The 52,093-nt window shown below is 67.5% G+C and carries 62 protein-coding genes and 1 pseudogene (1 of these 63 cut by a window edge); 28 read left to right on the top strand and 35 right to left on the bottom strand.

All coding sequences use genetic code 11. The annotated features are described in order from the left end of the window. The 3 genes from BLV60_RS31055 to BLV60_RS31045 form a co-directional block, all read right to left on the bottom strand. Positions 1-225, bottom strand: partial view of a M14 family metallopeptidase gene (locus tag BLV60_RS31055; protein WP_093059181.1) — the start only. Its footprint begins 711 nt before the window's first position; only the first 225 of its 936 coding nucleotides appear in the window; the start codon lies at positions 223-225; its stop codon lies beyond the left edge, outside the window. Positions 226-335: 110 nt separating this feature from the next. Continuing rightward, positions 336-1,538 (bottom strand): ammonium transporter, encoded by a 1,203-nt coding sequence (locus BLV60_RS31050; RefSeq protein WP_093059179.1) that lies wholly within the window; start codon positions 1,536-1,538, stop codon positions 336-338. Positions 1,539-1,689: 151 nt separating this feature from the next. Beyond that, entirely contained in the window at positions 1,690-2,583 is an 894-nt protein-coding gene (locus BLV60_RS31045) for a LytTR family DNA-binding domain-containing protein (RefSeq protein ID WP_093059177.1), read from the bottom strand. Positions 2,584-2,746: 163 nt separating this feature from the next. Between BLV60_RS31045 and BLV60_RS31040 the strand changes: the two genes are divergently transcribed. Next, positions 2,747-3,967 carry an acyltransferase family protein gene (locus BLV60_RS31040; protein WP_093059175.1) on the top strand — a complete coding sequence of 407 codons (1,221 nt, stop codon included), beginning with the start codon at positions 2,747-2,749 and terminating at the stop codon, positions 3,965-3,967. Here BLV60_RS31040 and BLV60_RS31035 read toward each other — a convergent pair. Both BLV60_RS31035 and BLV60_RS31030 read right to left on the bottom strand, forming a co-directional pair. Then, positions 3,897-4,331 (bottom strand): PaaI family thioesterase, encoded by a 435-nt coding sequence (locus BLV60_RS31035; protein WP_093059173.1) that lies wholly within the window; start codon positions 4,329-4,331, stop codon positions 3,897-3,899. The two genes, BLV60_RS31040 and BLV60_RS31035, sit on opposite strands and share 71 nt — an antisense overlap. Before the next feature lie 138 nt (positions 4,332-4,469). Continuing rightward, positions 4,470-5,564 (bottom strand): suppressor of fused domain protein, encoded by a 1,095-nt coding sequence (locus BLV60_RS31030; RefSeq protein WP_093059171.1) that lies wholly within the window; start codon positions 5,562-5,564, stop codon positions 4,470-4,472. A gap of 114 nt (positions 5,565-5,678) precedes the next feature. Between BLV60_RS31030 and BLV60_RS31025 the strand changes: the two genes are divergently transcribed. Further along, on the top strand, positions 5,679-6,497 hold the full coding sequence (locus BLV60_RS31025; RefSeq protein WP_143042659.1) for a hypothetical protein: 819 nt from the start codon (positions 5,679-5,681) through the stop codon (positions 6,495-6,497). Here BLV60_RS31025 and BLV60_RS31020 read toward each other — a convergent pair. From BLV60_RS31020 to ylqF, 3 genes are read right to left on the bottom strand one after another with little or no spacing between them, the layout of a single operon-like run. Continuing rightward, a complete protein-coding gene (locus BLV60_RS31020) occupies positions 6,404-7,003 on the bottom strand; it encodes an anthrone oxygenase family protein (RefSeq protein WP_093059167.1) in 600 nt (199 codons plus the stop codon). The two genes, BLV60_RS31025 and BLV60_RS31020, sit on opposite strands and share 94 nt — an antisense overlap. Before the next feature lie 59 nt (positions 7,004-7,062). After that, positions 7,063-7,656, bottom strand: a complete 594-nt coding sequence (locus BLV60_RS31015) for a Crp/Fnr family transcriptional regulator (protein WP_093059165.1) — start codon at positions 7,654-7,656, stop codon at positions 7,063-7,065. 10 nt (positions 7,657-7,666) lie between these two features. Further along, positions 7,667-8,629, bottom strand: coding sequence for a ribosome biogenesis GTPase YlqF (gene ylqF, locus BLV60_RS31010; protein WP_093059163.1), 963 nt, complete (start codon positions 8,627-8,629; stop codon positions 7,667-7,669). A gap of 212 nt (positions 8,630-8,841) precedes the next feature. Between ylqF and BLV60_RS31005 the strand changes: the two genes are divergently transcribed. The 3 genes from BLV60_RS31005 (at position 8,842) to BLV60_RS30995 (ending at position 10,507) form a co-directional block, all read left to right on the top strand. Continuing rightward, positions 8,842-9,453 carry a cell envelope protein SmpA gene (locus BLV60_RS31005; protein WP_093059161.1) on the top strand — a complete coding sequence of 204 codons (612 nt, stop codon included), beginning with the start codon at positions 8,842-8,844 and terminating at the stop codon, positions 9,451-9,453. A gap of 147 nt (positions 9,454-9,600) precedes the next feature. Further along, positions 9,601-10,029, top strand: coding sequence for a CBS domain-containing protein (locus tag BLV60_RS31000; RefSeq protein WP_093059159.1), 429 nt, complete (start codon positions 9,601-9,603; stop codon positions 10,027-10,029). A 118-nt stretch (positions 10,030-10,147) separates the two neighbouring features. Next, complete coding sequence (locus BLV60_RS30995) at positions 10,148-10,507, top strand: HPF/RaiA family ribosome-associated protein (RefSeq protein WP_093059157.1); 360 nt, start codon at positions 10,148-10,150, stop codon at positions 10,505-10,507. On the opposite strand, the gene BLV60_RS30990 is transcribed toward BLV60_RS30995, so the two are convergent. The 5 genes from BLV60_RS30990 to BLV60_RS30970 all read right to left on the bottom strand — a co-directional run bounded on the left by BLV60_RS30990 (position 10,494) and on the right by BLV60_RS30970 (position 13,740). Continuing rightward, positions 10,494-10,967 (bottom strand): MerR family transcriptional regulator, encoded by a 474-nt coding sequence (locus BLV60_RS30990; protein ID WP_093059155.1) that lies wholly within the window; start codon positions 10,965-10,967, stop codon positions 10,494-10,496. The two genes, BLV60_RS30995 and BLV60_RS30990, sit on opposite strands and share 14 nt — an antisense overlap. Further along, positions 10,957-11,385 carry a nuclear transport factor 2 family protein gene (locus BLV60_RS30985; RefSeq protein WP_093059153.1) on the bottom strand — a complete coding sequence of 143 codons (429 nt, stop codon included), beginning with the start codon at positions 11,383-11,385 and terminating at the stop codon, positions 10,957-10,959. The genes BLV60_RS30990 and BLV60_RS30985 overlap by 11 nt, the downstream gene beginning before the upstream one ends. A 104-nt stretch (positions 11,386-11,489) precedes the next feature. Next, a complete protein-coding gene (locus tag BLV60_RS30980; protein WP_093059151.1) occupies positions 11,490-12,422 on the bottom strand; it encodes an SDR family NAD(P)-dependent oxidoreductase in 933 nt (310 codons plus the stop codon). Between the two features lie 123 nt (positions 12,423-12,545). Then, positions 12,546-12,929 (bottom strand): response regulator, encoded by a 384-nt coding sequence (locus tag BLV60_RS30975; RefSeq protein WP_093059150.1) that lies wholly within the window; start codon positions 12,927-12,929, stop codon positions 12,546-12,548. Between the two features lie 130 nt (positions 12,930-13,059). Further along, positions 13,060-13,740: a glutathione S-transferase family protein gene (locus BLV60_RS30970; protein ID WP_093059148.1), complete on the bottom strand. Its 681-nt coding sequence runs from the start codon at positions 13,738-13,740 to the stop codon at positions 13,060-13,062. Positions 13,741-13,911: 171 nt separating this feature from the next. Between BLV60_RS30970 and BLV60_RS30965 the strand changes: the two genes are divergently transcribed. The 6 genes from BLV60_RS30965 (at position 13,912) to BLV60_RS30940 (ending at position 20,249) form a co-directional block, all read left to right on the top strand. Further along, positions 13,912-14,733, top strand: coding sequence for an SDR family oxidoreductase (locus BLV60_RS30965; protein ID WP_093059146.1), 822 nt, complete (start codon positions 13,912-13,914; stop codon positions 14,731-14,733). Positions 14,734-14,767: 34 nt separating this feature from the next. Next, positions 14,768-16,351 (top strand): class I adenylate-forming enzyme family protein, encoded by a 1,584-nt coding sequence (locus tag BLV60_RS30960; RefSeq protein ID WP_093059144.1) that lies wholly within the window; start codon positions 14,768-14,770, stop codon positions 16,349-16,351. A gap of 173 nt (positions 16,352-16,524) precedes the next feature. Next, positions 16,525-17,712, top strand: coding sequence for an alpha/beta hydrolase family protein (locus BLV60_RS30955; RefSeq protein ID WP_093059142.1), 1,188 nt, complete (start codon positions 16,525-16,527; stop codon positions 17,710-17,712). Further along, on the top strand, positions 17,699-18,424 hold the full coding sequence (locus tag BLV60_RS30950) for an enoyl-CoA hydratase/isomerase family protein (RefSeq protein WP_093059140.1): 726 nt from the start codon (positions 17,699-17,701) through the stop codon (positions 18,422-18,424). The genes BLV60_RS30955 and BLV60_RS30950 overlap by 14 nt, the downstream gene beginning before the upstream one ends. Before the next feature lie 51 nt (positions 18,425-18,475). Beyond that, positions 18,476-19,447, top strand: a complete 972-nt coding sequence (locus BLV60_RS30945) for a tripartite tricarboxylate transporter substrate binding protein (RefSeq protein ID WP_093059138.1) — start codon at positions 18,476-18,478, stop codon at positions 19,445-19,447. Between the two features lie 34 nt (positions 19,448-19,481). Next, entirely contained in the window at positions 19,482-20,249 is a 768-nt protein-coding gene (locus tag BLV60_RS30940; protein WP_093059137.1) for an alpha/beta fold hydrolase, read from the top strand. Between the two features lie 17 nt (positions 20,250-20,266). On the opposite strand, the gene BLV60_RS30935 is transcribed toward BLV60_RS30940, so the two are convergent. Then, the gene (locus tag BLV60_RS30935; RefSeq protein ID WP_093059136.1) at positions 20,267-21,040 is read right to left on the bottom strand and encodes an IclR family transcriptional regulator; all 774 of its coding nucleotides are present in this window, start codon (positions 21,038-21,040) and stop codon (positions 20,267-20,269) included. Positions 21,041-21,218: 178 nt separating this feature from the next. Between BLV60_RS30935 and BLV60_RS30930 the strand changes: the two genes are divergently transcribed. The 4 genes and pseudogenes from BLV60_RS30930 to BLV60_RS30915 all read left to right on the top strand — a co-directional run bounded on the left by BLV60_RS30930 (position 21,219) and on the right by BLV60_RS30915 (position 24,657). Beyond that, on the top strand, positions 21,219-21,980 hold the full coding sequence (locus tag BLV60_RS30930) for an SDR family NAD(P)-dependent oxidoreductase (RefSeq protein WP_256329655.1): 762 nt from the start codon (positions 21,219-21,221) through the stop codon (positions 21,978-21,980). Then, complete coding sequence (locus BLV60_RS30925) at positions 21,977-22,330, top strand: NIPSNAP family protein (protein ID WP_256329654.1); 354 nt, start codon at positions 21,977-21,979, stop codon at positions 22,328-22,330. Before BLV60_RS30930 ends, BLV60_RS30925 begins: the two co-directional genes overlap by 4 nt. A gap of 36 nt (positions 22,331-22,366) precedes the next feature. Further along, positions 22,367-23,664: pseudogene (gene hmgA / locus BLV60_RS30920) on the top strand (homogentisate 1,2-dioxygenase). A gap of 18 nt (positions 23,665-23,682) precedes the next feature. After that, positions 23,683-24,657, top strand: coding sequence for a Bug family tripartite tricarboxylate transporter substrate binding protein (locus BLV60_RS30915; protein ID WP_093059135.1), 975 nt, complete (start codon positions 23,683-23,685; stop codon positions 24,655-24,657). Positions 24,658-24,660: 3 nt separating this feature from the next. On the opposite strand, the gene gshA is transcribed toward BLV60_RS30915, so the two are convergent. The 7 genes from gshA to BLV60_RS30880 form a co-directional block, all read right to left on the bottom strand. After that, positions 24,661-26,217, bottom strand: a complete 1,557-nt coding sequence (gene gshA / locus BLV60_RS30910; RefSeq protein ID WP_093059134.1) for a glutamate--cysteine ligase — start codon at positions 26,215-26,217, stop codon at positions 24,661-24,663. 165 nt (positions 26,218-26,382) lie between these two features. Continuing rightward, positions 26,383-26,700: a putative quinol monooxygenase gene (locus BLV60_RS30905; RefSeq protein WP_093059133.1), complete on the bottom strand. Its 318-nt coding sequence runs from the start codon at positions 26,698-26,700 to the stop codon at positions 26,383-26,385. A 23-nt stretch (positions 26,701-26,723) separates the two neighbouring features. Further along, a complete protein-coding gene (locus BLV60_RS30900) occupies positions 26,724-27,386 on the bottom strand; it encodes an alpha/beta hydrolase (protein ID WP_093059132.1) in 663 nt (220 codons plus the stop codon). Between the two features lie 151 nt (positions 27,387-27,537). Continuing rightward, positions 27,538-28,530 (bottom strand): Bug family tripartite tricarboxylate transporter substrate binding protein, encoded by a 993-nt coding sequence (locus BLV60_RS30895; protein WP_093059131.1) that lies wholly within the window; start codon positions 28,528-28,530, stop codon positions 27,538-27,540. A gap of 82 nt (positions 28,531-28,612) precedes the next feature. Then, complete coding sequence (locus tag BLV60_RS30890) at positions 28,613-29,797, bottom strand: FAD-dependent oxidoreductase (RefSeq protein ID WP_093059130.1); 1,185 nt, start codon at positions 29,795-29,797, stop codon at positions 28,613-28,615. A gap of 7 nt (positions 29,798-29,804) precedes the next feature. Further along, a complete protein-coding gene (locus BLV60_RS30885) occupies positions 29,805-30,740 on the bottom strand; it encodes a tryptophan 2,3-dioxygenase (protein WP_093059129.1) in 936 nt (311 codons plus the stop codon). An 81-nt stretch (positions 30,741-30,821) separates the two neighbouring features. After that, positions 30,822-31,802, bottom strand: a complete 981-nt coding sequence (locus tag BLV60_RS30880; protein WP_093059128.1) for an AraC family transcriptional regulator — start codon at positions 31,800-31,802, stop codon at positions 30,822-30,824. A gap of 128 nt (positions 31,803-31,930) precedes the next feature. Between BLV60_RS30880 and BLV60_RS30875 the strand changes: the two genes are divergently transcribed. Further along, entirely contained in the window at positions 31,931-32,404 is a 474-nt protein-coding gene (locus BLV60_RS30875) for a Fur family transcriptional regulator (protein WP_093059204.1), read from the top strand. A gap of 7 nt (positions 32,405-32,411) precedes the next feature. On the opposite strand, the gene zigA is transcribed toward BLV60_RS30875, so the two are convergent. Next, entirely contained in the window at positions 32,412-33,605 is a 1,194-nt protein-coding gene (gene zigA, locus BLV60_RS30870; RefSeq protein WP_093059127.1) for a zinc metallochaperone GTPase ZigA, read from the bottom strand. Between the two features lie 111 nt (positions 33,606-33,716). Between zigA and BLV60_RS30865 the strand changes: the two genes are divergently transcribed. Beyond that, a complete protein-coding gene (locus BLV60_RS30865; protein WP_093059126.1) occupies positions 33,717-34,304 on the top strand; it encodes a GNAT family N-acetyltransferase in 588 nt (195 codons plus the stop codon). Positions 34,305-34,306: 2 nt separating this feature from the next. Here the strand turns inward: BLV60_RS30865 and BLV60_RS30860 are convergent, their stop codons facing one another. Next, the gene (locus BLV60_RS30860; RefSeq protein WP_093059125.1) at positions 34,307-35,203 is read right to left on the bottom strand and encodes an SDR family NAD(P)-dependent oxidoreductase; all 897 of its coding nucleotides are present in this window, start codon (positions 35,201-35,203) and stop codon (positions 34,307-34,309) included. Positions 35,204-35,258: 55 nt separating this feature from the next. Beyond that, complete coding sequence (locus BLV60_RS30855; protein WP_093059124.1) at positions 35,259-36,134, bottom strand: helix-turn-helix transcriptional regulator; 876 nt, start codon at positions 36,132-36,134, stop codon at positions 35,259-35,261. An 83-nt stretch (positions 36,135-36,217) separates the two neighbouring features. Between BLV60_RS30855 and BLV60_RS30850 the strand changes: the two genes are divergently transcribed. Continuing rightward, entirely contained in the window at positions 36,218-36,874 is a 657-nt protein-coding gene (locus tag BLV60_RS30850; protein WP_093059123.1) for a glutathione S-transferase, read from the top strand. Here BLV60_RS30850 and BLV60_RS30845 read toward each other — a convergent pair whose 3' ends face one another. After that, entirely contained in the window at positions 36,875-37,777 is a 903-nt protein-coding gene (locus BLV60_RS30845) for a LysR family transcriptional regulator (protein WP_093059122.1), read from the bottom strand. Positions 37,778-37,911: 134 nt separating this feature from the next. Between BLV60_RS30845 and BLV60_RS30840 the strand changes: the two genes are divergently transcribed. Then, a complete protein-coding gene (locus tag BLV60_RS30840; RefSeq protein WP_093059121.1) occupies positions 37,912-39,255 on the top strand; it encodes an MFS transporter in 1,344 nt (447 codons plus the stop codon). A gap of 40 nt (positions 39,256-39,295) precedes the next feature. Continuing rightward, positions 39,296-40,402: a M14 family metallopeptidase gene (locus tag BLV60_RS30835; protein ID WP_093059120.1), complete on the top strand. Its 1,107-nt coding sequence runs from the start codon at positions 39,296-39,298 to the stop codon at positions 40,400-40,402. 5 nt (positions 40,403-40,407) lie between these two features. On the opposite strand, the gene BLV60_RS30830 is transcribed toward BLV60_RS30835, so the two are convergent. The 3 genes from BLV60_RS30830 to BLV60_RS30820 all read right to left on the bottom strand — a co-directional run bounded on the left by BLV60_RS30830 (position 40,408) and on the right by BLV60_RS30820 (position 41,997). Next, positions 40,408-41,205: an enoyl-CoA hydratase/isomerase family protein gene (locus BLV60_RS30830; protein WP_093059119.1), complete on the bottom strand. Its 798-nt coding sequence runs from the start codon at positions 41,203-41,205 to the stop codon at positions 40,408-40,410. A gap of 33 nt (positions 41,206-41,238) precedes the next feature. Continuing rightward, the gene (locus BLV60_RS30825; RefSeq protein ID WP_256329652.1) at positions 41,239-41,598 is read right to left on the bottom strand and encodes a hypothetical protein; all 360 of its coding nucleotides are present in this window, start codon (positions 41,596-41,598) and stop codon (positions 41,239-41,241) included. Positions 41,599-41,724: 126 nt separating this feature from the next. Beyond that, positions 41,725-41,997 (bottom strand): DUF2164 domain-containing protein, encoded by a 273-nt coding sequence (locus BLV60_RS30820; protein WP_093059117.1) that lies wholly within the window; start codon positions 41,995-41,997, stop codon positions 41,725-41,727. Between the two features lie 104 nt (positions 41,998-42,101). Here BLV60_RS30820 and BLV60_RS30815 point away from each other — a divergent pair, with 104 nt between their 5' ends. The 3 genes from BLV60_RS30815 to BLV60_RS30805 all read left to right on the top strand — a co-directional run bounded on the left by BLV60_RS30815 (position 42,102) and on the right by BLV60_RS30805 (position 45,103). Beyond that, positions 42,102-43,298 carry a YncE family protein gene (locus tag BLV60_RS30815; RefSeq protein ID WP_093059116.1) on the top strand — a complete coding sequence of 399 codons (1,197 nt, stop codon included), beginning with the start codon at positions 42,102-42,104 and terminating at the stop codon, positions 43,296-43,298. Positions 43,299-43,387: 89 nt separating this feature from the next. Next, positions 43,388-44,863, top strand: a complete 1,476-nt coding sequence (locus BLV60_RS30810; protein ID WP_093059115.1) for a PPC domain-containing protein — start codon at positions 43,388-43,390, stop codon at positions 44,861-44,863. A 27-nt stretch (positions 44,864-44,890) separates the two neighbouring features. Then, the gene (locus BLV60_RS30805) at positions 44,891-45,103 is read left to right on the top strand and encodes a hypothetical protein (RefSeq protein ID WP_093059114.1); all 213 of its coding nucleotides are present in this window, start codon (positions 44,891-44,893) and stop codon (positions 45,101-45,103) included. A 35-nt stretch (positions 45,104-45,138) separates the two neighbouring features. On the opposite strand, the gene BLV60_RS30800 is transcribed toward BLV60_RS30805, so the two are convergent. The 3 genes from BLV60_RS30800 to BLV60_RS30790 all read right to left on the bottom strand — a co-directional run bounded on the left by BLV60_RS30800 (position 45,139) and on the right by BLV60_RS30790 (position 47,326). Beyond that, positions 45,139-46,047, bottom strand: coding sequence for a DUF808 domain-containing protein (locus BLV60_RS30800; protein WP_093059113.1), 909 nt, complete (start codon positions 46,045-46,047; stop codon positions 45,139-45,141). Between the two features lie 75 nt (positions 46,048-46,122). Continuing rightward, entirely contained in the window at positions 46,123-46,806 is a 684-nt protein-coding gene (locus tag BLV60_RS30795) for a PepSY-associated TM helix domain-containing protein (protein ID WP_093059112.1), read from the bottom strand. A gap of 1 nt (position 46,807) precedes the next feature. Further along, positions 46,808-47,326: a GNAT family N-acetyltransferase gene (locus BLV60_RS30790; RefSeq protein ID WP_093059111.1), complete on the bottom strand. Its 519-nt coding sequence runs from the start codon at positions 47,324-47,326 to the stop codon at positions 46,808-46,810. A gap of 87 nt (positions 47,327-47,413) precedes the next feature. On the opposite strand from BLV60_RS30790, the gene BLV60_RS34510 reads away from it, so the two are divergent. The 3 genes from BLV60_RS34510 to BLV60_RS30780 are packed head-to-tail and all read left to right on the top strand — an operon-like array spanning position 47,414 to position 48,155. Continuing rightward, positions 47,414-47,563: a hypothetical protein gene (locus BLV60_RS34510; RefSeq protein ID WP_013542593.1), complete on the top strand. Its 150-nt coding sequence runs from the start codon at positions 47,414-47,416 to the stop codon at positions 47,561-47,563. Beyond that, on the top strand, positions 47,560-47,871 hold the full coding sequence (locus BLV60_RS30785; protein WP_093059110.1) for a VF530 family protein: 312 nt from the start codon (positions 47,560-47,562) through the stop codon (positions 47,869-47,871). The genes BLV60_RS34510 and BLV60_RS30785 overlap by 4 nt, the downstream gene beginning before the upstream one ends. After that, positions 47,868-48,155, top strand: coding sequence for a 2Fe-2S iron-sulfur cluster-binding protein (locus BLV60_RS30780; protein ID WP_093059109.1), 288 nt, complete (start codon positions 47,868-47,870; stop codon positions 48,153-48,155). Before BLV60_RS30785 ends, BLV60_RS30780 begins: the two co-directional genes overlap by 4 nt. Here the strand turns inward: BLV60_RS30780 and BLV60_RS30775 are convergent. Continuing rightward, positions 48,152-49,432 carry an MFS transporter gene (locus BLV60_RS30775; protein ID WP_256216870.1) on the bottom strand — a complete coding sequence of 427 codons (1,281 nt, stop codon included), beginning with the start codon at positions 49,430-49,432 and terminating at the stop codon, positions 48,152-48,154. The genes BLV60_RS30780 and BLV60_RS30775 overlap by 4 nt on opposite strands. A 95-nt stretch (positions 49,433-49,527) precedes the next feature. Here BLV60_RS30775 and BLV60_RS30770 point away from each other — a divergent pair, with 95 nt between their 5' ends. Then, positions 49,528-50,190 carry an RluA family pseudouridine synthase gene (locus BLV60_RS30770; RefSeq protein ID WP_093059107.1) on the top strand — a complete coding sequence of 221 codons (663 nt, stop codon included), beginning with the start codon at positions 49,528-49,530 and terminating at the stop codon, positions 50,188-50,190. 8 nt (positions 50,191-50,198) lie between these two features. Here BLV60_RS30770 and BLV60_RS30765 read toward each other — a convergent pair whose 3' ends face one another. From BLV60_RS30765 to BLV60_RS30755, 3 genes are all read right to left on the bottom strand, one after another. Continuing rightward, the gene (locus BLV60_RS30765; protein ID WP_007833935.1) at positions 50,199-50,639 is read right to left on the bottom strand and encodes a universal stress protein; all 441 of its coding nucleotides are present in this window, start codon (positions 50,637-50,639) and stop codon (positions 50,199-50,201) included. A gap of 128 nt (positions 50,640-50,767) precedes the next feature. After that, positions 50,768-51,523 (bottom strand): 2OG-Fe dioxygenase family protein, encoded by a 756-nt coding sequence (locus tag BLV60_RS30760; RefSeq protein ID WP_093059106.1) that lies wholly within the window; start codon positions 51,521-51,523, stop codon positions 50,768-50,770. After that, positions 51,520-51,804 (bottom strand): DUF427 domain-containing protein, encoded by a 285-nt coding sequence (locus BLV60_RS30755; protein ID WP_093059105.1) that lies wholly within the window; start codon positions 51,802-51,804, stop codon positions 51,520-51,522. Before BLV60_RS30755 ends, BLV60_RS30760 begins: the two co-directional genes overlap by 4 nt. A 105-nt stretch (positions 51,805-51,909) precedes the next feature. On the opposite strand from BLV60_RS30755, the gene BLV60_RS34570 reads away from it, so the two are divergent. Next, positions 51,910-52,093, top strand: a 184-nt coding sequence (locus BLV60_RS34570; RefSeq protein WP_218132257.1) for a hypothetical protein, incomplete at its 3' end; no start/stop codon positions are given.

Here is a 52,093-nt window from a genome sequence, read left to right as displayed (position 1 = left end):
GCTCACGGTGAGCGTGCCGACCTTCGGGCGCACGTCGTTGTCGAGCAGGTGCGTGGCCGCCGTCATGCCGCAGATCTCGTTGCCGTGCGTCAGCGCGTTGATCAGCACGTGCGGGCCGGGCTTGCCGGACTCGAAGCGGTGCACGTAGTCGACGCCGGTGTTGCCCTTGCGGTAGGCGGAGAGGTCGCGGGGGAGGACTTCGAGGGCGGGGGGAGATTGGGTCATGGGCGTCAGAAAATGGAACGAAGCGGTCCGGCAAGTTTGCTACAGGGCGCGCGTTCGTGCTGAGCGGCCCTGCGCGAAGCAAACACAGACCCGCCCTGCCGCACTGGTGACTACCAGTTGACCTCGCGCTCCGGCGTGGCCGAGATGTGGTGAATCGACAGATCGGCGCCGTCGTATTCCTCCTCCTGCGACAACCGCAGCCCCAGCGAGGCCTTCAGCGCGCCGTACACCGCCGCGCCCGCCAGCCCCGCCCATGCCACGCCGATGACGGTGCCGATGAGCTGCGCCCACACGTTCACACCGCCGATGCCGCCCAGCGCCTGCGTGCCGAAGATGCCCGCTGCGATACCGCCCCAGGTGCCGCACAGGCCGTGCAGCGGCCACACACCGAGCACGTCGTCGATCTTCCATTTGTTCTGCGTGAGCGTGAACATCTTGACGAAGATGGCGCCCGCCACGCCGCCCACCACCAGCGCGCCCAGCGGGTGCATCAGGTCGGAGCCGGCGCACACGGCCACGAGCCCCGCGAGCGGGCCGTTGTAGACGAAGCCCGGGTCGTTCTTGCCCATTGCCAGCGCCACCAGCGTGCCGCCGACCATTGCCATCAGCGAGTTGACGGCCACCAGGCCCGAAATCTTGTCGATGCTCTGCGCGCTCATCACGTTGAAGCCGAACCAGCCTACGCACAGCACCCACGCGCCCAGCGCCAGGAACGGAATGTTCGACGGCGGATGCGCGCTCAGCGAGCCGTCGCCCCGGTAGCGATTGCGCCGCGCGCCCAGCAGCAGCACCGCCGGCAGCGCCAGCCAGCCGCCCACCGCGTGCACTACCACCGAGCCCGCAAAGTCATGAAACTCATGGCCGGTGAGCGAGGCAATCCAGCCCTGGATGCCGAAGTGCTTGTTCCAGGCGATGCCCTCGTACAGCGGGTAGACGAAGCCGACGATCACCGCCGTGGCGATCAGCTGCGGCCAGAACTTGGCACGCTCGGCAATGCCGCCCGAAATGATGGCCGGGATGGCCGCCGCGAAGGTGAGCAAAAAGAAGAACTTCACCAGCTCGTAGCCGCTTCTTGCCGACAGTTCGGTGGCGCTCACGAAGAAATGCGTGCCGTAGGCCACGCCATAGCCCACCAGGAAATACACGATTGTCGAGACCGAGAAGTCGACCAGGATCTTCACCAGCGCATTGACCTGGTTCTTCTTGCGCACTGTCCCCAGTTCGAGAAAAGCAAAACCGGCGTGCATGGCCAGGACCATGATGGCGCCGAGAAGGATGAACAGCGCGTCTGCGCCCTGTTTGAGTGCGTCCATTGGAGCTTCTTGCTGATTTTTGGTTTGAATTGGTGCGCCGCACCCGAATCACCCGGAGCGGTGGGCCAATGAAGCAAAAATGGTGCCTAAAGCTCTTCAATGGTGCGTTGTGAACCAATAGCGGGCTTTACTCAGCCCACGATGCACCGGATCAGCCCGCCCCGGCGCGCAGCGCGTCCCGGTAGCGGCGGCTGCAGGGCACGGCGGTGCCGTCGTGCATGTGCAGCCGGGCGTCGCCACCGTCCAGCGGCTCGATTTCCTTGATGCGACCCAGGTTCACGGCGTGGCTGCGGTGCACGCGCACGAAGCGGGCGGGGTCGAGCTGGGTCAGGAAGTCGGTGAGCGTGGCGCGCAGCAGGTAGTCGTGGCCGTTGACGTGCAGGCCGACGTAGTTGCCCTCGGCCTGGAGCCAGTCGATGTCGGTAGCCGCGATGAGGAATTCGCGACGCAGCTTGCGCACCAGAAAGCGCTCGGGGCGCGCAGGCTGCGGGGTTTCGGGTTCGACGGGCTCCGGCTCCGCCGGTGCTTCGGGCGCATCGAGCACCCGCGCCTCGCCCTGCAGCCGCAACATGAACAGCCGGTACGCCCAGATGCCGAAGACGATGCTCGCGTACACCCGCACATCCTTCAGGTACTCGTAGCCCCACTGGCTGACCCAGCCGCCGAAGTCGTAGCGCTCGCCGGCCATGGCATAGACCAGCGCCCGCAGCCCGAACATGCACACCACGTGGATCACGCTGAAGACCACGCTGGCCACTGCATGCCAGGCCACGAAGCGCAGCACGTGGGTGCGCACCAGCGGCGACAACCGGCGCTCGACGGCAACCAGCGCCGGAACCAGCAGCAACAGCACCAGGTGGCTCGAACCCTCCCAGGTCGCGACCTCCCAGTTGGCACGCGGCACGGCGCGCGTGCGCACGTCGACGATCGCCACCATCGTGCTGAACACGGCCTGAAGCGTCATCAGAACGATCCAGAACACCACCTCCACGTAACGGCGGACTGGTTCGTAGCGCTCGTACAGGTTCTTGCGGGGGTCTCCCATGGCCGGGATTCTCCCGAAAACGGGCCTTGGGGCGGCGAATTTCGTCCAGTTTCGTCCCTCAGGGCCACCGCTCGTCACAAAGCGCGGGCGATCCGTCCCCCGGGCGTGCCACGCGGGGAACACGAGGCCGAGCATCGCGGCTTCCAGCTTCAAGGAACCTCCGATGACCACACGAACCCTCCCGCCCGACCATCGCCGCCACGACATCGACGCCCTGCGCGCGCTGGCCTTCCTGTTCGTCATCCTCTATCACGTAGGCATGTACTACGTGGCCGACTGGCCCTGGCACCTCAAGAGCCCGCACGCGGCCGAATGGCTGCAGTGGCCGATGCGCGTGCTGAACCTCTGGCGCATGGATCTCGTCTTCCTGATCTCCGGCGTATCGCTCGGCTTCCTCAGCCGGGGCCAGGGCACCTGGGGCCTGCTGCGTAGCCGGGGCCTGCGGCTGATGCTGCCGCTGGCCTTCGGCATGGCGGTGATCGTGCCCTACCAGGCCTATGCGCAGGGCGTGGCCAACGGGCTGGTCGCGCCGGGCTTCGGCGCCTTCCTGCTGCGCTACCTGTCGATGGCCGAGCCGTGGCCGAAGCGGGCCTTCGATGGCGCGGAGTTCGGCATCACCTGGAACCATCTCTGGTACCTGCCCTACCTCTTTACCTACACGGCGCTGGTCGCGCTGACGCTGCCGCTGTGGAACTCCGCCGCCGGCCAGTGGCTGCGCCGCGGCTTCAACGGCCTGCGTGGCTGGAAGCTGCTGTTGCTGCCTGTGGTGCCGCTGCTCGTCTTCACGATGCTGCTGGCCTCGCGCTTTCCGGCCACGCACAACCTGGTGCGCGACTTCCACCTGCACAGCCTCTACTTCACGATGTTTCTCTACGGCTACTGGATGGGCGTGGACACCGGCGTGTGGAAAGAGCTGGAGCGGCTGCGCCGCGTGTCTCTTGCGCTGGCAGTCGCGGTGATCGCCATCTTCATCGCGCTGCGCACCGGCGCGAAGGGCCCGGCCACCGGCCCGCTGATGGACACCCTGCGCATGCTCTACCTGTGGCTGGCCGTCGCCACCATCCTCGGCCATGGCCACCGCCACCTGAACCGACCGTGGCCCTGGCTGCGCTGGGCCAACGAATCGGTGTACCCGTGGTACGTGCTGCACCAGACGCTGATCATCGTCGGCGTGACCGCGCTGGCTCCGCTCGCACTCGGCCCGGTGATCGAGCCCGCGCTGCTGGTGGCGTTGACGCTTTTCGGCTGCTGGGCGCTGACGGATGGGCTGATCCGCCGCTTCAACGTGCTGCGGCCGCTGTTCGGGCTGAAGCTCAGGCGCGCGGCTTCAGCTGAAGCTCGTCCACGGGAACGAGGATTGCGTTCCCCGTCGCCACGAGCTTGAGTGCATCGTCGCCCTTGCCTTCGGGCTGCGCATAGAGCTCGGACGCGACAAACACCTGCTTGCGCCCGGCCTTCGCCACGCGCCCGCGCGCCACGAAGGCACTGCCCACCGCGGGCGACATGAAGTTGACCGAGAAGTGCGAAGTCATCACGCGGCCCGCCAGCGTGCCGGCCGCGTAGCCGCTCACGGTGTCGAGCAACGCGGAGATCATCCCCGCATGAAGGAAGCCGGCGAACTGCCCCATGTCTTCCGCGCGCCAGTTCATGCGCAGTTCAGCCTCGCCGTTGCCGGCCTGGGTGGCCTCGATCCCGGCCCAGCGATTGAAGGAAGCGGCCGCGTTGGTTGCCTTGACGATTTCGAGCATGGCGTGTCCTTTGCGAGTGGGTGAGAAGTGGTTCGATCCACTCTACGAACCGCTCATGGCAAACGCCGTCACACGCGTGACGAAAGGGGTCGTGCTCAGTTGCATTGGCGACAGCGGAGCCATCGCGCCGACCGGCAATCAGCCGACCGTGCGCACCACATTTCCCTGCGGATCCCTGATCGTCGTCTTCTGGACCTTCCAGCGCGCGGCGCCGAAACCGGGCACCTCATACGTGCCTGCGATCGGCTTCAGCGTGCGGGCCAGTTCGCGCACGGTGGCGTCGCTCAGGTGCAATGTCAGCTTGCCATCTTCCTCGGCCACGCGGTCGGCATCACCGTGCTCGAAGACCAGGGCGCGCTCACGGCTCGCAAAATGAAACCCGCGGCCGAAGGGCAGCCGCAGCGGCAGCAGCGCGACCAGTTCGTCGACCTGGCGTGCGCCGACCGTGATCTCGGTGACCGGCGCGCGCAGCAGCCGCTTGCTCGTCTCCCAGCCGAGCACGTCGGTGAAGAGAAAACCGCTGGACGAACCGTCGCGCGCCGCGCCCTCCTCCACGCGCCGGCGCACCTCGGGGTCGTCGAGCAGCGAAGGCCGCGCGAGGTCGGTCACCCACAGCGGCATCGCGGGCAGCAGCGCATCAAGCAGCTTGCGCGTGTCCCAGCGCTTGCATGCCCGTTCCTCGTCTTCCGTCAGCCCGACGACCTGGAGAAAGCGCATGCGCCCGTTCGGCGTGTCGATGGCCGGCAGCTCAGGGTCGAACACGAAGCCCATCGAACAGATCAGCGTCTCGCGCTCCAGCGCGATGGGGCCGTTGGCGGTCATCCAGTGGCCGTCGTCGAATACGTTGCCGCTCTTGAACACGTAGCGCGCGAGGTTCTGCAGGAAGTTGATGGCCCATGCGGGCGGTTCGGCCTCGTCGGGCTCGCAGGCCAGGCGAAAAGTCAGCTCGAAACCGTAGCCGCTGGTGTCGGCATCGCCCGATTCCTTGGCGTACAGCTCGCTGAGCCCATAGCTGAGGTAGTGCCAGTGCGGCACCGGCTCCATGCGCTTCCACACGCTCACGCCGTCGAGCGGATCGGGCCCGCCGAACATCCACTTGAGGACGGTGGCGTAGTGCTTCGGCTCCTGGCCCGGATAGAGGCGCTCCAGTGCGGCGGTGATGGCGTCCCAGCCCGGCGAGAGGTTTTCGTCGTCGCCAGCGTTGTCGTCCTGGCCCTGCGCTGCTTGCGTCATGTCGCTCCTTGCGATGTCGATGACCGGCAAGCCTACACCGGGCCATCCTCAGGCCCGTGTCAGGCCGGCGTGGCATCCTCGGGCGTCGAATTGCTTTTTTCGGGAGACAGCAACGTGAGATGGATCCATCGGCGGGACGCATTGGCCCTGTCGGCCGCCTGCGCCGCGTCCGCCCTGCTCGCCGCAACGGGCTGCGGGCAGAAAAACGTGCCCGCCGCATCCGCACCGACCCAGCCTTCGCCCGGCAGCATCGAGATCACGCAGGCAGACATCGACTGGTTTCGCCGCAGCCGGGCCGAGTGGATCGACTGCGAATCGGGTGCGCCGGGCATGGTGCCGCCCGACATGTCGCTGGAACAGTACGAAGACCTGCTCGACGGCGGCAGCTCGCCGGCCTTCGACCGCTTCGTGAACGTGACCACCGCCTTCTTCCTGCATGCGAGCTTCGTCGCCGGGCACTACACATTCGAGCCGCCCTTCGCGCAGCGCGCGGCCTTCGACGTGACGGACGAGCACATCCGCCTGCTGCGGCGTGCGAACTGGCTCAGCTTCCTCATCGACTGCAAGCGCCCCTACGGCGACTTCACGCATTTCGAGATCGACATGGCCGACATCCTCGGCCTGCCGGTGACGAAGGACGCGAAGGGCTACGCGCAGATCGGCAAGGAGGCGGAAAAGCGCATGGACGCGCTGCATGCCGACATGCTCCCGACGCTGCAGGCGTACATCCGCTTCGCGCGGCTCAACCCCGGCCGCTACGTGGTGCCCGGGCGCGGCGTGGCGCAAACGGCGGGGCGGCCGCTGTGCCGGCCTGTGTCGGCCACGCGCCTTGCGATGTATCAGCGCGCGCTGGCGGCCGCCGGCCCGCGCTCCGATTCGCACCGCGTCGCCGCGCTCGACGAGGCCGCCAGGGCGCTGTTCGCGCTGGACTGAGCTGCTGTCACAGCACGTGCGCAAAGGGCTGCGAGCGCCAGCCCGAACGCCAGCGCGGCGGCGACTGTGCGCCAGAGATTCGCCGCGTTCCAGCGCGAGCGCGTCTGCGCCCAGTCGGAGGGCAGCCCTTGCGGATTCCACGACTCGGTGTACGCATTGAGCGGCAGGTTGACCTGCGCCGTGAACACCACGATCCCCAGGCCGTAGAGCACACCGGCCAGCAGCAGGCACCACCACCAGCCCTCGCGGCGCGCGGTCCATGCCGTGCCCACGGCCAGCGCGCACAGCAACGGCGGGCCGAAGAAGAAGCCGAAGAACATCGCGTGCCGCACGTTGCGGTTCAGGCTCGACTGCACCAGCGCGTAAGTGGCGCCGTCCATCTGCAGGGTGGCGAAGTTGACGTTGGCACTGTAGGTCCAGAAGAACCCGGCCATCACGCCCAGCCAGAAGATGGCGAGCGCATGGCACGCGAGCGACAACCGGATCGTCGACGGGTGAAAGAACATGGCGGGGCTCCTCCTGCACAGAAAGGCCCTCACTGTCGGGCCGCTGGCGGCCCGGCGCCTTAACCGTCGATAAGCCCCATCTCGGCACGCAGCCGCGACAGCGACACGTCGGTCATGCCCAGGTACGACGCCAGATGGCGCAGCGGAATGCGGCCGGTCCATTCGGGGCGCTCGCGCAGCAAGGCCTCGTAGCGCTGGCGCGCTGTGCACTGCAGGAAGACCTGCTCGCGCCGCATCTTGTCGTCGAGCAGCCCGGCCAGTGCGTGCAACTGCAGCGCGGTCCACGAAGGCAGCGCACCCACCGAAGCCTGCAGCGCGCCATACGGAAGGCGCCAGACCGTGGCCGGCGTCAGCGCCGCGATGAAGAAGGCTGCTGGTTCGCGCCGCATCATCTCGGTCACGGGCCAGATGAACGCGTCCTCGGCGTGGAAGTTCTTGTTCGACTCGCGCCCCTCGCTGTCGATGTAGAAGAGCCGCAGCAGGCCGCGCTCGACCCAGAATGCATGCTGCCAGGCGCTGCCGGCCGCCAGCAGGGTCTGGTGCGCGTCCAGCGGCTCGCTGCGCGCCTGGGCGGCGAGTGCTGCCAGCGATGCCGGCGCCAGTTCGGGAAAGCGCCGCGCCAGCGCCTGCTGCCAATCGGACACGGCAGGCATCGCGGCAGCCTCAGGCGTCCTGCTCGGGCGCAGTCTCGGGCTTCGGCTTGCCCTTTTGCTTGCGCGCCGCCTTCTTTGCAGCACGCTCGGCGTCGGCACGCTGGCCATCGGCCAGCCACAGCGCGAACTCGTCGGGCGTTTCGAGCGTGACGCGCCCGAGGTTGCCGGCGCGGAACTCGTGCATCACGATCTCCGCCGCCTTCTGCAGGTTGACCTTGCCCTTGCCCAGCAGCGCGCCGCGCTTGCGGCCGATGGTGTCGAGCAGCGACTCGTCCTTCATGCTGGCCATGGTCTCGGCGTCGAGCTCCACGAGCTTGAAGCGCGCGGCCACGCCGGCGGCGTAGTGCATCTTGAGATAGTTGAGCAGTTCCAGCGCCACCTCTTCCTCGTCGAAGGCGTTGCGCCCCACCGCACCGCTGGCCGCGAGGTTGTAGCCGCTCTTGGGCACGATGATGCGCGGCCACAGCATGCCGGGCGTGTCCCAAAGATAGAAGTCGTCGGCCAGCGTGATGCGCTGTTCGAGCTTGGTGATGCCGGCCTCGTCGCCGGTCTTGGCCTTGCGCCCGCCGGTGAGCGTGTTGATGAGGGTGGACTTGCCCACGTTGGGAATGCCGCAGATCAGCACGCGCATCGGCTTGGCCATGCCGCCGCGGTTGGGCGACAGCTCATGGCAGGCCTTCACGAGCTGTTGCGCGGGCGTGGTCTGGCTCGCGTCCAGGCCGATGGCGCGCGTGGCGGGCAGCGCGTTGTAGTGCGCCAGCCAGAGCACGGTGCGCGCGGGGTCGGCCAGGTCCTGCTTGTTGAGCACCTTGAGCGTGGGCCGGCCGGCTGTGAGTTCGGCCAGCATCGGGTTGGCGCTGGAGCCGGGCAGGCGCGCGTCGAGCAGCTCGATGACCACGTCGATGTCCTTCACCCGTTCGGTGATGGCCTTCTGGGTCGAATACATGTGACCGGGGAACCACTGGATCGCCATCGATGGGCTCTTTCTTTCGCGCTGTCTGGCTGTCTGGGAATGGGGGCCGCCGAGGGGGCCGGGTGCGCATTGTGAACCGGGAACCTGAACGGGAGCTTGTTGCTACGCTTTCGATAGCTGCAACCGGGCATTGTGCCTTCGCCTTCGGCTTGTTCGACCCTAGAATCCGCGCGCTGCCCCCGCAGCAATACCAACAACTCCGAGGGAAATCCATGCTCAAGCGCCTTGCCGCTGCCGCCCTGCTGGCAGCCACCGTCGTGCCCGTGTCCGTCGTCCATGCCCAGCGGCCCTCCCCGCCGCCCGGCCCGCTGGTCAGCGGCTTCCTGTGCTGCAACATGCGCACCTACGGCGACTCGATCAGCGACATCAACTACGACGAGCAGGGCACGCGCATCGTCGCGGTGGGCACGCCGGCGCGCATCACGGCCTACGACTTCCGCTGGTTCAACCTGGACCTCGCCGGCAAGCCGCAGCGCATCAAGAACGACTACAGCCGCAACATCCCGCTGCCCGCGTTCGCGCAGCGCTACGTGGTGACCGAAGACCCGAAGCAGAAGATGGCGGCCTTCCCGCCCGCAGTCCGCGACGCCATCCTCGCCGGCAAGGTGATGCCCGGCATGACGCGCGAGCAGGTGCTGATGGCCATCGCCTACCCGGTGGCCAGCGAGAACCCGAGCCTCGATGCACCCGTGTGGCGCTACTGGCGCGACAGCTGGTCGGAGTTCCAGGTGCAGTTCGACGAGAAGGGCCTCGTGAAGGCGGTGGTGGGCGACCCTGTGGCGTTGAGCCGCGTGCTGGCGGCAGCGCCTGCGCAACAACCTTAAGTTCTCTCGCATTGCGCGTGCCTTGCACACACGCGCAATCCCTTAGAGGGTTTTGCATCGCGGGGGCAGTTATCGCCCCTATGATTTGACCGAGTGCGGCGCCCGAGCGTCGGTCGAATCGAAAACCCTTTGATGGAGTTACCCGCGATGAAACCCGTCTCCGAACTGCTCAAGCGCCATGATTCCGCAGCATGGCGCACCTCCCCCGACACCAGCGTGTTCGACGCGCTGGCCACCCTGGCCCGCTTCGAGGTGGGCGCGCTGATGGTGATGGAAGGCGAGAAGCTGGTGGGCTTTCTCTCCGAACGCGACTACACCCGCAAGGTTGCGCTGCAGGGCAAGAACTCGAAGGAAGTGAAGGTCCGCGAGATCATGACGCCCGACGTGATGACCGTCACCCCGCAGACCCGCACGCGCGCCTGCATGACGCTGATGAGCCAGCGCAAGTTTCGCCACCTGCCGGTGGTCGACGGCGACAAGGTGGTCGGCATGATCTCGATTCAAGACCTGATGGACGACATCATCTCGGACCACGAGGCCACCATCGAGCAGCTGACCACGTACATCCAGAGCTGACCCGGCTCGCCGCATTGCGGACCCTGCCCGGCACATGGGTAGGGAACAGACCTACGTGCACCGCGGCGCTTCGGCGCGCAAAGTGGGCTTTCGTTCATCCATCCAGCAGGGACATTGCATGCAGATTCAGGTCAACACGAGCAACGGCATCACCAACAAGGACGCGCTGGAGCGTTGGGCCGACACCGAGATCAAGCAGCACCTGAGCCGTTTCGTCGAGGACGTGACGCGCGTCGAGGTGCATCTGAGCGACGAGAACCACGACAAGACCGGCGGCGGCGACAAGTGCTGCGTGATGGAAGCGCGCCTGGCGCACCACCAGCCGCTGGCGGTAACACAGCACGCGGCCAGCCTCGACGAGGCCTTCCGCGGCGCGGCCGACAAGCTCAAGCGTTTGCTGGACAACACGCTGGGCCGCCTTCACAACCACCGCGACCGCGGCTCGATCCGCACCGACCCGAGCTTTATCGCGGAGTAGCCGCAGCAGCAGCGCTGCGCCTGCCGCGTTTCGGCGGCTTCAGGCTGGGCGTCTCGGCAGGAACGAGCGGCGGGCGGTGGCCGCTGGCCATCCACTCGTCGTAGAAGTCGATCTTGCGGTCGACCAGCGACAGCGCCCGCTTCCACTCGGCGATGGTCTCGGTCACGCGCTCGCGGTGGGCCGCGAGCATGTCGCGCCGCTGGCGCAGCGTGACCTTGCCCTGCACCGCCAGCGCGGTGTATTCGCGCATCTCGGCAATCGACATGCCGGTGCGGCGCAAGCGCTCCATCAGGTCGAGCCAGCCGACGTGCAGCTCGACGTACAGGCGACGGCCGCCCTCGTCGCGCGCCACGCCGGGCACGAGGCCCTGCGTTTCGTACCAGCGGATGGCGTGCACCGTGCGGCCGGTGCGCGTGGCCAGCTCGCCGATGTGAAAAGGCGTGCCCGTGTCAGCCGGCATGGGCGGCCGCCGTGGCCGAAGGCGCCTGCAGCACCTCCTGGACCAGTGCGGTGTCGAAGTACTCGGTCAGCTCTTTCACCTTGCCTCCTTCGAGTCGGTAGACGTAGCAATAGCGGTTGTTGTAGCGCTTGCCGGCCTTGGTGGGTACGTCGCCGCTGAACAGCACCACCACCCGGTCGCCCTCGGCAATGATGCGCTCGGTCTTGCTCACGTAGGGCCCCGCGAACTGCGCGAAGAGCGGGTTCAGCAGCTCTTCGCGGATCGCCTTCTTGCCCCGGTAGGTGCGCGACCACGCGGTGGAGCCTTCGAGCTTCCAGCTGGCGTCGTCGGCAAGGCTGTCGACGAAGACCTGGCCGTTGCCCTTGTCCAGCTCGTCGTGGATGCGCTGGACCAGGGCCTTGTTGTCGATCGTGTTCATGGCTTCATTTCCTTGTCTTCGATGAATGAACCGGACATCCGGTGAATTCATTGGAAATGCTCGAGTGCACTCGAGGTCAAGCGCGCCATGAACACGCGGGCCGGTCAGCCCCTCTTCGCGTTCGCCATGCCCTTGGCGACTTCGTTCGCGCCCTGCGCCGCGCCGCTTTGCGGCACGGCCTCGCCTTCGCGCTCGGTCACTTCCGACAGGCGCGCCGCCAGCTGCTCGGGCGTGTCGGCGGCAATGCCCAGCCAGGCGCCCTGCGTCAGCGTGATGTGCGCGGCCTCGAAGGTGCCTGCGCCGGCGCAGAGGATGGTGCGGTTGGGCGCGTCCTGCGCGGCCAGCACCAGCATCGCGGGCACCACGGCCTCGGGGCGGAAGGCTTCGAGCATTTCCTTGGGGAACAGGTCCTCCGTCATGCGGGTGGCGGCGGTGGGCGCCAGGCAGTTCACGCGGATGTCGTTCTTCGCGCCTTCGATGCTCAGCGTTTGCATGAGGCCCACCAGCGCGAGCTTGGCTGCGCCGTAGTTGCTCTGGCCGAAGTTGCCGTACAGGCCGGTGGACGAGGTGGTCATCACGATGCGGCCGTACTTCTGCTCGTTCATGAGCGCCCAGACGGCCTTGGTGCAGTTCACGGCGCCCATCAGGTGCACGTCGACCACCAGCTTGAAATCGGCCAGTTCCATCTTGGCGAAGCTCTTGTCGCGCAGGATGCCGGCGTTGTTCACGAGGATGTCGACGCGGCCCCAGGCATCCACGGCCTGCTTGACCATGGCCTGCACCGCCTCGAAGTCGGTGACGGATGCGCCGTTGGCAATGGCCTCGCCGCCGGCCGCCTTGATTTCGTCGACCACCGCCTGCGCGGCGCTCACCGAGCCGCCGGAGCCGTCGCGCGCGCCGCCCAGGTCGTTGACCACCACCTTGGCGCCGCGCGCCGCAAGTGCCAGCGCATGCTGGCGGCCCAGGCCGCCGCCCGCGCCGGTCACGATGGCCACGCGGCCCTTGAAGTCGATGTTGCTGCTGTTGCTGTTGCTCATGTCTCTCTGTCGCTTTCCTGGGAAGTTGCCGTTGTCCGGTTGCCGCTAAAGCGGCAGCGTGGCGTTTTACCCCAGAAAGACGCACGACCCAGTCATGCGCGCGTCAGCCGGCGTCACCCTGCATCAGCCGGGAAGGGACGCGCGCACCTGCGCACAAAAGTCCACCAGCTGATCGAGCTCGGCCGACTTGTCGAAGAAGGCATCAGCGCCCAGCTGCCGCGAACGCTCGCGCATGGCGGCGTTGGCGTAGTTGCTCAGCACGATCACCTTCTGGTGCGGCGCCCGATGGCGGCAGGCGCGGATCACGCCCAACCCGTTGCCGCGCCGCAGGAACAGGTCGACGATGGTCAGGTCCCAGTCGCCGGTGTGCTGGTGCAGCCAGGCCACGGCCTCCTCCTCGGTACTGGCGGAGGCCACCACCTTGGCGTCAGTTACGTCTTCCAGGAATCCGACGAGGTTCTCGCGAATCACGGGGCTGTCCTCGACTAGATAGGCCTTGAAAGTCATGGGGAGGTCGCGAGGTCGGTGCTTGCGCGGTGCATGGAGGCATCCTCGCAGCCCAACGGCCGCGCGCGGTGAGCCATGCAGGCCAATGCCTGTAGGCCATCGGCCAGCGCCACTGTCGGTCATCCCGTGCCTATGGGCGTCTGCCGAGCCCTGTTCCGGGCGTCGGCAACTGCTGAATACCCTGCCGGGCGGCCGCCGCGTCCTGCACCGCCATCGCGCGCTCGAAGCCTGCGCGCGAGCTCAGGCGCTTCCAATACTGCTGTACCGCGGGGCCGAAGCGCTCGTGATGGCCCAGCACCCTGGCCAGCAGCAGCGCGTAGCCGATCGAGATGTCAGCCGCCGTGAACCGGCCGGCGCATGCGAAGTCTTGCGCCTCCAGCAACCTCTCGAGCGCCCGCAGGCGCACGAAAAAGAACTGGGCGTAGTCCTCCGCGGCCTGGGGCTGGCGGCGGTCCTCCGGCTCCAGCAGCGTGTAGCGAAGCACCAGGGTCTGCGGAAAGGTCAGCGAGGCCTCGCCGAAGTGAAGCCAGTTCAGGTAGTCCCCATAACCGGCCTCCTCGCGCTCCACGTTCAGCGAGGTGGGAGCGTTGATGCTGGCCAGGTACTGGCAGATGGCCGCCGACTCGGTCATGAGCGTTTCGCCATCGACCAGCAGAGGCACCGTGCCCTGCGGGTTGATCTTGAGGTACTCGCGATGCAGCACCCGCGGCGGAAACGGCAGCATCTCCAGCCGGTAGGGAGCGCCGAGCTCCTCGAGCATCCAGAGAACGCGGAACGAACGTGCATTCGCGCAGTGGTAGAGCGTGATCATCGGATGGAGGGCTCGACGCCGGAAGTTGCCGCGCCGATGGTCGCACGCACATTCCGCGGCGCCTTGCGTCGATTGGCTGCGACGCGCGCAGCCAGTCGGCGCAAGTTTTCTTCCGCGCCGGCGAATAGCCTGCGGACTCTTGCGATAGCCGATCGCGATTGCGGAGTGTCCATGCCGTCCCTGAAATCGAAAACCCTCTTCATCACCGGTGCCAGCCGTGGCATCGGCAAGGCCATTGCCCTGAGGGCCGCGCGCGATGGCGCGAACATCGTGGTTGCGGCCAAGACGGCAACGGCCGACCCCCGCCTGCCCGGCACGATCCACAGCGCAGCCGAAGAAATCGTCGCCGCCGGCGGACAGGCCCTCGCGGTGGTGGTCGACGTGCGTGACGAAGCCCAGGTCCGCAGCGCAGTCGACGCCGCGGTGGAGCGCTTCGGCGGCATCGACATCCTGGTCAACAACGCCAGCGCGATCCACCTCGAGACTGTCGAGCGCACGCCGATGAAGCGCTACGACCTGATGTTCGAGATCAACGCACGGGGCAGCTACCTGTGCGCGCAGGCCTGCCTGCCGTATCTCGAGAAGGCGGCCAACCCGCACATCCTGACCCTGTCGCCACCGCTGGACATGAACCCCAAGTGGTTCGCGCGCCATGCGGCCTACACCACCTCGAAGTACGCGATGAGCATGCTCAGCCGAGGCCTCGCCGAAGAGCTGCGCGGGCGCGGCATTGCGAGCAACTCGCTGTGGCCGCGCACCGTCATCGCCACCAGCGCGCTGCGCATCGCGGCGCCCGACGTGGCGGGACAGGCCCGCCTGCCGACCATCATGGCGGACGCCGCGTGGCACATCCTGACCCGGCCGAGCCGCGAGCTCACCGGCCAGCTGCTGATCGACGAGCAGGTGCTGCGCGATGCCGGCGTCACCGACTTCGAGCCCTACCTGGTAACGCCGGGCGTCGAGCCGCTGATCGACTTTTTCGTGGAACCGTGACCAGGCCGCCGTGCCGCCCCAAGGAGACCAACGCATGCAAGCAGCCGACACCGAACGCGCAAGCATCGCCCGTATTTCGCTCGCAGACGTCGTGCGGCGCAGCGCGAGGCGAGATCCGGACAAGATCGCAGTCATCCAGGGTGATCGACGGGTCACGTTTGCAGCGCTCGATGCCGCGAGCGAGCGCGTGGGCGAGGCACTGCGCGACCATGAACTCGCCGATCGCCGCATCGCGACGATGTGCGTCAACTCGATCGAGCACCTCGCGGCCATCCAGGCCATCCACAAGTCGGGCAACGTCTGGGTGCCGGTCAATGTGCAGCTCGATGCGGCCTCGATCGAGCATGTGCTGAGTCACGCCGAAGCCAGCGCGGTCTTCATCGATGCAGCGCTGTTCGAAGTGGCGGCGCTGCGCACGCTGGTCGAGCGCCTGGGCCTGCTGACGGTGGTGATCGGCACGCAACACCAGGCTACCGCCGGCACGCTGCATTTCGACGCGCTGGCATCGCGCCCGCCGGCGCAGCCGCTGGCCGCTGCCCGTGGCGACGATGACCTCGCGCTCATCATGTACACCAGCGGCACCACGGGAAAGCAGAAGGGCGTGATGCATTCCCACCGCTCGGTCCATGGCGCGCTGCTGAGCTGCGCGCAAAGCTTCGAGGCCACCGAGCGCGATGTGGTCGTCTCGGTGCTGCCGCTTTTCCACTGCGCCCAGCACGCCATCAGCACCGGCGCATTGATGGTCGGCGCAACGCTGTGGCTCGCCAGCGGCTTCGACCCGGCGGCGATGCTGGCGGCCATCGGGCGCGAACGCATCACCTGGCTGTCGTGCCTGCCGATGATGTTCGATGCGCTGATGAAGCACCCCCAGCGCTCGCAAACCGACTTCTCTTCGCTGCGCCTGTGCATGTACGGCCTGGCGCCGATGCCGAAGAACCTGCTCGCGGACATCCAGCGCGACATGTGCCCCGACGTGCGCCTGGGCACCGGCCAGACCGAGATGTACCCGCCGACCATGGTCTACCGCGCGAGCGACCACCCGGGCAAGGACGGCAACTGCTGGGGCGTATCGGTGGCGGGGGTGGAGACCGCCGTCATGGACGACGACGGCCGGCTGCTCGGGCCGGGCCAGGTCGGCGAGATCGTCCATCGCGGGCCCAACGTCTTCCTCGGCTACCTCAAGGACCCGGAGGCCACCGCCGCGGCGCGCCGCTTCGGGTGGCACCACACCGGCGACATCGGCATGCTCGACGCCGACGGGCACATGCTGTTTCTCGACCGCAAGAAGGACATGATCAAGACCGGCGGGGAGAACGTTTCCAGCGTCAAGCTGGAGGCCGTGCTGCTCGCCCACCCCGCCGTCGGCGCCGCGGCCGTGGTGGGCCTGCCGCATCCGCACTGGGGCGAGGCGGTCGCCGCGTTCGTGGTCTTGCGCCGCAATGACGGCTCGTGCGGCGAAGACGAACTGCTGGCGTTCTGCAAGGAGCGCCTCGGCCGGTTCGAGGTACCCAAGTCGATCCGCTTCGTCGACGGGATGCCGATGACGCCGACGGGCAAGATCCAGAAATTTCAGCTGCGCACTGCCCACCTGGCGCTCTTCGAGTCCGGGGAAAGGTAGGCGCCGGGTCCGGCCACCGGGTGACGGAGCAACGCCAGACGCAGGCGTTGGCAATTCTCATGTTCATCTATCGGACAAAGCCATGGTTTCGGGAGATGGGTGCGCGAACAATGGATCGATTCATCGACCTGACGCGGGACCGCCGGGCGCCAGCCCGCCCCCCCTGAAAAACCATGTTCTTCTACTTCCCCGAAAACTACCGCTGGTCTCTCGCCGTGCTCCGCGCCATCGCCGCGGGCGGACTGTTCGGCGAAATCGACTGGGCCTGCTCCCGCCTGAAAGACGCGGCGCGGGTGCAGCCTTCCGGCGACGTGGAGGCCTGGCATCGCGCGTGGGGAGAGCTCGGGCGCCAGCTGGAGCAATCTGCCGCCGACGCCCTGTCGCGCGGCCATCGCGTCAGCGCCAGCGATTTCTCGTTGCGCGCCTCGGTCTATCACCAGTGGGCCGAGGGGCTGCTGGACCCCGACGACCCCCGCGCCGAACTTTCCTACGCCAAGCACCTGTCGTGCTTCGAGAACTTCGCGCGGAACCGCGACCCGGCCATCGAACTGGTCGACATTCCTTTCGAGGGCAGCGTGATCCCGGCCTACCTGGTGCCCGCCGTGGGCCGCAGCGGCCCGGGGCCGGTGGCACTCCTGTCTGATGGACTGGACGCCAACAAGGAAGAGATGTTCTACGTGGCGTTGAATCTCGCGCGGCGCGGAATCGCCACGCTCGCCTTCGACGGTCCGGGCCAGGGCTCGGCGCTGCGCGTGCATGGCCTGACCGCCCGCCACGATTTCGAGAAGCCGGTGACAGCCTGCGTCGACTGGCTCGTGCAGCGCCAGGACGTGGACCCTGCACGCATCGGCATGGTGGCGGCCAGCTGGGGCGGCTACTACGCACCGCGCGCCGTCGCGTTCGAAAAGCGAATCAAGGCTTGCGCCGTGATGGGCGCGGTCTTCGACACGCATGCCTGCATGGTCCGGCGCGTCGGCTACGTGCCGGGCCAGGGTGCCACGCAGCTAGGCAACAGCGCGCCACTGGGCACCACAGGCAAGCAGATCCTGCGAATCCTCGGCGTGCCCGACTGGGAAAGCGCGTTCCACAAGCTGGAGGATTTCCGCCTCGAAGGCGTGGCCAGTCGCATCGACTGCGACCTGTTCATCGTGCACGGCGCCAACGACCGGCATGCGCCGCCTTCGGAAGCCCAGCGCCTGCTGGAGGCGGTGAGTTCGCGCCGCAAGCAGCTGCGCGTGTTCACCGAAGAAGAAGGCGGTGCAGCCCACGTGAACCTCGACCGGCCGGAGCCCGCGCTGAGCCTGGTCTGCGACTGGATGGCCGAACGCCTGCAGGAGACGACGCACCATGACCACGCCTGAATCTTCCTGGATCGGTTGCGATGTGCGCGACGAGGTGGCCACCATCCGGCTGCAGCGCCCGGAAGCCGGCAACCGGCTCACCAACGCCATGGCGCTGGCGCTAGCCGAAGCGCTGGATGCCGCGTGCGACAGCCGGGTGATCGTGCTGCGCGCCGAAGGCCCTGACTTCTGCCTGGGCCGCGAGATGGCGCCGCCGCCCGGTGCCGGGGTCAATGCGGCCGACGTGCTGCGCGACGACGCGGGGCCGATCCAGAGGCTCTACGAGGCGTTCGGCCGCTGCCGCTCGCCGGTGGTCGGGATGGTGGCGGGCCGGGCATGGGGCATCGGAACGGTGCTGGCCGCGCGCTGCGATCTCACGCTGTGCGAGGAAGACAGCAGCTTCGCACTGCGCGAACTCGAACGCGGCATTCCGCCCTGCATCGCCATGGCACCGCTGCTGGACCGCATGCCGGCCAAGGCGCTGGCGCACCTGGTCTTCGGCGCGGAGCCCATCGGCGCGCGCGAGGCGCTGGCTGCGGGAATCGTGGGCCGGGTCGTCGAGAGCGGTCGACTGCAGGCCGAGGGCGATGCCCTGGTGCAGCGCCTTCTTTCCTTCCCCGTGCCGGCCATGCAGGCGGTGAAGCAGTTCCTGGCGACCGCGCCGCGCCACCACGAACCCAATGCAGTGCTCTACGGGGCGGGCCTGCTGGCCAACGTGCTGGGCTCGCGCTGAACGGCGGCGCCGGCACGGCGCGGCAAGGAAAACAAAAAAGGAGACATCACCATGCGACTTTCATTTCTTGCGCCCCTCATGGCCGCCTTCGCGCTGGCGAGCGCATGCGCGCCCGCCGCATCCGCCACCTACCCGGAAAAGCCGATCCGCATCCTTGTCGGATTTCCGGCCGGAAGCACCGGGGACCTGATCGTGCGCATCCTCGGGCCGCGCATGGGGCAGGCCCTGGGCCAGCCCGTGATCGTCGAGAACCGGCCGGGCGCGGGCAGCAGCATCGCCGCCGAAGCCGTGGCCCATGCCGCACCCGATGGCCACACGCTGCTGCTGAGCACCACCGCGAATGTCATCAACCCCAGCCTGTATCCGAATCTCCGCTTCAGTTTCGTCAAGGACCTGACGCCGGTGACGCTGCTCGCCGAAGCGCCCGCGCTGCTGATCGCGCGCGCCGACCTGCCCGCCCGCACCGTCAAGGAACTGGTTGCCGCGGCGTCCGAAGCGCCCGGCAAGTTCAGCTACGGCTCTTCGGGCAATGGCACCTTCACGCACCTCTACGGCGAGCTGTTCAACCAGTCGGCCCAGGTGCGCCTGACGCACGTGCCCTACAAGGGAGGCGCCCAGGCGCTGACCGACGTCATGGCCGGCCGGGTGGACCTGGCCTTCACGCCGGCAGCGCCGGTGATGGCGCAGGTCACCGCCGAAAAGGTCAAGGCGCTGGCGGTCATCGGCCGGCATCGCCTTGCCGCCCTGCCGCAGGTGCCGACCTTTGCGGAAGCCGGCATCGCCGGCTTCGACTCGGCACTCTGGTTCGGCCTGCATGCGCCCGCGGGCACGCCGGGCGCGGTCGTCGAACGGCTGTCCTCCGAACTGCAGAAAGTGCTTGCCGACCCCGAAGTCCGCCGGCAGCTGAGCGACCAGACCGTCGAGGCCGCCGCAAGCACACCGGCCCAGTTCGCGATCACCATCGCGAGCGAATCGTCGAAGTGGGCCAAGGTGATCGGCACCGCGGGCATCAAGATCGACTGACACGGCACGCCCGCATGGGCAAAGGAGAACGCACATGACTCTGGGCCACGAAATCCGGGGCAGCGGCCCCCAGCGGGTGATGGTCCTGCACGGCTGGTTCGGCGACCACGGCGTATGGGCGCCGACCTATCCGCTGCTGGACGGGAAAGCCTTCACGTATGCCTTTCCCGACTACCGCGGCTACGGCGCCTCCCGCGCCATCGGGGGCGAGCACACGATCGCGGAGATTGCCGCCGACAGCCTCGAACTCGCCGACCGGCTGGGGTGGGGGCGCTTCAGCCTGCTCGGCCATTCCATGGGCGGCATGGTGGCGCAGCGAGTGGCAATCGATGCGCCCGACCGCATACAGGCCGCCGTGTGCGTGACGCCGGTGCCGGCTTCCGGCGTGCCGCTGCCGGCGGAGGTCGCGGCGCTGTTCGCATCGGCGGGCAGGAGCGACGAGGCGGCACTCGGCGTGATCGAGAGCTCGCTGGGCTCGCGCCTGACGCCTGCACTGGCCCGCTCGATCCTGGCCCACCAGCGCAGCACCTCCGAGCCCGTCGCCTTCGAGGACTACTTCGGCGCATTCTCGAAAACCGATTTCTCCGACAGGGCTGCGGGGCTGCGCGCGCCGCTGATGGTGCTGGTGGGCGAGCACGACGGGGGCGTGTCTTCCGACTTCGTGCAAGCCACCTTCCCCCGCATGTACCCGCACGCGCAGATCGAGACGCTGCCGAATGCCGGCCACTACCCGATGCTCGAAACGCCGGCGTATCTCGTGACGCGGGTCGAAGCCTTCCTGCGGCAGCACGGCGGCGGCTGAAGAAGCAGCCAGCCGCCTCAGGTCTTGCGCTTGCGCAGCAGCACCTCCACCGACTGCGTGGCACTGCGCAGCATCTCGGCCACCTGCTCGATGCGCCGCTGGCTCAGCCGCTGCGACAGGGCGGCAACGCTCAGCGCGCCCACGGCCTGCCCCATCGAATCCCTGAAGGGCACGCCGACCGCCTTGACGCCCAGGCTCACACGGTTCTGGATCACCGCGGCGCCCATGGCGCGCGTCTGCAAACAGGCCTGCGCCAGATCCTGCGGCGACAACTTTCCGAAGGCCGCCAGGCTCGGCCCCACCCTTTCGATGATGTGGGCCCGCTCTTCGTCGTCGATGGCCGACAGGATCGCGAGCCCGCCGGCGCCCACGCCCAGCGGGCGCCGGCTGCCGACCTCGAGCACCAGCGCGCGGACGGGAAAGGCCCCCTCGCGGCGGTGCATGCAGACCGCATCGAAGCTGCTGCGCACGACCAGGTAGACGGTGTCGCCCGTCTCCTGCGCCAGCGTGCCCATCGCAGGGTCGCACAGGTCGCGGATGTCGTGCATGGTCGAGCCGGCCACGCCGAGTTCGAATGCCAGGGGCCCGAGCTTGTAGCGCCGGAGCTCATCGTTGAAGACTGCCAGTCGTTCCGCGGCCAGCTGCCCCAGGATGCGATGCACCGATGGATGCGGGATCTGCGATTTCTCGGACAGTTCGGTCAGCGCCAACCCGCGAGGGCCAGCGGTGGCCAGCAATTTGAGAATCACCACGCCTCGTTTCAGCGAGCCTGCATCGGAGGGCGTTTTCATGTTCGATTGATGGACAAACGACTGGTTTGAAGCGAGTCATTAGAAAACAATTCCCGCTGGAGCCATAGCGGCGCCCCGTCTATCGGACACCACTCTTGCCGAACGGCGAGACGAGCGACGGAACCCAACGATCAAGGGCAGTCATGAAAAAGCACAGGGCGCTTTGCGGGAGGTTTCGATGAGCACGATGCAGGAATGCGCTCTGGCGCTGAAAGACAGGGTCGCCGTCGTCACCGGCGGCAGCAGCGGCATCGGCGCCGCCTGCGTGCGTGCGCTGGCGGACGCTGGAGCGACGGTCGTCATCGGCTACAACGAAGGCGCGGAGCGTGCACAGGCACTGCGCGCCGAACTGCCAGGCGATGGCCACAGCACGCTGCGGATTCCGCTGACCGACAGCGCGGCGCACGCCGCCATGGCGGACACCCTGCATCGCAGCTTCGGCCGCGTCGACGTGCTCGTGAATTCCGCCGGCTTCACGCATCGCATTGCGCACGGCGACCTGGATGCGCTGGCACCAGCGCTGTTCGACGAAATACTCGCAGCCAACGTCGGCGGCCCGTATGCCATCACGCGTGCGCTCATGCCGCTGCTGAGTGCGTCCACCGATGCGGTCGTCGTCAACGTGTCTTCCGTGTCCGCCTTCACGGGCCTGGGCAGCAACATCGCCTACTGCGCGGCCAAGGCGGCGCTCGACACCATGACCGTGTCGATGGCAAGAGCCTTCGGCCCCGTGCGCTTCGTCAGCGTTTCGCCCGCGGCGGTCGACACCGATTTCGTTCGCGGCCGCAACCGCGACGACCTGCTCAAGAAGGCGGCCGCCACGCCGCTCGGGCGCATCGTCACGCCGCAGGACGTGGCGCTCGCCGTGCTGGCCTGCGTGACGCACCTGCGCACGGCCACGGGCACGCGGATCGTCATCGACGGAGGGCACAGCCTGTGACCGCCGGACCCGACACGACCGCCCGCATGCTCGTGGAGCAACGCACCTACACCACCCATCCCGGCCAGTGGCGGGCCTACCTGTCGCTGTACGAGGCCAAGGGCCTGGCAATACAGCGCCGCATCCTCGGCCGCATGGTTGGCTACTACCGCACCGAAACCGGCCCGCTCAACCAGGTGATCCACATGTGGGCCTACGTGGACATGAACGAGCGCGCCGAGCGGCGGGAGCTCCTGATGGCCGACCCGGCATGGAAGGCCTACGTGGTGGAAATGCTTCCGCTGCTGCAGAGCCAGGAATCGAAGATCCTGCTTCCGGCGCCCTTCTTCACGCCCCGGTGGCAGGACTGACGACCGCATCGATCCGGAACAAAGGATGGAGACACCATGACAACGCTCGACTACCAGAGCGGATTCGGCAACCAGTTCGCCAGCGAGGCGCTCCCGGGCGCCCTGCCCGTCGGGCACAACTCGCCGCAGCAGGCGCCGCTGGGCCTGTATGCCGAGCTGCTGTCGGGCACGGCCTTCACGGCGCCGCGCGACCACAACCGGCGCACCTGGATGTACAGGAGGCGCCCCAGCGCCATGCACGAGGCCTTCGCGCGCATCGACGACGGCAACTGGCGCAGCGGACCATTCACCGAAGCGGAAACACCGGCCAACCGGCTGCGCTGGAACCCCTGGCCGATGCCGGCCGGGGACGCGGACTTCGTCGACGGCATGCTGACCATCGCCGGCAACGGCGACCCGCACGCGCAGACAGGCTCGGCAGTGCATGTCTATCGCGCGAACCGCTCGATGGACGGGCGCTACCTCGCGAACTCCGACGGCGAACTGCTGATCGTGCCGCAGCATGGCGCGCTGCTGCTCCATACCGAACTGGGCCGCCTGCACGTCGCCCCCGGCGAGATCGCGCTGGTGCCGCGGGGCATGCGGTTTCGCGTCGCGCTGCAGGAGGGCGAGGGCGAAGGCGAGGCGCGGGGCTATGTCTGCGAGAACTACGGTGCGCCCTTTCGCCTGCCGGAGCTGGGGCCGATCGGGTCGAACGGGCTGGCCAATGCACGCGACTTCCTGGCGCCCATGGCGGCCTTCGAGGAAGACGCCGGCCCCGTGCGCATCGTCAACAAGTTCATGGGCCACCTCTGGGAAGGCACGCAGGCCGGCACGCCGCTGAACGTGGTCGCGTGGCACGGCAACCTGACTCCCTGCAAGTACGACCTGGCGCGGTTCATGGCCATCGGCACGATCAGCTTCGACCATCCCGATCCGTCGATCTACACGGTGCTGACCTCCGGCACCGACACGCCCGGCGTTGCCAACTGCGATTTCGTGATCTTCCCGCCGCGCTGGCTGGTGGCGGAAGACACCTTCCGCCCGCCCTGGTTCCACCGCAACGTGATGAGCGAACTGATGGGGCTGGTGCGCGGCGTGTACGACGCGAAGGCCGAAGGCTTCGTGCCCGGCGGCGTGAGCCTGCACAACTGCATGCTGCCGCACGGGCCGGACGCCGCCACCTTCGAGCGGGCAAGCACGGCCGAACTCAAGCCGCACCGCCTCGACAACACGCTGGCCTTCATGTTCGAGAGCCGCCACGTGTTCGGCCCACGGCGCAAGCGCTTGGCGCCGCCAATCTGCAGCCGGACTACGACGCGGTATGGCACGGGTTCAGGGCCGCCAAGGCCTGACGGAAAGAGACAACGACCATGACGGCTTTCACCCGGCGCGACTTCGTCGTCGCCACCGCCTCCGCACTCGCGCTGCAGCCCCCGGCTCGCGCGCAGAGCGACTACCCCAGCCACCCGATACAGCTTTGCCACGGATTCGGTGCAGGCGGCAACGCCGATGTCGTCTCGCGCCTGCTCGCGCAGAAGATGCAGGAGACGCTGAAGCAGCCCGTGGTCGTCGATATCAAGAGCGGCGCGGGCGGCCTGATCGCCACGGACTTCGTGGCCAAGGCCCGGCCCGATGGCTACAACATCGTCATGCTCACCGGCGCGCACACAGTGTCGGCCGCGCTGCGCAAGACGCTGCCCTACGAACCGGTGAAGGACTTCGCATTCGTCTCGACCGTGACGAGCTTTCCCTTCGTCATCGCCGTGCGCGCGGAGCATCCGGCCAGGAATCTCGCGGAACTGCTAGCCACTGCGCGGCAGGCGCCGGAGCGGGTCACATTCACTTCGGTGGGCGTGGGCTCGACGCAGCACATGGTCGGGGAACTGCTGGGCGTCAGCGCCGGCGTCAGGCTGCTGCACGTGCCCTATCGCGGCGGCGGCGCACCGGTGCAGGCGGTGATCGCGGGCGACGTCGACATCCTGGCGGACACGCTGACCGTTGCAACGCCGCACATCCAGTCTGGCCGGCTACGTGCGCTGGCGGTCACCAGCGCACAACCCTGGCCGTCGATGCCGGAGGTGCCTGCCGTCGCGAGCGTGCTGAAGGGCTTCGAGATCCGCTCCTGGCTGGGACTCGCGGCGCCCGGTGGCACGCCGCCGCAGGTGATCGAGCGCCTTGATCGCAGCGTGCGAGCGGCGCTCGGCGACCCGGGCGTCAAGGCAACGCTGGCATCACTGGGCAGCGAACCCGCGCCCTCTTCGCCCGTCCAGATGAAGTCGATGATCGAACGCGAGATCAAGCGCTGGAGCGAGGTCGTCGCCCAGGCCGGGATTCCCCGGCAATAAGCCTCAGGCAGCGACCGCCATGCGGCCGCGCGCCATGCCCAGCCGCGCGGGCGAGACGTACTGCTCGCGGTAGATCTCGAAGGGCATGGTGTCGGCCGCCTCGATGCGCTTCTGCTCCTGGATCGACTCGGCAGTCATCTGCTCGAACTCGGCCTGTTGCGCTGCCGAGAACGGCAGGCCCAGCAGTGCGGCGCGGGTCTGCTCCGACTGGGCACGCACGAAGCCGATGAAGGAGTTGCCGTGGTCTTTCTCGATGGCCGCGAGCACGCGGGCCGAGGGCAGGCTGTCGGGGTTCTGCAGCGCGGCCCTGGCGGCGCGCACTGCGTCGGCATGCGCCGTGCCACCCTGCGCCGCGTCGAGCGCGGCGGCAATGGGCAGGCACTGCTCGACCAGCTCCAGGCCCCATTCGGCCAGCGCCACTTCGCGTCCGTCGCGCTGCAGCTTCAGGCCCGGCTCGCGGCCGCGCGCGGCCGTGAGGTGCTGGTTGTGCGCGAGGTCGGCGATTTCCTGCGGCGTGTCGTCGGGGCTGTCGCTCAGCAGGCAGTGCAGCAGGAACACGTCGATGAAGCGCATGGTCTGCGCGTTGATGCCGACGGTCTCGAAGGGGTCGAGGTCCATCAGGCGCACTTCGACGTATTCCACGCCGCGCTCGCGCAGCGCATGCAGCGGGCGCTCGCCGGGGTTGATCACGCGCTTGGGGCGGATGGTGCCGTAGAACTCGTTCTCGATCTGCAGCAGGCTGGTGCCCAGCTGGTTGTAGTCGCCGCCGAGGTTGCGGATGCCAATGGATTCGTAGGCCGCCCACGGGCGCGTGAGCGCGTCCTGCAGCGAAGCGCCGTAGCCGTCGAGGCTGTTGTAGCTCACGGCCAGCGAGGCCTGCGCGTCGCTCTGGTAGCCCAGGCGGCCCATGCGCAGCGAGGTGCCGTGCGGCATGAACATGCTGCCGTCGCCCAGCGGCTGCAGCTCGTGCGGGCGGCCCGCCACGAAGCTCGAACACAGGGCCGGCGAGGCGCCGAACAGGTACAGCAGCAGGAAGGCCTGGCGGCGGAAATTGCGAATCAGCGCGAAATACTGTTCGCTCGACACGTCGGGCAGCGACCAGTTGTAGTGAATGCCCGAGATGGTCTGCATGCGGCGGCCATAGCGGTGACTCAGGCCCATGCGGTAGACGCTCTTGGCGCGGCCCACGTTCGACGAGCCGTAGCGGCCGATCGGAATGGTCTCGTCGGTCGGCAGGCCGCAGGGCATGCTCGACACCCACAGGCGCTCGTCGCCCAGGCCGTCGAGCACCCGGTAGGTGAACTGGTGCACCCGCGTGAGCTCTTCGAGCGCCGATTCGACGTTCGCGTGCACGCCCGTGATGAGTTCGAGCTGCGATTCGCTGAAGTCGGTCGTGATGTGCGGATGCGTGAGCGCGGAGCCCAGGGCCACGGGATGCGGCGTCAGCGCGAGCTTGCCGTCCGGCAGAGCGCGCAGGCTTTCCTTCTCGATGCCACGTCGCATGCCCTGGAGGCGTGCGGCTGAAAGTGCACCCAACCTCTCCAGCAATCTGTTGCTCATATTGTTATGACCCATCAATCTTCTGAGGGGCTGGAAGGTAGCACGGGCACGCGGGCATTGCTCGTGCAGGGAATCCCGAGGCAGGCTACCCTGTGGTTCGCTATGTTTTTGATAGCTATCTGCATAGACGACGCGCCAGTGAACGGCCCCGATGGCTGGTGAATTTCAGGCCTTGGCGCGCCCGGCCGACAGGTCGATCTCGTCCGACTGGTAGACGTGTATCTCCGGCGTGCCGTCGGCCATGGCCGCCAGCGCCTTGCCGAAGGCGCGCGAGGCGTCCACGCGAAAGTGCGTCTGCAGCGCGGCCATGTCGCTCCAGCGCTCCACGAAGGTCAGTCGCAGCGGGTCCTGCACGTCGGTCGTGACTTCATGCGAAATGCAGCCGGCTTCGGTGCGCGAGCGCAGCACGTGCTCGGTGCTGATGGCGAGCATGGCCTGCAGGGTGTCGGGCTTTGCCAGGGCGTGTCCGATGACCAGGATCATTTTCTTGTCTCCTTCGACGAAGTTCAGCCGAGCACCCGCAGCAGGAAGCGGTTCAGATCGGCGATTTCTTCCATGCACACCGAGTGCGCCATCGTGTATTCGTGCCACTCGACGGTATAGCCCAAGGCGGCCAGCGCGTCGCGCGAGCGCATCGCCGCGGCAAGGGGCACCACGGGGTCTTGCCGGCCATGGGCGAGGAACACGGGCGTTTCGTGGTTGGCCGCGTGGCGTTCGGCCGCCGTGGTGGCCGCGATCGGCAGGTAGCCGGAGAGGCCGACGATGCCGGCCAGCCGCTCGGTGTGGCGCAGGCCAGTCATCAGCGCCATCGCGCAGCCCTGCGAGAAGCCGGCCACCACGATGCGCTCGGCGGCGATGCCGCGGGCTTTTTCACTGGCGATGATCGCCTCGATGGTCGCCTGCGAGCGGCGCAGTCCGGCCTCGTCTTCCTGCGCTGCCAGGTCGGGCAAGGCGATGTCGTACCAAGCCGGCATCTGGTAGCCGCCGTTGATGGTCACGGGCATGACCGGCGCATTGGGGAACACGAAGCGCACCGGGCCCACGGCAGAGAGCTCGAGTTCGTTCGCAATGGGCACGAAGTCGTTGCCGTCGGCGCCGAGGCCGTGCATCACGATCACCGTGGCGGTGGGGTTGGGGGCGGTTTCGATCTCGATGGGAGGACGGGACATGGTCGGGCAAAGGTATTCAGGAACGCGGATGACCGCACCTTAGCGCATCCGGGGCCTGCCCAAGGCACGGAAACGGCCGGTTGGCTGACTTGCACATCGTTGCGATGTGCCACCGTGCGGTTGCCCGGGCAGGCGACTGTCTGACTGTCTGTTACTCGGCCTTGATGCCCACGGCCTTCACGATCTGCGCATAGCGCTCGTATTCGGCCGCCACCTGCGTCTGGAACTGCCGTTGCGGATGGCCCGTGGCCTCGATGCCCTGCACCGCGAGTTCTGCACGGGCGGCCGGAGCCTGCACGATGCGCCCCGCCTCCGCCGCGATGGCGTCGAGTACCGGCTGCGGCGTGCGCGCCGGCGCGAACAGCCCGAACCATGTGCCCGAGCGGTAGCCCGCATAGCTTTCGCCCACGGTCGGCACTTCGGGCAGCAGCGCATGGCGCCTCTCGCCGCTGGTGCCCAGCGCCACCAGCCGGCCGCTGCGGATGTGGGGCAGCGCGGGGCCGACCGCGATGAACATCACGTCGACCTGCTCCGCGATCACGTCCTGCATGCCCAGCGGGCCGCCACGGTACGGGATGTGCGTGACGTAGATGCCGGCCTTCTGCTTCAGCAGCTCCATGCTCAGCTGCTGCGGGCTGCCGTTGCCGGCCGAGGCGTAGTTGATGCGCCCAGGATGCGCCTTGGCCGCGCGAACGAAGTCGGCCACCGTGTGGAAGCCGGTCTTCGGGTTGGCGACCAGCACGAAGTCGATCTGCCCGAGCGACACCACCGGCACCAGGTCGCGCCGGGCGTCATAGGGCAATCCGGCCTGGATGTTGGGGAGGATGGTGATGGGGCCGTCCGCGCCCACCAGCAGCGAGTAGCCGTCGGGCTGCGCCTTGGCCAGCCCATCGGCGGCCAGGATGCCGGCCGCGCCCGCGCGGTTGTCGACCACCACCGGCTGCTTCCATTGCTCCGACAGGCGCTGCGCCAGGTAGCGCGCCAGCACGTCGGGCGAACTGCCGGGCGTATTCGCGACCGTGATGTGCACGGGCTTCGACGGGTAGGCCGCCGCCGGTTGCGCCTGCGCGGCCGCGGTCAACGAAGCGCAGGCCCACAGGGCAAAGACCGGCTTGAGCAGCTTCGACAGGAAATGGGCACGCATGGCGAACTTTCGGTTGCAGGAGGCAAAGCGCGCGATTCTGTCGCGCCCTCGCCCGCAAACGAACGACCCATTTGTCAGATGCTTAGGCTGGTTCCGGCATATGCAGCGAGCCGAACTCTCCCAGCTGCCGGTAGAAGGCATCGACCTGCTGCTGTGCCCCCTCGCGCATCGCCGCATTGCGCCGCGCGCAGCTCTCGGCATCTTCCATCGCCCCCGCCTCGCCCACCTTGCGCGAGGCGTCTTGCACGAAGCGGCACATCGGGTAGCGGCGTTCGCCGAAGGCGCGCAGCGTGGCGTCGGCGATGCCGTGCCGCGCGAGCATGTCGGCCAGCACCACCGCGTCTTCCACCGCCATCGCCCCGCCCTGCCCCATGAAGGGCGTCGAGGCATGCGCCGCGTCGCCGATCAGCAGCACGCGGCCCGCGTGCCAGGGCAGCGGCGTGTGCACCTCCTCGACGGCCGTGTAGAGCACTTCGGAATCCGCGCCTAACTGGTCCAGAAACTGCCGCGCCGGGCCGCCGAACTCGGCGAAGCGCTCGCGCATCTGCCCTGGCCAGGTCTCCTTCGGATACCAGCGGCCGGCGAGCTCGCTGACCGTGCCGAAGATGTAGAGCCTGTCGTCGCTGATCGGCATGATGCCCAACCGCTTGCCGACGCCCATCATCATGATCTTGGCGTCCAGCGCACGCGGCCGCTCGTGCACGCTGCGCCAGACGCCGAAGCCGGTGTAGCGCGGTGCGACGGGGCCGGCGACGGCCTCACGCACCTGCGAGCGGATGCCGTCTGCGCCAATGACGAGGTCGAAGCGCTGTGCCGTGCCGTCCGAAAACATGACCTCCGCGCGATCGCTGCCGCCGGGCGAATCGATCTCCGCGACCGTCGTCGCCAGCCGTATCTCCACGCCCAACGCATCGAGCCGCGCGGCCAGGATGCGGTGCATCTCCGCGCGCCTGATGCCCACGATAGGCGCCGAGCCGCCGCTGGAGCGCGGATAGAACACATCGACGATGGGCTCGCCGTGGTGGTCGAGGTAGACATTGCGGCCGTCCTCTATGGCAAAGCCCGCGTCGAGGATGCCGGGCAGAACACCGACCTTGCGCAGCGCCTCGAGCCCGTTGCCGTAGATGAAGATGCCCGAGCTCTGGAAGCGCCACTCGGCCTGCTTCTCGACCAGCGTGACGCGAAAGCCCTTGCCGGCCAACGAGATGGCGGCCGAGCAGCCCGCGATGCCCGCGCCGACGATCAATACCCTTGCTGCCTGTGTCATGCCGTGCTCACAGCTGCGTCCGCACGGACCACAGCTCGGGAAAGAATCGGTGATCGACCACGCTGCGCAGCCAACCCACGCCGGCCGAACCGCCCGTGCCCGGCTTGAAGCCCAGGATGCGTTCGACCGACACGAAATGCCGCCAGCGGTACTGCGAGAACACATCGGCGATGTCCATCAGCGCCTCGCCCAGCCGGTATAGGTCGTTCTCCGGCGTCGGATCGCCGTACACCCACAGCCACGCCGCCTCGACGCCCGGGTTCGGCACATAGGGCGCCGACCAGTCGCGCGCCAGCGCCTCGGGGGGCACGGCGATGTCGCGCCGGTGCAGCAGCGCCAGCACGTCGTCGTACAGGCTCGGTGAATTCAGCGCGCGCTCCATGTAGGGCCACACGTCGGGGTTGTTCGCATGCGCGCGCGCCAGCGGAATCGACTTGTTGCCGAGGATGAATTCAACGTGCCGGTACATGTACGACTGCTGCCCCGAGGCAATGCCCAGCGTGTTGCGGAACTGGTTGAACTCGTGCGGCGTGATGGTCGAGAGCACGTCCCAGGTCTTGCCAAGGAATTCGAGCAGCGCGCGCACGCGCGGCACCAATTGCAGCGCACCGGCCACGTCGTCGCCCCGGATGCGCACCTGCATGTTGGCCAGCTCGTAGTGGATGGCCTTGAAGCTCAGCTCCTTGCAGTGCGTGATGCACATGAAGACCATCTCGTCGTGGCCTTCGCTGCGCATGTGCTGCAGGCTCAGCAGCAGGTCGTTGCGCTGGTGCTCCAGGTAGGGGTTGCTGCTGCCTTCGAAGGCCACCAGTGGCTCACCATCGGTGTTTTGCACGGTGGCCGCGCGCTGCTGGTTGTCGCCGGTGGCGATGGGCTTCACCAGCGACAGCTCGAGCACGGGGTTGCGCACTTCGGGAATGACTCTTTTGCGTGGGGTTGCCATGCGCCGATTGTTCGACCCGCACGCCGCCGCCTCAACCTCCGGCAGGCCGGATTTGGGCACCGACCGTCCGGGACGGCAGATTCAGTCGGATTCGGGTCCGCCCTGCTGGCGGGCGTACGCGCTCGGGGTCATGCCCGTCCAGCGCTGGAAGGCGCGCGAGAACGCCTTCTCCGACGCATAGCCGACCGCCTCGGCCACCTGGTGCAGGCTCAGCTGCCGGTTCTTGAGTTTCTCGGCCGCCAGCGTCATGCGGTACGAGCCCAGGTAATGCATGGGCGTGACGCCCACGAGCGCGCGAAAGCGCTCGCTGAAGATGGTGCGCGACAGGTAGCTGGCCTGCGCCAGCGTGGCAACCGACCACGGATGCTCGGGCCGCTCGTGCATCAGCGACATCGCACGGGCGATGCTTTCGTCGTCCAGCCCGCGCAGCCTGCCGACCTGCCCCGTCTGGCTCTGCGCCTGCGGCTGGGCATAGAGGTGCTCGCACAGGATGTGCACCAGCAGCAGGTCGGCCATGCGCGCCGCCGACAGCTGCCAGCCCGGGCGCTGGGCCACGGTTTCGTTCACCAGCGATTCCATGGCCTGCGCCAGCGAGGCGGTGGTGGGAATCTGCGCCTGCCGAAGCACGATCAGCGACGGCAGGCTGCCGATGATCGAGCCCAGGCCCTGTGCGGGCATCCACAGGTGCAACGAGAACAGCTCGGTGACCGGGCCGCCGCCGCCATGCGAGAACACGATGGGGTGGTCGCCGTGCCGGCCGATCGAATGCGCCTCGATCAGCTCGCGGAAAGGCATCGCATCGAGCCCCGGCGCGGACGACACGGTGTGCGCCCCGCCTTGCGGCAGCATCGCGATGTCGTGCGGCGCCACCTGCACCGGCTCGGCGCCGTCCACTGCAACCCAGTAGGGTGCGCCGGTGCACATGCGGATCAGCGGACCGGCCACGCCGGTCGAATGCAGCGCCCAGGGAGCAGAGAGCGAAAACCGCGCAGTCACCGCCCTTTCTGACTTGTACGTCGCAAGCACATGGCTGAGTACGTCGCCGCCCCGCTCTGTGTCCATGCTGTTCGTGCCGCCCGGTGGTGTGTCTCGATGGCGGCGATTATCTGGCATGCCAGGCGGGCGATTGCGCCCCGCGCTACCCAAGGCGCCCCGGGATGCAACACAATGGCGTTTCGCAAGAAGACCGCATGAAGACAACGACCTCGCACCCGAAGCCCCCTCGCGCCGCCCCGTTCGACAGCGAAACGCTGCTTCGCGACAACGGCCTGCGCGTCACGCGCGCCGCGCAGACCGTGCTCGAGCTGATCGAACACAGCTCGCAACCCCTGACGCACGAAGAAGTGGCCTCGGCCTACACCACCGCCACCGGCGAAACGCCCGACCGCGTGACGGTCTACCGCGTGCTCGACCGGCTGGTCGAGGCCGGCCTGTGCGACCGCCGCGTGGGCCCCGACCGCGTCAACCGCTTCTCGCGCCATGTGGAGGCCGAGTCGGGCAACACCTTCGAGTGCGACCAGTGCCACAAGGTGCTGGCGCTGCCGTCCGATCCGGAACTGCCGAAGGTGATGGGCCGGCTGGGGCGGGCCTTGCGCAAGCAGGGCATCGACACCCGCCACACTGCGCTGACCCTCCACGGCACCTGCGGCGACTGCGCCCGCTAGGCTTTTCTCACACGTTCCACGAGGGGAACGGATCCGGAAAGTTCTGCCACCACGAGGCGCCGAAGCGCATCTCGTTTTCCGTGAGCAGGCACTCGTCGAGCCGGGCGCGCAACGCGTCTTCGTCCATGCCGATGCCGATCAGCACCAGCTCCTGCCGCGCGTCACCCGTGGCCGGGTCCCAGTTCTTGTGGATCAGTTCCAGCGCATCCGGCTCGGTCGGCCAGTGCTCGCGCGGCACTGCGGCCCACCAGAAACCCGCCGCGCCATAGCGGCAGGCGCCGCCGGCCTGCGACCACGAGCCCGCACGCGTGGCGCGACTTGCAAGCCAGAAGAAGCCCTTGGAGCGCACCACTCCTTCCCATTCGCTTTGCACCAGCTTCCAGAATCGCATCGGGTGAAACGGGATGCGCGAGCGGTAGACAAAGCTGCGAATGCCGTATTCCTCCGATTCGGGCACGTGCTCGCCGCGCAGTTCGGCCAGCCAGCCGGGCGCCTGCTCGGCTTGCTCGAAGTCGAACAGGCCAGTGTCGAGCACGCGGTCGAGCGCCACGCGGCCGAACTCCGACACCTCGATGCGGGCGCGCGGGTTCAGGCTGCGCAAGATGGCCATCAGCCGTTCGCGCTCCTCGGGCGTGACGAGGTCGGTCTTGTTGACCACCAGTACGTCGCAGAACTCGATCTGCTCGATCAGCAGGTCGACCACCGTGCGCGTGTCCTCGTCGCCGAGCGACTGGCCGCGCTGGCCGAGGCTGTCGGGCGAGCCGTAGTCGCGCAGGAAGTTGAAGGCGTCGACCACCGTCACCATGGTGTCGAGCCGGGCCACGTCGGCCAGGCTCTTGCCGTCTTCGCTGGCGAAGGTGAAGGTCTCGGCCACGGGCAGCGGCTCTGAAATGCCTGTGGACTCGATCACCAGTTGGTCGAAGCGCCCCTCCTTCGCGAGCCGGTTGACCTCGATCAGCAGGTCTTCGCGCAGCGTGCAGCAGATGCAGCCGTTGCTCATCTCGACCAGCTTCTCGTCGGTGCGAGAAAGCTCGGCGCCGCCGTCGCGCACCAGCGCGGCGTCGATGTTGACCTCGCTCATGTCGTTGACGATGACCGCCACGCGGCGGCCCTCGCGGTTGTGGAGGATGTGGTTCAGCAGCGTGGTCTTGCCGGCGCCAAGAAAGCCGGAGAGCACGGTAACGGGGAGGCGGTCAACCATGGGGCAGGCTCCATATATGCAACAGGATTGCATTATATGGATCAACGCAACCTTGTTGCGTTTTACTGCCGAGCCCCGGTCGCCATCGACCGTTCGCCTACCATCCGGAAAATGACCTCCGAACCCCGCACGCCTTTGCAACTCGTCTGGCCTTCGCACGAACACCTCGCCGGCTACATCGCCGCGCTGGAACGCGGCTGGTCGCCCAACAACCTGCGGCCCGAAGCCGGCCAGGAAGAACTGGCGCAGATCCACGCCGACCCCGAACGCTTTCTGGCCAGCCTCGTCGACCCCGAAGCCAAGGGCCCGCCAGTCGCGCTGCCCGGCGGAGGCACCGTGCCCCGCCTGCCAGGCTACCGGCGCTGGATGTGGGACGGCGAGTTCTGCGGCAGCATTCAGCTACGCTGGCAGCCTGGCACCAACGCCCTGCCCATCTACTGCCTTGGCCACATCGGCTACGGCGTGGTCCCGTGGAAGGGCAACCGAGGCTACGCCAAGGCTGCGCTGCGCGCGCTGCTGCCCGAGGCGCGCACCAGGGGCCTCGATCACGTCGACATCACGACCAGCCCCGAAAACCTCGCCTCGCAGCAGGTGATCCGCGCCAACGGTGGCGTGCTGGTGGAAGAGTTCGTCAAGCTACCCGAGCTCGGCGGCACGCCTGAACTGCGCTTTCGCATCGACGTGCGGGAGCTCCGGTAGCGCTACATCTCGAAGGCCTCGACCTGCCTGCCGTCGATGTCGGTAAAGCCGTATTCGCGCGCCAGGTCGGCCACGCGCAGTACCTCGCCGCTCTTGTCCATCACCCGCGCATCGCCGGCCAGCGCCGCGATCGCCCGTCCCAGGTAGCGCGGCGACTCGGTGCGCGCCAGCGCGGGCCGCTCATGCCAGTGCGCCTCATCGGTCTTGTGGCCGGCCAGCACGAACTCCGTGCGCATCCAGCCGGGCGACACGGCAATGGAGGCGACGTTGTGCGACCGCAGGTCTTGCGCCATGCCGAATGCCAGCCGGGTCATCGAAGCCTTCGCCAGGTCGTAGAAGAGGCTGCCGCGCAGATAGTGGTCGCGGTCCCAGAAGGTGGTGGTGAGGATCAGCCCCTTTTTCTGTCGCACCATCAGCGGCGCGGCACAGCGGCTGGCCACGAGGTGGTTGCGCACGCCGCGGTCGAACATCGAATCCCAGTTCGACAGCGGGTGCTCCCAGAAAGGCGCGTCGAACACGCCATTGAAGGTCTCGTGGCCACCCCAGGCGTTGTTCACCAGCAGGTCGATGCGGCCTGCCTCGCGCTCCACGCGGGCGATGAGCGCCGCCACTTCTTCTTCGCGGGTGTGGTCGCACTGCACGGCGATGCCGTGTCCGCCCATGCGGGTGAGTTCGTCTGCGGTGTCGTCGATGCTGCCGGGCACGGCCTGCATATCAGACAGGGCCAGCAACTGGCCGTAGGTTTGCGCGGGCCGTTCGCGCGTGCTGCGCCCGGTGACGTACACCGTGGCTCCGGCGGCGCCCAGTTCCAGCGCGATGCCGCGCCCTGCTCCTCGACTCGCGCCAGTCACCACTGCCACGCAATCCTTCAACGGGCGACGGGTGTTTTCGTTCTGCATGTTCGGTTGCTCCTTCGATCTGCCTTGTGCAAGAGCGGACGAAGATAGTGCGCGCTCAACACGCCGTCTTGGAAGAACCCGAAACGGCGTGCCCCATGAACTCCGTCGGCGTAACGCCGCAGAGCGCGCGGAACTCGTTGACCAGGTGCGACTGGTCGTAGAAGCCGCTGTCGAGCGCTACGTCAGCCCACGCGGGCGACGACTGCAGCCGCAGCGCGCGCAGACAACCATGCATGCGCGCGAGCCGGCTCCAGGCGCGCGGCGAAAGGCCCACATGGGCATGAAAGAGCTGCTGCAGTCGCCGTTCGCCAACGCCGACGGTCGTTGCCACCTCGCGCAAGGAGCGACGCCCATCGGATGCGGCGATGAGCTGGGCGGCATGCATGGCAGCGGCTGTGTTGCCTGCAGCGGCGCTGCTGTCGCGAAGCCGGCGTTGCAGAACGGCGTGCAGCAGCGTCACTCGTGTCGCATCGTCCGGCGCCTCGGCCATGCGCCCCAGCAGCTCGGTGCCTTCGCCCTGCCACAGCGCATCGAGGTGCACGGCGCTGCCGCCGATCTCGCCCACTGGAAACCCCAGCAGCGCAGCGGCGGCACCAGGGCGCAGGGTGACGGAGAGCCCCTCCACCTTGCGCCGCATGCGCACCACCACAGGCGCGGCCGAAGCGCCAATGGCTTCCACCGCCAGCCCCTCGCCTTCACCGGCGGACGGTGCATCGCCGAGGTTGAACACCAGCCGCACCGCGCCGTCCGGCAGCACGCGTTCGCGCACCTCGTGCCCTTCGGCGAAGGTCTCGCTGTACAGCATGATGTGCGAGACGTGGCCGCGCAGCGCAGCCCCAACCGGGAACGCGCGCAACGTACCCGCAGGCACGCCAGATTCCGGCCCGTGCAAGGGGTCGTCGTCGAGGCGAAGGAAGAGGCGTTCGGCCATGGCAGTCCATTGTGATGAAAACCCCGCCCGGGTGCGAGCCAGCCGCGGTCGCCGAAAATCGACCGCTTCGCCCGCACACACGAATGCCCGCCACCGCCCTCCCCGTTCTCTATTCATTCCGCCGTTGCCCCTATGCGATGCGGGCCCGGCTCGCGCTGATTGCGAGCGGCCAGCGCTGCGAGCTGCGCGAGGTGGTGCTGAAGAACAAGCCGACCGAGATGCTCGCGGCCTCGCCCAAGGCCACGGTGCCCGTGCTGCTGACCGAAGACGGCACGGTGCTGGAGCAGAGCCTCGACGTGATGCTGTGGGCCCTGCGGCGCAACGATCCGCTGCGCTGGCTGCAGCCCGGAACCGGCACGCTGCAGGACATGCTCGCGCTGGTCGCCATCTGCGACGACGACTTCAAGCCTCAGCTCGACCGCTACAAGTACCCCGACCGGCATGCGGATGGCGGCGAACCCGCGCGCGAGCGCGGCGCCCTGTTCCTGCGCGACCTCGAAACCCGGCTGTCGACTTCGCCCCACCTGACTGGCGCACATGCCACGCTGGCCGATGCCGCCGTCATGCCCTTCGTGCGCCAGTTCGCAATGGTCGAGCCCGCGTGGTTCGATGCACAGCCCTGGCCCCGCCTGCAAGCGTGGCTGTCCGGCTGGACCGCCTCGGACCTGTTCGCACGCGCCATGCACAAGTACGCGCCCTGGAAGACCGGCGACGCCGGCGTCAGCTTTCCGCCGATTTAGCTAGCCGCCCATCGCCACCGCCGAGGCCCGCTGGATGCATTCGACGAAATGCTGCGCGGCCGGCGTCAGCAGTTGCCCACGGCGCTTGATGACGCTGACGCTCAGCATGGGCAGCTCTTCCTCGATCTCCACGCGCCGGATGCCGTGGCGCTTGAAGGTCAGCGTTGCCAGCGGCTCCACGAACAGGCCGACCAGGTCCATCTGCCCGACCAGCGCCAGCGCCACCGTGACCGATTGCCCCTGGATCACCCGCGCCGGCGGCGGCAGGCCCAGTGGCAGCAGCGGCGACACGGCCTCGCGGCCGCTGAAATGGTCGTCGCCCGGAAGAATCCACTCGGCCTTGTAGAGCTCGCGGATCGAGCGACTCGCGCGCAGCGGATGACGCTCGCGCAGACCCACCACCAGCCTCACCGGAAAGAGCTCCATCGCCTCGAACTGCGGATCGAGCCGGCCCGGCACCACATGCGCCACCGCAAAGTCGAGCGAGCCCTCTCGCAGGCGCCCCAGCATCCAGGGCAGCACCGTTTCGCTGAACTGCACGTCGACCGCCGGCAGACGCGCGTGAAAGTCCTTGAATGCAGCCGGCAGCACCGTGAGCGCGAACGAAGTGCTGACGGCCAGCGAGACCTTGCCCGTGAGCCCGTCGCGGATCTGCGCGATCTCGTCGCGTGCGCGCTGCATGTCGGCCAGCAGCAGCCGGGCACGTGGCGCAAAGGCCTTGCCGAACTCGGTGAGCCGCACGCCCTTGACGCTGCGCTCCACCAGCGGCGCCCCGACTTCGCGCTCCAGCTCGCGCACGATCTTCGTCACGGCCGGCTGGGAAATGCCCAGCACGCGGGCCGCGGCGCGAATGCTCATCTGCTCGACCACCGCCACGAAGGCGTGCAACTGATTGGGTTTCATGACAACCAAAAGTTATCTTTGACGCCCAATTATTGTCTTTTCATGACAGCAGCGAGTCTCTAGCATCCGGCGCGGTCAGTGCGTAGATACCTTCGACCGACATCCTCGAAAAGCAAAGCCAACACTGGAGAGCCATGAGCAACCCAAGCAAGCAGCCCGCGCCGTCCTCGTCCCCCGCTCGCCCCGCACGCCCCGCACGCAGGCGCCAGACCATCGTGGCCACCACCATCGGCAACGGGCTGGAGTTCTTCGACTTCACCGTCTACGGCTTTCTGGCGCTGGTGATCGGCAAGCTGTTCTTCCCGACCTTCAATTCGTACGGACAGCTGCTGCTGACGGTGGCGAGCTTCGGCGTGGGCTTCATCATGCGGCCGCTGGGCGGCATCGTGATCGGCGCGTATGCCGACCGCGCGGGCCGCAAGAAGGCCATGACGCTCACCATTTTCCTGATGGCGCTGGGCTGCGCGCTGATTGCCTTCACGCCCACGTACGCGGCCATCGGCGTGGCGGCGCCGGTCGTCATCGTGCTGGCGCGGCTCATCCAGGGCTTCTCGGCCGGCGGCGAAGTGGGTGCATCGACCACGCTGCTGGTCGAGCACGCCACGCCGTCCAACCGCGGCTACATGGCGAGCTGGCAGTTCGCGAGCCAGGGCCTGGGCGTGATGCTCGGCGCTGTCGTGGTGGGCCTGCTGACCTTCACACTGTCGACGGAATCGATGCAGAGCTGGGGCTGGCGCGTGCCCTTCATCATCGGCATGCTGATCGCGCCGGTGGGCATGTACATCCGCCGCCATCTCGAAGAGTCGCTGCACATCTCGCCGGAAGAAGCCGCCGCGCCGCGCGAGAGCAGCCTGAAGATCGTCTGCACGCAGCACGGCAAGACGGTGCTGGCCGCGATTCTTTCGCTGGTGGGCGGCACCACGGCTGCATATGTCGTCACGTTCTACATGCCGACGTACGCCGTGCGCGAGCTCGGCTTCACGCCGTCGGTGGCGCTGTTCGGCGCCGCGCTCACCGGGCTGATCTCGTTCGCCTTCGCGCCCTTCGTCGGCAAGCTGTCGGACGTGGTGGGCCGCAAGCCGCTCATCGTCTGGAGCCGCATCGCACTGGCGATCCTGATCTACCCGGGCTTCCTGTGGCTCAACGCCTCGCCCACGCCGACGGTGCTGTTCGTCGTGCTCGGCGTGTTCAGCTTCGGCCTGGTGGTGCAGACGGTGCCCGGCATCACGATGCTGCCGGAGATGTTTCCGAAGGCGGTGCGCGCCAGCGGCATGTCGCTGGTGTACAGCGTGGGCGTGGCTCTGTTCGGCGGCTTCGCGCCCTTCATCAGCACCTGGCTGCTCAACGCCACGGGCAGCAAGCTCGCGCCGGCCTGGTACCTTGTGGCGATGACGGTGGTTTCGCTGATCGGCCTGCTCTGGCTGCGCGACCATACGGGCCGCGACATCGATGCCGCGGGCGCCCACGCAACGGCCTGACGACTTTCCTCACCATTCCACGCACAGGAGTCCCCACCTCATGCCAACAACACAACGCTCCGCCGCCACGCGTTATTTCTCGGGCACGTATGCCGAAGCCCGCGCCAAGTTTCTCGAGGCCGCAGCGCAGCGCGGCGCGGCCGTCGAGTCGTTCGTGCTCGAAGCGCACCGCGGCGCGCTCGGCGAAGAGCTCGCCACCGACGTGGCGCTGATCGGCGCGATCGACGCGAAGAAGCTGCTGCTCGTGACCTCGGGCACGCACGGCCCTGAAGGCTTCTGCGGCTCGGGCACGCAGATCGCCACGCTCAACGATGCCGACCTGCTCTCACGGCTGGAGAAGGCCGGCGTCGCGCTGCTGCTGGTGCATGCGGTCAACCCGCACGGCTTTTCGCACCTGCACCGCACAAACGAAAACAACATCGACCTGAACCGCAACCACATCGACTTCAATGCGCCCCTGCCGGTGAACGCCGAGTACGCGGATGTCGAACCGCTGGTGCTGCCCGCGACCTGGCCACCGACACCCGCCGACGAAGCTGCCGTGGCCGCCTACGTCCAGCAGCACGGCATGACCGCCTTCCGCGCAGCCGTGACCAAGGGCCAGTACACCTCGCCCGACGGCCTGTTCTACGGCGGCATTGCGCCCTCGTGGAGCAACGGAACCATCCGCAAGATCCTGCGCAAGTACGCCGCATCGGCCACCCACATCGGCTGGATCGACGTGCACACCGGTCTCGGCCCCTACGGCCATGGCGAGAAGATCTACCCGGGCCGCAACACGCCCGAAGATCTCGCGCTGGCCCATGCATGGTGGGGCGCGGACGTGTTCGCGCCGTTCGCGGGCGACTCGGCCTCGGCCGACGTGTCGGGCCCGGTGATCTCGACCGCGTACGACGAATGCCCGAACGCGAAGATCGCGCCGATGGGCCTGGAGTTCGGCACGCTGCCCGACCTCGAAGTACTGACCCGCCTGCGCGCCGACACCTGGCTGCGCCGCCACCCCGAGGCACCGGAAGCGCAGAAGCGCGAGATCCGCGCAGAACTGCGCGACGCGTTCTACTGCGACAACGAGGAGTGGAAGGGAATGATCCTCGGGCAGACCCGCGTCGTGCTGCTGCAGACGCTGCAGGGCCTTCGCAAGGCCTGATCCGATCAGCTGAAGTTCGGCGCGCGCCGTTCGCGCAGCGAGGCAATGCCCTCGCGCACGTCGGCGCCTGCAAAGCCCATGAATTCGAGCGCCAGCGAGGCGTCGAAGGTCGGGCCGGCCTGGCGCAGCCAGTTGTTCAGCGCGTACTTGGTGAGGCGAATGGCGCTCTGGCTGCCGGCCGCGAGCCGGTCGGCCACCTCGTAGGCGCGCGGCAGCAGGTCGGCCTCTTCCACCGCGAGCGACACGAGGCCGATGCGCTCGGCCTCCTCGCCGCTCACCGGCTCGCACAGCAGCAGGTGGTACTTGGCCTTGGCCATGCCGCACAACAGCGGCCAGACAATGGCCGCGTGGTCGCCCGCAGCCACGCCCAGTCGCGTATGGCCGTCGACGATCTTCGCGTTCTTCGTGGCGATGGAGATGTCGGCCAGCAGCCCCGCCACCAGCCCCGCGCCCACGGCCGGGCCGTGCATGGCGCTGACGATGGGCTTGTCGCAGTTGATGATGTTGTAGACGAGGTCGCGCGCCTCGCGCCACACGCGCTGGCGCACTGCGTCGTCGGTGGTCATGTCCTGCACCATCGCGAGGTCGCCGCCGCCCGAGAAGCCCTGGCCTTCGCCCCGCAGCACGGCGCAGCGCACCGTGTCGTCGGCGGACACGTCGCGCCAGATTTCGGCGAGTTCGCGGTGGCCGTCATGGCCCGCCGTGGGCAGCTTGCCGTTGGCCGCCCGCATCTGGATGTCGAGCACCGCGCCATTCGCACCACGGCGCGCGATGGCGAGGGTCTGGTAGCGGGTGTAGTCCATGGCGGGTGTCTCTTTCTTTGGCTTGTCTGCCGTCTATTTTTTCGCGGCCACTTCGCGGCAGCGCTGCACGTTGGTGTCGAAACGCGAGGCCAGTCCGGGCTCGCACTCGTCGGACGGCGTGAGCTTGCACATGCCGACGACCACGTAGTCCATGACCGCCGACGTGCACATCGGGTAGGCCGCCAGATCGGGGTTGGCCTTGACCTTGAAGCCCCAGCGTTCTGAGAACTGCACCGTGCGGATCATCGCGCCATGGAAGAAGCTGCGGTCCTTGGCGGCGATGGCGGCTTCCATGCGGGGCAGTTCCTCGTTCAGATAGCCGACCGAATCCAGCGGGAAGCCGGACGGGTCCTGCTGCGCGGTGGCCATCGATGCGGCGACGACCAATGGCAAGGCAGCCAGGAGGCGCAGGACGGGAGAAAGCGAGGGGCGAAGGGGCGTGCGTGGAAGGTGCATGGCTTCGAATTTTGCAACGTTTTGAAGCACTTTTGAAATCGCCGCGGTGCGCCCGCGCCACACCTACTTGCCCTTCTTCTGCTTGTCGAACTTGCGCCAGTACTGGAATTCGTCCTCGTGCACTTCGAGATCGACCTCCGAAATGCGCGACTGCAGGCGTTCCTGCACCTCGGCCACGGCCTTGTTGTAGACCAGCGGGCCCACCTCTTCGAGGAAGAAACCGAGCAGCGCCCCCGCCGCGATGTTGCCGATCGGCTCTTCCATGTTCTCGCGGAAATAGCGTTCGATGGACGTGATGGCCTGCTGGCGCGCTTCCTTCGGTATCTCGATGGTCATGACGGGGTTTCAGGGGTTGGGTCGATCGATTGTGCCGGGCACGAGGCCTGGCGACGAAGCTGCCGCTACCATGCGCGCACACAACTACACCGGAGACACACACCATGCAGTTCCGCCCCGCCGCACTCGCGGCCCTGGCCCTGGCAGCCCTTGCCGCTCTCCCCGGCTGCACGAACCTGACCCCCACCGTGCCGCAGCGCCAGCTGATGCTGGTCGCCAATGACGAGAAGCAGTCGTGGAACGACGCCGGCGTCGTGAGCCTCGGCCCGATGGGGCGCGACACCGTGCAGGTGCTCGACATCGGCACCGACCCGCTGGCGCCCAAGGTCGTCGGCACGCTGCAGCTGGACAACACCATCGCCGGCCCGCCGACCAATCTCGCGATCACGCCCGGCGAAACGCTGGCGCTGGTCGCCAACTCGCTCAACGTGGTCGAGGAGAACGGCGCGCGCAAGCAAGTGGCCGACAACCGCCTCTTCGTGATCGACCTGACGACCACGCCGCCCAAGCTGCTCGACACCCTGCAGGTCGGCAAGCAGCCCTCGGGCCTGTCGATCAACCGCACGGGCGACCTCGCGCTGGTGGCCAACCGCGCCGACAACTCGGTGAGCGTGCTGCGCATCTCGGGCAAAAAGGTGACGCTGATCGACACCGTGGCCATGGGCGATTCGGTGGCGCACGTGCGCTTCACGCCCGACGGCAAGCGCGCATTGGCGGCCAAGTTTCCGAGCCACAAGATCGCTCTGCTCGACGTGAACGGAGAGAAGGTCAGCTACAACAAGGTCGACCTCGCGGCGGGCCTGTGGCCCTACAACGTCGACGTGACGCCCGACGGCAAGCTCGCGCTCACGGCCGACAACGGCAACTCGGGCGCGTCCGACGGCCAGGTCGACACCGTGAGCGTGATCGATCTCGAAGCCGCACCGCCACGCGTGGTCGACAAGGTGGTGGTCGGCGACGGCCCCGAGGGCCTGGCGGTGAGCCCGACCGGCAAGCATGCTGTGGCGGTGATCCTGCGCGGCAGCAATTCTTCGAAGAGCGCCTACTTCTACAACCGCAACGGCTCGGTGGTGCTGCTGAAGATCGACGGCAAGAAGGTCACGCGCGCCAACGAGGTGGTGGTGCGCGGCCTGCCTGAAGGCGCGGTGTGGAGCGCTGATGGCAAGTACCTGTACGTGGGCAACTTCATCGACCAGGATGTCACGATCCTGCGGCTCGATGGCGATACGCTGGTGCCGACGGGCAAGTCGCTCCCGCTGCAAGGGCATCCGGCTGCCATGCGAGGCGCCATGACGCACTGAAGAGGTAGGGACTGCCCCGCACAGATGAATCGGCTTTTCTTCGAGCCGTCAATCGAAGACTAAAAACGAAACTGAGGAAGAGGGAATTCATGTTGCTTGATTCATTGAAGCGTCTTTTGACAGCGTTCGGCAGCCTTTTACTTTTTGGCATTGCGGTTTCCGGTCACGCGGGGCCTCTCGGCAATCCGATCGTGGTCAACACCAATACAGCGGGCACGCAGGAACTCTCGGGCCAATTCGCGCTAACCGCAGGAGGAAATGGGGAAAAGCTGGTCATGTGGCGGGACTCGCCCACGAACATGACTTATGTTCAGCGGATCAACTCCTCGGGTGTGCTTTCTCCCATCAAATTTCCAGTCGCCAACGGGAACTGCATCTCGACAGATCGCATTGGAAATTTCGCGATCATCGGCAGCCTTGCGGCGATCACTCTCTACGACCGAAACGGGAACATCAGGACGAATGCGTTCCGCCCAAATCCAGGCGCTGAAGGTGGCTGCGTCAGCCTTGATACGGATGGCAATCTCTCGGCCTTCTACTCTGTCTATTCCGGTGGCAACCGCTCGCTTGCGCTGAGGCGGTTCACCGTCGCCGGAGTGGCGCTGGGCAACGAGATCCAGATTACCCCTCCGTCTACAGCCGTCGTGGTTGCCAACAGCATCGCCTCCGACGCGTCAGGAAACATCACTGTTGCCTGGACGATCAACAACCCCACGACCGCCGGCGATGTATGGATGCAGCGCTTCAACAGCGCCGGGGTTCCGCTCATCGGAGCAACACCAGTGGTCACGGCGCCTTCCACCCAGGACGGCGCATCGCTTGCCGTCAGCCCGCTTGGCAACTTCCTGATTGCATGGAATTCGTACGAGACCAACAACCTCCAGAATGCGTACGTTCAACGGTTCAACTCGGCGGGAGCGGCAATCGGATCACCGATTCGGATCACGAAAACTGCGTCTTCGGTCTTCTCCCTGCTGAACGTGAGCATGATGGAAAACGGCAGCTTCTTCGCCGCCTGGAACATCGACAACCCGACGCCCGGGACATGGCCTCTCGTCGTGGCGCAGCAATTCGCCAGCGATGGTGCGCCCATCGGCAGCGAGTTCCAGGTCGATCTGCCAGGCGTCGCCGGTCGCTATGCCAATATCGCGAGCGATCTCGCCGGCAACTTCACCGTCGCCTGGAATGCCTACGACCCCGTGTCCGGCTTCGATGTGAAGATCCGTTCGTACAGGATCGATACGCAGCCCGCGATCACCACTCTCAATAGCGGCCAACCGGCACAAGGCCTGACCGGCGCCGCAGGAAGCTGGAAGTACTTCAAGGTCACGGTGCCCGCCGGCACCACTCAAATGAACGTCAGCATGGCTGGACCGGCCGGCGGCGACGGTGACATGTACATCCGCTTTGGCGGCCTGCCGAGCGCAACTGCCTGGGACATTCGTCCCTACGTCAATGGCAGCAACGAAGTGGCGAACATCAGCAACCCTCCACCTGGCGACTTCTACATCGCAATCTACGGGTACATCGCCTATTCGGGGGTCAGCCTGAACGTCAGCTATTGACGCTCCGCCCGGTACACTCCCGCTCCCATGACACGACCATCCCGCCCTCTCCGCACGCTCGAACGCGGCATCCTCTGCCTCGTGATCGGCGCCGCCGTTCTGCTGGGGCCGCGCTTTCTCCAGGGCACGCGCTGGTTCGAGATGGTTGCGGGCGCCTACCTGGTCGGCTGGTTCGCGCTGGTGCTGGGCGTGGCACTGATCGTGGTCGAGCTGGTGAAGCGCGGCAAGACGCGCCAATAAAAAAACCCGCCTTGCGGCGGGTTTCAGCAGCAGGCTCAGGCCTTCTTGCCGCGCAACTTTCCGACCAGTTCCACCACGACCAGCACGATGGCGCCGGCCACGATGCCCACGCCGGCATTCACGCCCATCGAGCCCAGCGTACCGAACACACCGCCGGTGGCCGCGGCCCAGCCCCCGACCGCATGCCCCAGCGCCGGCACGCCGTGCACCAGGATGCCGCCGCCCACGAGGAACATCGCGGCCGTGCCGGCCACCGACAGCGCCTTCATGAGCCATGGCGCCGTGGCCAGGATGCCGCGGCCCAGGGCCCGCGCGCCTGCGCTGGCGCGCTGGCTCAGGTAGAGGCCCGCGTCGTCGAGCTTCACGATGCCGGCCACGAGGCCGTACACGCCGATGGTCATGATCAGCGCGATGCCGACCAGCACGCTCAGCTGCGTCGTGAAAGGCTGGCCCTGCACGGTGCCCAGCGTGATGGCGATGATTTCGGCCGAGAGGATGAAGTCGGTGCGCACGGCGCCCTTGATCTTGTCCTTCTCCATGGCAACCACGTCGACCGATTCGTCGGCCACGGCCTTCTCGTGGCGCTCGGTGTCGGCGTCGTGCTCCTTCTTGTGCAGGAACTTGTGCGCGAGTTTCTCGGCGCCTTCGAAGCAGAGAAAAGCGCCGCCGACCATCAGCAGCGGCGTCACCAGCCAGGGCAGCCAGGTGCCGATGGCCAGCGCCGCTGGCACCAGGATGGCCTTGTTGACGAACGAGCCCTTGCATACGGCCCACACCACCGGGATCTCGCGATCGGCCTTGACGCCGGACACCTGCTGCGCATTGAGGGCAAGGTCGTCGCCCAGTACGCCGGCCGTCTTCTTGGCGGCCACTTTGGTGAGGATCGACACGTCGTCGAGAACGGTCGCGATGTCGTCGAGCAGCAGGAGCAGGCTGGTGGCCATGGGCAGGATTCGGGCTGAAAAAGAAGCGGCGAGCTTATCCGCAGCCGCCAACCGCCCTTGCAATAACCGTACGAATCACAGAGCGCTGAGCGCAATGGCCAGCACTGCGGCGAGCGATGCGCCGAACAGCGCCAGCCCCACGCGGCGGCGGCGGTGCGTGAGCATCCACAGCGCCATGCCCGACATCGACAGGAAAATCAGGCTGCCAGCCAGCGTGTCGACCAGCAGGATCCACGGCAGCGGCATGCCGCCGCCCTTGTGCATGCTGGTGAGCGTGGCGACAAAGCCGTTGTGCGTGGTGGTGACGCCGACCGAGCGGTTGCCCTGCCAGTACTCGACCTGCACGATCTCGTTGGGGCCGCCGAAGTTGAACACCCAGCGCGCGGGCTGCGTGAGCACGGGGGCGCTCTTGTCGCTCTTGTCGGCCCAGGCGACGGGCTTGGCGGGCTCGATGCGGCGGGAATTGGGCGGGCCGCTCATGCGCAGCGCACCCTCCAGCCACTGGCTCATGGCCTCGGGCGTTTCCGGCGCGGGGTCGGGCAGCACCAGCTGGGCGCGCGTGCGCTCCTGGGCCTGCGGCAGCTTCAGCACGTCGCGGTGGTTGAGCCAGATGCCGCTGAAACCGAACAGCAGCCCCAGCACCGCGCCCCAGAGGCCGAACCAGCCGTGGGTGCGGCGGATCCACTGCACGGCGGTCGTGCGGCGCTGGTGCGCGCGCACGCGCGCAGCGTGGCCGAGGGCGGTGCTGCCGGAGTCCATGTCAGGAAACGTCGCGCTTCAGGCGGATTTCCTCGACGCGCACGGTGCCGAAGGCGGTGGTCTTGGCGGTCTTCATCTCGCGCTTGAAACCCGCGAGTTCGTGGAAGCGCATGGCGCGGTCGTTGCGGATCGGCACCCAGATGGTGACCGTGGTGCAGCCCTCTTCTTCCAGGCCTTCGCGCGCGGCGTCCCAGAGGGCCACGCCCACGCCCTTGTCCCAGTGCTCGGGCTTGACGTAGATAGCCCAGATTTCGCCGGTGGTGGGCGGGGTCTTGGGGTCGCGCGAGCGGTCGAAGCCGACGAAGCCGACGATTTCGCTGCCCAGCACGGCCACACGCACCTGCGGCTCGCTGTATTCGATGGCTTCGCGCCACTTGGCTTCGCGGGTGGCCGGGGCCAGGGCGCGCAGCTCTTCCTCGGGAAGGATGCCTTCGTAGGCGGCCTTGGCGGCGAGAGAATGGATTTCGGCGACGGCCTTGGCGTCGCGCAGGGTGGCGGGGCGAACTTCGTAATCTGACATGAATGCGGGGAAATCAATGGAACCGCGTATTGTCGCCGCACCGCTAAACTGCTTGCCGCATCCGTCGTAACAACAGGAGAAATCGACATGGCCAAGAGTCAGCAACGCAGCACCAAGGAAGCGAAGAAACCGAAGAAGGACACCTCGCCGCCCAAGCCTGTGGGCACTGGCGGCATCGAGCCCGTTCGCACGATCACGACGGCGGTCATTCCCCGCGGCAAGCTCAAGAACAAGTGACGAACGACGCTCCAGCACCTGCCCCAGCGGCCCCCGCGGCCGCGAAGGCCCAGCCGCGCAACCCGCTGCATGGGGTCACGCTGGAGGCCATCGTCACCGCGCTGGTCGACTACTACGGGTGGGAGCACCTGAGCGAGCTCGTTCCCATCCGTTGCTTCACGCTCGACCCGAGCGTGAGCTCGAGCCTCAAGTTCCTGCGCAAGACGCCGTGGGCGCGCGAGAAGGTCGAGAGCCTCTACCTCTTCATGCTGCGCGAGCAACGCCGCGAACAGCAGCAACAACAGCAAAGCCAGCCGCCGCAGCCATGAAGGTCCGACTCGAGCCCTCGGGCCTCGACTTCGAGACCGATGCCGGCACCACGCTCCTGAAAGCCGCTGAGGCCGCCGGCATCGAACTGCCGAGCTCGTGCCGCAACGGCACCTGCCGCACCTGCATCTGCCAGCGGCTGTCCGGCGAAACCCGCCACATCATCGAATGGCCCGGCCTGAGCGCCGAGGAAAAAGCCGAAGGCTGGATCCTGCCCTGCGTGGCGCAGGCGCTGGGCGACATCACGCTCGACGCGCCCGGCGCGCGCGCCCTGTTCGCAGACTAGGACTTGACCAGCGGCCTGACCGAAGGCGCCGCCACCACCAGCCGGTCCCGCTGGGCCAGCGACGGGAAAAGCCTGAACCAGGTCAGCGCGACCAGCATCGTCCCCACGCCGCCCACCACCACCGAGCCGACCGGCCCCAGCAGCGCCGCCGTGGCGCCCGACTCGAACTCGCCGAGCTGGTTGCTCGCGCCGATGAAGATCGAATTGACCGCGCTCACCCGCCCGCGCATGGCATCGGGCGTTTCGAGCTGCACCAGCGTCTGGCGGATCACCACGTTGACCATGTCGGCGCCGCCCGAGACCGCCAGCGCGATCAGCGAGACGACGAAGCTCTTCGAAATGCCGAACACCACCATGCACAGCCCGAAGAGCCCGATGGCCAGCAGCAGCGTGCGCCCCACGCGGCGCTCGACCGGCCGGCGCGTGAGCAGGATCGACATCACCAGCGCTCCCACCGCCGGCGCGCCGCGCAGCAGGCCGAGCCCCCAGGGCCCTGTGTGCAGGATGTCCTTGGCATAGATCGGCAGCAGCGCCACCGCGCCGCCCAGCAGCACCGCGAACAGATCGAGCGAGACCGCGCCGAGCACGGGCTTGCGCTTCCAGATGAAATCGACGCCCGCGAACACGGTGGCCAGCGTCACCGGCTCGCGCGCGGCCGGCGTGTAGGCATAGCGAAGCCGCAGCACCAGCGCGCAGGCGACGACAAAGAAGGCCACGCTGGCGCCGTAGACCACCGCCATGCCCGCCACGAACAGCAGCCCGCCGAGGGCCGGCCCGCCGATGATCGCCCCCTGCATGCCCGCCGAGCTGAAGGCCATCGCGCGCGACAGCATGGTGGGCGGCACCAGCAGCGGCGTCAGCGCCTGCTGCGCCGGCATCTGGAAGGCCCGCACGGCGCCCAGCACCAGGGACAGGCCCAGCAGCAGGCCGCGCGAATCATGCTTTTCCAGCACCGCCAGCAGCAGCACGAGCGCCACCAGCCCCTGTACCGCGAAACAGGCCGCCACGATGCGCCCGCGGTGGTGGCGGTCGACGACGTGGCCAGCCAGCAGCGCCAGCAGCAGCGCGGGCACGAACTGGTAGAGGCCGACGAGGCCCAGGTCCCAGGCACTGCTGGTGAGCTCGTACATGTGCCAGCCGATGGCTACCAGCAGCATCTGCGAGGCGGCGGTGCCGAACAGGCGCGCCGTCCACATCTGCATGAACGGGCGTTCGCGCGTCAGGTCGGAAAAGCTGGGGGGAGAAGAGGAAACGGAGGCTGGGGCGGGGCCGGACATCCGCTCAAGGATAGCCGAGGCCGGATGAGCGGGGCATGAGGGGCCGGGAACGCGGGAACGGGCCGCCATCGTGCTCTCTACACTCTGCGGCATCCATGACGACCGCGCCGCCGCTCCTGCAACCCGTTCACGAAGACCCGCACCTGCTGGTGCTCGGCAAGCCCGCCGGCCTGCTCTGCGTGCCCGGCCGTGGCGAGGACAAGCAGGATTGCCTGAGCGCACGCGCCATGCGGCAGTGGCCCGACGCGCTGATCGTGCACCGGCTCGACATGGCAACCAGCGGGCTGGTGGTGATGGCACGCGGCATCGAAATGCAGCGTGCGCTGAGCGCGGCCTTTGCCGAGCGCCGGGTGCACAAGCGCTATGAAGCCATCGTCGATGGCGCGATGCCGCTGCTGGAAGACTGGTCGCTGATCGACGCACCGCTGATGGCCGACTGGCCGCGCAGGCCGCTGCAGAAGACCGACCCGGCGGGCAAGCCCAGCGTCACGCGATGGAAGGCGATTTCATTGCTGCCTGGCGAGCCTGCCGCGACCCATGTGCTGCTGGAGCCGCTGACGGGCCGTTCGCATCAGCTGCGCGTGCACCTGCTGTCGATCGGGCACCCGATTCTTGGCGATGCGCTGTACGGTGATGCCGCCTTGCAGGCACGTGCGCCGCGGCTGCTGTTGCATGCGAGCGAGCTGGGGTTCGTGCACCCGGTGACGCGGCAGGAGCTTTACTTCAAACGGTCGCCCGATTTCGTCGTCGTTTCCTGACCAATCAGTCAGCCTCCCTTGACGACCAGCACCGGCATGTTGGCGTCCTGCAGCACGCGCTGCGTCACGCTGCCTAGCAGCAGTTTTTCGATACCGCTGCGGCCGTGCGAGCCCATCACGATCAGGTCGGCCGCGATGGCGATGGCCGTATCGACGATGCCTTCGTGCACCACGTGGCCGTCGATCACGCGCTGGTCGCTGTGCAGGCCTTCGGCCGCCAGGGCAGCCACGCCGCGTGCGAGCGCCGCGTTGGCGCTGGCCGTGGCTGCTGCGAGGTATTCGTTCTGGCCGAGCGCATAGTCCGCGCCCACGCCGATGAAGGGGTAGTTGTCGATCACGTGAATGAGCGTGATGCGGCTACCGAAAGCCAGCGCGAGGCCGCTGGCCTTGCTGACGGCGAGCATGGAAGTTTCGGAGCCGTCGATCGGAACCAGGATGTGATTGAACATGGCGGGACCTCGCTTTCGTTCGCAGACAGACACGGCCCACATGGAGCCGGGCCCCCAATTTAACCGCTGTTCCGCGGGCGGACTGTAGGACTCGTGCCAGCGACGGCGCACTGCACCGCCGCGCGGCTTCAGTCCCCCTGGAAACCCTTGGCGCGGCAGGTGATCACGAGCGTGTCGCGCCAGCCTTCGCCGCCCTCTTCCAGCGGCTGGATCGGCGTCGATTCGTGGATCACGCGCGCATCGTCGAGCACCAGCAGGGTCCAAGGCTCGGTCATGGTGAAGCGCTCGCCGCGGCGGCCGTTGGCTTCGAACACACGCGTCTCGCCACCCTTGATACCGTGCCGGCCGACCAGTGCCACGGCCACGAGATCCACACCATCGCGGTGCGCGCCCTCGGGCGTAGGTCGGCCGATGCCGCCGGCGGTGTCGATGCGGAACTGGTGCGCTTCCACGTACCAGCGCTGCGGCGCACCACGCATGTCGCTGCTGGCCTTGCCGAGCTGCTGCAGCAGCCGCTGCCACACGGGTTGCGCCACGGTGGCCTCGAGCATAGGCGCGAACCAGCGCTGCATGCCCCCGTGCAGGGCGTTGTATTCGACCGGCTGCCAGTGCGCGCGATGCGGCACCTGTGCCAGCGTGGCATGGTCGTCGGCTTCGACGGTGAAGCAGGCATGGCGCCGCGTGCGGTAGCGGCCGCCGTCCTTCAGGTATTCGTCGGGCGGGAGATCGTTCCAGTCCGCGTGCAGTGCATTCAACTGCGCGAGCGGAACGCCGAGCCATTCGCCGACGCCCTGCGGGCTGAGCACCGCATAGCCTTGATCGCGCAATGCGGCAGGCAGCTCGGCGGGGGCGATGAACGGGGGAGTGAAAGCGGCCGTGGTCACTGCGCGCTGACCTTCACGTCCTTCCAGAACGCGACGCGGTCGCGGATCTCTTCGGCTTCGGGCTTCGGGTCGGCGTAGTACCAGGCGGCGTCGGTGTTGAGTTCGCCGTTGACCAGCAGCGAGTAGTAGCTTGCGGTGCCCTTCCAGGGGCAGGTGGTCTTGTGGTTGCTGAAGGTGACTGCGTCGCGATTGAGCGAACTCATCGGGAAATAGTGGTTGCCTTCGACGAGCACGGTGTCGTCGCTTTCGGCGATGGTGACGCCGTTCCAGGTTGCTTTCATGGTCTTGGTCTCCAGGGGGAGGGTTGCGGGCGCTGGCCGTTGCGCTGCCGCACGGGGCTTGGGTATTGTGCCGTTGCTTGGCTTGCCCGCTTTCTTCGGGGCGATATGGGCACTATTGCTTTGTTTGTTTTCTGGGGCCGGGTCTCGGCCCGGCGGCCGACTCACTTTCTTTTGCTTCGCCAAAAGAAAGTAAGGGCGATTTCAAATCCCAAGTGCAACGATGGGTTGAATGTCGACATTCTGGTTGAAGCAGTCCTCGAAGAGGACTTGAGCCGGTGTGCGGAAGCCC

This window comes from Variovorax sp. YR634 (assembly GCF_900106655.1).
Classification (GTDB): Bacteria; Pseudomonadota; Gammaproteobacteria; order Burkholderiales; family Burkholderiaceae_C; genus Variovorax.
This window is presented reverse-complemented; position numbering and strand designations above follow the sequence as displayed.

Bases quoted from the DNA above. Each gene is read 5' to 3' on its own strand.
- BLV60_RS31015 (WP_093059165.1), bottom strand. From the start codon at position 7,656: ATGCCTGCCGTGTCCGATTGGCAGCAGGCGCTGGCGCGGCGCTTTCCC.
- BLV60_RS30930 (WP_256329655.1), top strand. From the start codon at position 21,219: ATGAGCACGATGCAGGAATGCGCTCTGGCGCTGAAAGACAGGGTCGCC.
- BLV60_RS30885 (WP_093059129.1), bottom strand. From the start codon at position 30,740: ATGGCAACCCCACGCAAAAGAGTCATTCCCGAAGTGCGCAACCCCGTG.
- BLV60_RS30810 (WP_093059115.1), top strand. From the start codon at position 43,388: ATGTTGCTTGATTCATTGAAGCGTCTTTTGACAGCGTTCGGCAGCCTT.
- ylqF (WP_093059163.1), bottom strand. From the start codon at position 8,629: ATGGCGATCCAGTGGTTCCCCGGTCACATGTATTCGACCCAGAAGGCC.
- BLV60_RS31020 (WP_093059167.1), bottom strand. From the start codon at position 7,003: ATGTTCTTTCACCCGTCGACGATCCGGTTGTCGCTCGCGTGCCATGCG.
- BLV60_RS31030 (WP_093059171.1), bottom strand. From the start codon at position 5,564: ATGACGCAAGCAGCGCAGGGCCAGGACGACAACGCTGGCGACGACGAA.
- BLV60_RS30915 (WP_093059135.1), top strand. From the start codon at position 23,683: ATGACGGCTTTCACCCGGCGCGACTTCGTCGTCGCCACCGCCTCCGCA.
- BLV60_RS31050 (WP_093059179.1), bottom strand. From the start codon at position 1,538: ATGGACGCACTCAAACAGGGCGCAGACGCGCTGTTCATCCTTCTCGGC.
- BLV60_RS30820 (WP_093059117.1), bottom strand. From the start codon at position 41,997: ATGACCATCGAGATACCGAAGGAAGCGCGCCAGCAGGCCATCACGTCC.
- BLV60_RS30865 (WP_093059126.1), top strand. From the start codon at position 33,717: ATGACCTCCGAACCCCGCACGCCTTTGCAACTCGTCTGGCCTTCGCAC.
- BLV60_RS31035 (WP_093059173.1), bottom strand. From the start codon at position 4,331: ATGCTCGAAATCGTCAAGGCAACCAACGCGGCCGCTTCCTTCAATCGC.
- BLV60_RS30860 (WP_093059125.1), bottom strand. From the start codon at position 35,203: ATGCAGAACGAAAACACCCGTCGCCCGTTGAAGGATTGCGTGGCAGTG.
- BLV60_RS31005 (WP_093059161.1), top strand. From the start codon at position 8,842: ATGCTCAAGCGCCTTGCCGCTGCCGCCCTGCTGGCAGCCACCGTCGTG.
- BLV60_RS31000 (WP_093059159.1), top strand. From the start codon at position 9,601: ATGAAACCCGTCTCCGAACTGCTCAAGCGCCATGATTCCGCAGCATGG.
- BLV60_RS30935 (WP_093059136.1), bottom strand. From the start codon at position 21,040: ATGAAAACGCCCTCCGATGCAGGCTCGCTGAAACGAGGCGTGGTGATT.
- BLV60_RS30855 (WP_093059124.1), bottom strand. From the start codon at position 36,134: ATGGCCGAACGCCTCTTCCTTCGCCTCGACGACGACCCCTTGCACGGG.
- BLV60_RS30805 (WP_093059114.1), top strand. From the start codon at position 44,891: ATGACACGACCATCCCGCCCTCTCCGCACGCTCGAACGCGGCATCCTC.
- BLV60_RS30980 (WP_093059151.1), bottom strand. From the start codon at position 12,422: ATGAGCAACAGCAACAGCAGCAACATCGACTTCAAGGGCCGCGTGGCC.
- BLV60_RS30895 (WP_093059131.1), bottom strand. From the start codon at position 28,530: ATGCGTGCCCATTTCCTGTCGAAGCTGCTCAAGCCGGTCTTTGCCCTG.
- BLV60_RS30975 (WP_093059150.1), bottom strand. From the start codon at position 12,929: ATGACTTTCAAGGCCTATCTAGTCGAGGACAGCCCCGTGATTCGCGAG.
- BLV60_RS31045 (WP_093059177.1), bottom strand. From the start codon at position 2,583: ATGGGAGACCCCCGCAAGAACCTGTACGAGCGCTACGAACCAGTCCGC.
- BLV60_RS30960 (WP_093059144.1), top strand. From the start codon at position 14,768: ATGCAAGCAGCCGACACCGAACGCGCAAGCATCGCCCGTATTTCGCTC.
- BLV60_RS30840 (WP_093059121.1), top strand. From the start codon at position 37,912: ATGAGCAACCCAAGCAAGCAGCCCGCGCCGTCCTCGTCCCCCGCTCGC.
- BLV60_RS30945 (WP_093059138.1), top strand. From the start codon at position 18,476: ATGCGACTTTCATTTCTTGCGCCCCTCATGGCCGCCTTCGCGCTGGCG.
- BLV60_RS30835 (WP_093059120.1), top strand. From the start codon at position 39,296: ATGCCAACAACACAACGCTCCGCCGCCACGCGTTATTTCTCGGGCACG.
- zigA (WP_093059127.1), bottom strand. From the start codon at position 33,605: ATGGTTGACCGCCTCCCCGTTACCGTGCTCTCCGGCTTTCTTGGCGCC.
- BLV60_RS30985 (WP_093059153.1), bottom strand. From the start codon at position 11,385: ATGAACACGATCGACAACAAGGCCCTGGTCCAGCGCATCCACGACGAG.
- BLV60_RS30790 (WP_093059111.1), bottom strand. From the start codon at position 47,326: ATGTCAGATTACGAAGTTCGCCCCGCCACCCTGCGCGACGCCAAGGCC.
- gshA (WP_093059134.1), bottom strand. From the start codon at position 26,217: ATGAGCAACAGATTGCTGGAGAGGTTGGGTGCACTTTCAGCCGCACGC.
- BLV60_RS30880 (WP_093059128.1), bottom strand. From the start codon at position 31,802: ATGGACACAGAGCGGGGCGGCGACGTACTCAGCCATGTGCTTGCGACG.
- BLV60_RS30900 (WP_093059132.1), bottom strand. From the start codon at position 27,386: ATGTCCCGTCCTCCCATCGAGATCGAAACCGCCCCCAACCCCACCGCC.
- BLV60_RS30765 (WP_007833935.1), bottom strand. From the start codon at position 50,639: ATGTTCAATCACATCCTGGTTCCGATCGACGGCTCCGAAACTTCCATG.
- BLV60_RS30995 (WP_093059157.1), top strand. From the start codon at position 10,148: ATGCAGATTCAGGTCAACACGAGCAACGGCATCACCAACAAGGACGCG.
- BLV60_RS30795 (WP_093059112.1), bottom strand. From the start codon at position 46,806: ATGGACTCCGGCAGCACCGCCCTCGGCCACGCTGCGCGCGTGCGCGCG.
- BLV60_RS30965 (WP_093059146.1), top strand. From the start codon at position 13,912: ATGCCGTCCCTGAAATCGAAAACCCTCTTCATCACCGGTGCCAGCCGT.
- BLV60_RS30845 (WP_093059122.1), bottom strand. From the start codon at position 37,777: ATGAAACCCAATCAGTTGCACGCCTTCGTGGCGGTGGTCGAGCAGATG.
- BLV60_RS31040 (WP_093059175.1), top strand. From the start codon at position 2,747: ATGACCACACGAACCCTCCCGCCCGACCATCGCCGCCACGACATCGAC.
- BLV60_RS30970 (WP_093059148.1), bottom strand. From the start codon at position 13,740: ATGATCACGCTCTACCACTGCGCGAATGCACGTTCGTTCCGCGTTCTC.
- BLV60_RS30950 (WP_093059140.1), top strand. From the start codon at position 17,699: ATGACCACGCCTGAATCTTCCTGGATCGGTTGCGATGTGCGCGACGAG.
- BLV60_RS30830 (WP_093059119.1), bottom strand. From the start codon at position 41,205: ATGGACTACACCCGCTACCAGACCCTCGCCATCGCGCGCCGTGGTGCG.
- BLV60_RS30905 (WP_093059133.1), bottom strand. From the start codon at position 26,700: ATGATCCTGGTCATCGGACACGCCCTGGCAAAGCCCGACACCCTGCAG.
- BLV60_RS30940 (WP_093059137.1), top strand. From the start codon at position 19,482: ATGACTCTGGGCCACGAAATCCGGGGCAGCGGCCCCCAGCGGGTGATG.
- BLV60_RS30875 (WP_093059204.1), top strand. From the start codon at position 31,931: ATGAAGACAACGACCTCGCACCCGAAGCCCCCTCGCGCCGCCCCGTTC.
- BLV60_RS30755 (WP_093059105.1), bottom strand. From the start codon at position 51,804: ATGAAAGCAACCTGGAACGGCGTCACCATCGCCGAAAGCGACGACACC.
- BLV60_RS30815 (WP_093059116.1), top strand. From the start codon at position 42,102: ATGCAGTTCCGCCCCGCCGCACTCGCGGCCCTGGCCCTGGCAGCCCTT.
- BLV60_RS30800 (WP_093059113.1), bottom strand. From the start codon at position 46,047: ATGGCCACCAGCCTGCTCCTGCTGCTCGACGACATCGCGACCGTTCTC.
- BLV60_RS30990 (WP_093059155.1), bottom strand. From the start codon at position 10,967: ATGCCGGCTGACACGGGCACGCCTTTTCACATCGGCGAGCTGGCCACG.
- BLV60_RS30775 (WP_256216870.1), bottom strand. From the start codon at position 49,432: ATGTCCGGCCCCGCCCCAGCCTCCGTTTCCTCTTCTCCCCCCAGCTTT.
- BLV60_RS30850 (WP_093059123.1), top strand. From the start codon at position 36,218: ATGCCCGCCACCGCCCTCCCCGTTCTCTATTCATTCCGCCGTTGCCCC.
- BLV60_RS30780 (WP_093059109.1), top strand. From the start codon at position 47,868: ATGAAGGTCCGACTCGAGCCCTCGGGCCTCGACTTCGAGACCGATGCC.
- BLV60_RS30890 (WP_093059130.1), bottom strand. From the start codon at position 29,797: ATGACACAGGCAGCAAGGGTATTGATCGTCGGCGCGGGCATCGCGGGC.
- BLV60_RS30955 (WP_093059142.1), top strand. From the start codon at position 16,525: ATGTTCTTCTACTTCCCCGAAAACTACCGCTGGTCTCTCGCCGTGCTC.
- BLV60_RS34510 (WP_013542593.1), top strand. From the start codon at position 47,414: ATGGCCAAGAGTCAGCAACGCAGCACCAAGGAAGCGAAGAAACCGAAG.
- BLV60_RS30770 (WP_093059107.1), top strand. From the start codon at position 49,528: ATGACGACCGCGCCGCCGCTCCTGCAACCCGTTCACGAAGACCCGCAC.